General features: G+C 62.8%; 41 protein-coding genes, 1 tRNA gene and 1 pseudogene (1 of these 43 cut by a window edge). 27 read left to right on the top strand and 16 right to left on the bottom strand.

What is annotated here, in order from left to right:
- Positions 1 to 87: 87 nt before the first annotated feature.
- The 4 genes from ACCO56_RS23340 to ACCO56_RS23355 all read left to right on the top strand — a co-directional run bounded on the left by ACCO56_RS23340 (position 88) and on the right by ACCO56_RS23355 (position 5,140).
- Complete coding sequence (locus tag ACCO56_RS23340; RefSeq protein ID WP_433643261.1) at positions 88 to 672, top strand: TRAP transporter small permease subunit; 585 nt, start codon at positions 88 to 90, stop codon at positions 670 to 672.
- Positions 669 to 2,327 (top strand): TRAP transporter large permease, encoded by a 1,659-nt coding sequence (locus ACCO56_RS23345; RefSeq protein WP_433643262.1) that lies wholly within the window; start codon positions 669 to 671, stop codon positions 2,325 to 2,327. Before ACCO56_RS23340 ends, ACCO56_RS23345 begins: the two co-directional genes overlap by 4 nt.
- 964 nt (positions 2,328 to 3,291) lie before the next feature.
- Positions 3,292 to 4,572, top strand: coding sequence for a hypothetical protein (locus tag ACCO56_RS23350; protein ID WP_433643263.1), 1,281 nt, complete (start codon positions 3,292 to 3,294; stop codon positions 4,570 to 4,572).
- Between the two features lie 322 nt (positions 4,573 to 4,894).
- The gene (locus ACCO56_RS23355) at positions 4,895 to 5,140 is read left to right on the top strand and encodes a hypothetical protein (protein ID WP_433643264.1); all 246 of its coding nucleotides are present in this window, start codon (positions 4,895 to 4,897) and stop codon (positions 5,138 to 5,140) included.
- Positions 5,141 to 5,168: 28 nt separating this feature from the next.
- On the opposite strand, the gene ACCO56_RS23360 is transcribed toward ACCO56_RS23355, so the two are convergent.
- Entirely contained in the window at positions 5,169 to 5,522 is a 354-nt protein-coding gene (locus ACCO56_RS23360) for an SAVED domain-containing protein (protein WP_433643265.1), read from the bottom strand.
- 719 nt (positions 5,523 to 6,241) lie between these two features.
- On the opposite strand from ACCO56_RS23360, the gene ACCO56_RS23365 reads away from it, so the two are divergent.
- Positions 6,242 to 6,463 (top strand): hypothetical protein, encoded by a 222-nt coding sequence (locus tag ACCO56_RS23365; RefSeq protein WP_433643267.1) that lies wholly within the window; start codon positions 6,242 to 6,244, stop codon positions 6,461 to 6,463.
- Positions 6,464 to 6,868: 405 nt separating this feature from the next.
- Here ACCO56_RS23365 and ACCO56_RS23370 read toward each other — a convergent pair whose 3' ends face one another.
- Positions 6,869 to 7,381, bottom strand: coding sequence for a hypothetical protein (locus ACCO56_RS23370; RefSeq protein ID WP_433643268.1), 513 nt, complete (start codon positions 7,379 to 7,381; stop codon positions 6,869 to 6,871).
- Between the two features lie 446 nt (positions 7,382 to 7,827).
- On the opposite strand from ACCO56_RS23370, the gene ACCO56_RS23375 reads away from it, so the two are divergent.
- From ACCO56_RS23375 to ACCO56_RS23395, 5 genes are read left to right on the top strand one after another with little or no spacing between them, the layout of a single operon-like run.
- Positions 7,828 to 16,983: a hypothetical protein gene (locus ACCO56_RS23375; protein ID WP_433643269.1), complete on the top strand. Its 9,156-nt coding sequence runs from the start codon at positions 7,828 to 7,830 to the stop codon at positions 16,981 to 16,983.
- Between the two features lie 15 nt (positions 16,984 to 16,998).
- Entirely contained in the window at positions 16,999 to 22,338 is a 5,340-nt protein-coding gene (locus tag ACCO56_RS23380; RefSeq protein WP_433643270.1) for a hypothetical protein, read from the top strand.
- 47 nt (positions 22,339 to 22,385) lie between these two features.
- Positions 22,386 to 22,553, top strand: a complete 168-nt coding sequence (gene tatA / locus ACCO56_RS23385; protein WP_433643271.1) for a twin-arginine translocase TatA/TatE family subunit — start codon at positions 22,386 to 22,388, stop codon at positions 22,551 to 22,553.
- Between the two features lie 36 nt (positions 22,554 to 22,589).
- On the top strand, positions 22,590 to 23,261 hold the full coding sequence (locus ACCO56_RS23390; RefSeq protein WP_433643272.1) for a M23 family metallopeptidase: 672 nt from the start codon (positions 22,590 to 22,592) through the stop codon (positions 23,259 to 23,261).
- Positions 23,262 to 23,320: 59 nt separating this feature from the next.
- Positions 23,321 to 23,701, top strand: coding sequence for a hypothetical protein (locus ACCO56_RS23395; protein ID WP_433643273.1), 381 nt, complete (start codon positions 23,321 to 23,323; stop codon positions 23,699 to 23,701).
- 253 nt (positions 23,702 to 23,954) lie between these two features.
- On the opposite strand, the gene ACCO56_RS23400 is transcribed toward ACCO56_RS23395, so the two are convergent.
- Positions 23,955 to 24,031 (bottom strand) — tRNA-Arg (locus ACCO56_RS23400).
- Between the two features lie 240 nt (positions 24,032 to 24,271).
- Here ACCO56_RS23400 and ACCO56_RS23405 point away from each other — a divergent pair.
- The 3 genes from ACCO56_RS23405 (at position 24,272) to ACCO56_RS23415 (ending at position 25,758) form a co-directional block, all read left to right on the top strand.
- Positions 24,272 to 24,730 carry a YbaK/EbsC family protein gene (locus ACCO56_RS23405; RefSeq protein ID WP_433643274.1) on the top strand — a complete coding sequence of 153 codons (459 nt, stop codon included), beginning with the start codon at positions 24,272 to 24,274 and terminating at the stop codon, positions 24,728 to 24,730.
- Between the two features lie 112 nt (positions 24,731 to 24,842).
- Entirely contained in the window at positions 24,843 to 25,316 is a 474-nt protein-coding gene (locus ACCO56_RS23410; protein WP_433643275.1) for a Rid family hydrolase, read from the top strand.
- Between the two features lie 40 nt (positions 25,317 to 25,356).
- The gene (locus tag ACCO56_RS23415; protein WP_433643276.1) at positions 25,357 to 25,758 is read left to right on the top strand and encodes a (R)-mandelonitrile lyase; all 402 of its coding nucleotides are present in this window, start codon (positions 25,357 to 25,359) and stop codon (positions 25,756 to 25,758) included.
- A gap of 7 nt (positions 25,759 to 25,765) precedes the next feature.
- On the opposite strand, the gene ACCO56_RS23420 is transcribed toward ACCO56_RS23415, so the two are convergent.
- On the bottom strand, positions 25,766 to 26,620 hold the full coding sequence (locus tag ACCO56_RS23420) for a D-alanyl-D-alanine carboxypeptidase family protein (protein ID WP_433643277.1): 855 nt from the start codon (positions 26,618 to 26,620) through the stop codon (positions 25,766 to 25,768).
- Positions 26,621 to 26,746: 126 nt separating this feature from the next.
- Entirely contained in the window at positions 26,747 to 27,880 is a 1,134-nt protein-coding gene (locus ACCO56_RS23425; protein WP_433643278.1) for a 5-methyltetrahydropteroyltriglutamate--homocysteine S-methyltransferase, read from the bottom strand.
- Positions 27,881 to 28,059: 179 nt separating this feature from the next.
- Here ACCO56_RS23425 and ACCO56_RS23430 point away from each other — a divergent pair, with 179 nt between their 5' ends.
- Both ACCO56_RS23430 and ACCO56_RS23435 read left to right on the top strand, forming a co-directional pair.
- Positions 28,060 to 28,668, top strand: coding sequence for a nucleoside triphosphate hydrolase (locus ACCO56_RS23430; protein ID WP_433643279.1), 609 nt, complete (start codon positions 28,060 to 28,062; stop codon positions 28,666 to 28,668).
- 104 nt (positions 28,669 to 28,772) lie between these two features.
- The gene (locus tag ACCO56_RS23435) at positions 28,773 to 29,477 is read left to right on the top strand and encodes a DUF2270 domain-containing protein (RefSeq protein WP_433643280.1); all 705 of its coding nucleotides are present in this window, start codon (positions 28,773 to 28,775) and stop codon (positions 29,475 to 29,477) included.
- Positions 29,478 to 29,499: 22 nt separating this feature from the next.
- On the opposite strand, the gene ACCO56_RS23440 is transcribed toward ACCO56_RS23435, so the two are convergent.
- Both ACCO56_RS23440 and ACCO56_RS23445 read right to left on the bottom strand, forming a co-directional pair.
- A complete protein-coding gene (locus tag ACCO56_RS23440; RefSeq protein WP_433643281.1) occupies positions 29,500 to 31,185 on the bottom strand; it encodes a hydantoinase B/oxoprolinase family protein in 1,686 nt (561 codons plus the stop codon).
- On the bottom strand, positions 31,182 to 33,257 hold the full coding sequence (locus ACCO56_RS23445; RefSeq protein WP_433643282.1) for a hydantoinase/oxoprolinase family protein: 2,076 nt from the start codon (positions 33,255 to 33,257) through the stop codon (positions 31,182 to 31,184). The genes ACCO56_RS23440 and ACCO56_RS23445 overlap by 4 nt, the downstream gene beginning before the upstream one ends.
- Positions 33,258 to 33,469: 212 nt before the next feature.
- Between ACCO56_RS23445 and ACCO56_RS23450 the strand changes: the two genes are divergently transcribed.
- Positions 33,470 to 34,300: a ferredoxin--NADP reductase gene (locus tag ACCO56_RS23450; protein ID WP_433643283.1), complete on the top strand. Its 831-nt coding sequence runs from the start codon at positions 33,470 to 33,472 to the stop codon at positions 34,298 to 34,300.
- A gap of 267 nt (positions 34,301 to 34,567) precedes the next feature.
- Here ACCO56_RS23450 and ACCO56_RS23455 read toward each other — a convergent pair whose 3' ends face one another.
- From ACCO56_RS23455 to ACCO56_RS23470, 4 genes are all read right to left on the bottom strand, one after another.
- Positions 34,568 to 35,566 carry an ABC transporter ATP-binding protein gene (locus ACCO56_RS23455; protein WP_433643284.1) on the bottom strand — a complete coding sequence of 333 codons (999 nt, stop codon included), beginning with the start codon at positions 35,564 to 35,566 and terminating at the stop codon, positions 34,568 to 34,570.
- 181 nt (positions 35,567 to 35,747) lie between these two features.
- Positions 35,748 to 36,587 carry a carbohydrate ABC transporter permease gene (locus ACCO56_RS23460; RefSeq protein WP_433643285.1) on the bottom strand — a complete coding sequence of 280 codons (840 nt, stop codon included), beginning with the start codon at positions 36,585 to 36,587 and terminating at the stop codon, positions 35,748 to 35,750.
- Positions 36,588 to 36,948: 361 nt separating this feature from the next.
- Positions 36,949 to 37,878 (bottom strand): carbohydrate ABC transporter permease, encoded by a 930-nt coding sequence (locus ACCO56_RS23465; protein WP_433643286.1) that lies wholly within the window; start codon positions 37,876 to 37,878, stop codon positions 36,949 to 36,951.
- 88 nt (positions 37,879 to 37,966) lie between these two features.
- Positions 37,967 to 39,226, bottom strand: a complete 1,260-nt coding sequence (locus ACCO56_RS23470; protein ID WP_433643287.1) for an ABC transporter substrate-binding protein — start codon at positions 39,224 to 39,226, stop codon at positions 37,967 to 37,969.
- Between the two features lie 434 nt (positions 39,227 to 39,660).
- Here ACCO56_RS23470 and ACCO56_RS23475 point away from each other — a divergent pair, with 434 nt between their 5' ends.
- The 10 genes and pseudogenes from ACCO56_RS23475 to ACCO56_RS23520 all read left to right on the top strand — a co-directional run bounded on the left by ACCO56_RS23475 (position 39,661) and on the right by ACCO56_RS23520 (position 51,017).
- Complete coding sequence (locus ACCO56_RS23475; protein ID WP_433643288.1) at positions 39,661 to 40,545, top strand: BadF/BadG/BcrA/BcrD ATPase family protein; 885 nt, start codon at positions 39,661 to 39,663, stop codon at positions 40,543 to 40,545.
- On the top strand, positions 40,538 to 41,317 hold the full coding sequence (locus ACCO56_RS23480; protein ID WP_433643289.1) for a GntR family transcriptional regulator: 780 nt from the start codon (positions 40,538 to 40,540) through the stop codon (positions 41,315 to 41,317). Before ACCO56_RS23475 ends, ACCO56_RS23480 begins: the two co-directional genes overlap by 8 nt.
- Complete coding sequence (locus ACCO56_RS23485) at positions 41,314 to 42,339, top strand: SIS domain-containing protein (RefSeq protein ID WP_433643290.1); 1,026 nt, start codon at positions 41,314 to 41,316, stop codon at positions 42,337 to 42,339. The genes ACCO56_RS23480 and ACCO56_RS23485 overlap by 4 nt, the downstream gene beginning before the upstream one ends.
- Positions 42,336 to 43,493 carry an N-acetylglucosamine-6-phosphate deacetylase gene (nagA, locus tag ACCO56_RS23490; protein WP_433643291.1) on the top strand — a complete coding sequence of 386 codons (1,158 nt, stop codon included), beginning with the start codon at positions 42,336 to 42,338 and terminating at the stop codon, positions 43,491 to 43,493. The genes ACCO56_RS23485 and nagA overlap by 4 nt, the downstream gene beginning before the upstream one ends.
- A gap of 836 nt (positions 43,494 to 44,329) precedes the next feature.
- Entirely contained in the window at positions 44,330 to 45,484 is a 1,155-nt protein-coding gene (locus tag ACCO56_RS23495; protein WP_433643292.1) for a porin, read from the top strand.
- Positions 45,485 to 45,737: 253 nt separating this feature from the next.
- A complete protein-coding gene (locus ACCO56_RS23500) occupies positions 45,738 to 46,937 on the top strand; it encodes a porin (protein ID WP_433643293.1) in 1,200 nt (399 codons plus the stop codon).
- Between the two features lie 167 nt (positions 46,938 to 47,104).
- Positions 47,105 to 48,253, top strand: a complete 1,149-nt coding sequence (locus ACCO56_RS23505; protein ID WP_433643294.1) for a porin — start codon at positions 47,105 to 47,107, stop codon at positions 48,251 to 48,253.
- A 70-nt stretch (positions 48,254 to 48,323) separates the two neighbouring features.
- The gene (locus ACCO56_RS23510) at positions 48,324 to 48,551 is read left to right on the top strand and encodes a hypothetical protein (protein WP_433643295.1); all 228 of its coding nucleotides are present in this window, start codon (positions 48,324 to 48,326) and stop codon (positions 48,549 to 48,551) included.
- Positions 48,552 to 48,763: 212 nt separating this feature from the next.
- A complete protein-coding gene (locus ACCO56_RS23515; protein ID WP_433643296.1) occupies positions 48,764 to 49,468 on the top strand; it encodes a nucleic acid/nucleotide deaminase domain-containing protein in 705 nt (234 codons plus the stop codon).
- A gap of 217 nt (positions 49,469 to 49,685) precedes the next feature.
- Positions 49,686 to 51,017, top strand: a pseudogene (locus ACCO56_RS23520) (ISNCY family transposase).
- A 134-nt stretch (positions 51,018 to 51,151) separates the two neighbouring features.
- Here ACCO56_RS23520 and ACCO56_RS23525 read toward each other — a convergent pair.
- From ACCO56_RS23525 to ACCO56_RS23545, 5 genes are all read right to left on the bottom strand, one after another.
- A complete protein-coding gene (locus ACCO56_RS23525; RefSeq protein ID WP_433643297.1) occupies positions 51,152 to 52,186 on the bottom strand; it encodes an extracellular solute-binding protein in 1,035 nt (344 codons plus the stop codon).
- A gap of 39 nt (positions 52,187 to 52,225) precedes the next feature.
- A complete protein-coding gene (locus ACCO56_RS23530; RefSeq protein WP_433643298.1) occupies positions 52,226 to 53,026 on the bottom strand; it encodes an ABC transporter permease in 801 nt (266 codons plus the stop codon).
- Positions 53,019 to 53,978, bottom strand: a complete 960-nt coding sequence (locus ACCO56_RS23535) for an ABC transporter permease (RefSeq protein WP_433643299.1) — start codon at positions 53,976 to 53,978, stop codon at positions 53,019 to 53,021. The genes ACCO56_RS23530 and ACCO56_RS23535 overlap by 8 nt, the downstream gene beginning before the upstream one ends.
- 6 nt (positions 53,979 to 53,984) lie before the next feature.
- Positions 53,985 to 55,079, bottom strand: coding sequence for an ABC transporter ATP-binding protein (locus tag ACCO56_RS23540; RefSeq protein WP_433643300.1), 1,095 nt, complete (start codon positions 55,077 to 55,079; stop codon positions 53,985 to 53,987).
- A 117-nt stretch (positions 55,080 to 55,196) separates the two neighbouring features.
- The gene (locus tag ACCO56_RS23545; RefSeq protein ID WP_433643325.1) at positions 55,197 to 56,864 is read right to left on the bottom strand and encodes an amidohydrolase; all 1,668 of its coding nucleotides are present in this window, start codon (positions 56,862 to 56,864) and stop codon (positions 55,197 to 55,199) included.
- Between the two features lie 169 nt (positions 56,865 to 57,033).
- Here ACCO56_RS23545 and ACCO56_RS23550 point away from each other — a divergent pair, with 169 nt between their 5' ends.
- Positions 57,034 to 57,671 carry the 5' portion of a histone deacetylase family protein gene (locus ACCO56_RS23550; RefSeq protein WP_433643301.1) on the top strand. The gene runs 394 nt beyond the window's last position, so the window shows 638 of its 1,032 coding nt (coding positions 1-638); its start codon is at positions 57,034 to 57,036; the stop codon falls past the right edge of the window.

Genomic DNA, 57,671 nt, shown 5'->3' on the forward strand with positions numbered 1-57,671 from the left:
CCAGCCGCATTGGCTTTGCACGCATGCGCCGGTTCACTCCGGCATCGGCGAACATTCCTCAGTATCTCCAGCCGTAAAGATGACCTTATGTCGGCCCTTCTAGCATTCTCGCGCATCGTCGATCGATTCAACATTGCCGTGGGCAGCCTGGCCTCGTGGACTGTTCTTGCCGCGGTGCTGGTTTCCGCAGGCAACGCGGTGACGCGCAAGACGCTAAACGTGTCCTCGAACGCATGGCTGGAACTGCAATGGTATTTGTTCGGTGCTGCCTTCATGCTTACCGCCGCCTGGACACTGCGTCGCGGCGAGCATGTCCGCGTCGAAGTGATCTTCGCGAAGCTGTCGCAGAGATCGCGCGACTGGATAGACCTTCTGGGCTACGTTCTTTTCCTCCTGCCTTTCGTCGCCATCATGATCTGGTATCTGATCGGATACGTCGCGAAGTCCTACTACGCAGGGGAACATTCCTCGAGCGTCGGCGGTCTCATCATTTGGCCGGCCAAAGCCCTGCTGCTCGCTGGATTCGTATTGCTGGCTCTCCAGGCACTTTCCGAGATTGCCAAGAAGATCACCGCCCTGACGACAGGGCATCACAATGATGATCCACCTGTGTCCTGGCAGGAGCGCGCAGAGGCCGAGGCGAAAACCATAGCCGAGCAAGTCCAGAGATGATTGAGCTAATCGCCCAGAATATCGCTCCGATCATGTTCGTCTTCATGATCGCCTTCCTACTGCTGGGATTTCCTGTGGCCTTCTCGCTCGCGGCTCACGGGCTGCTGTTCTTCGTCATCGGAGTGGAGCTGGCACCGTTTTCTGGCAACGCGATCAGCCTGTCCTGGCCGCTGCTGGCGGCGCTGCCGGACAGGTTCTGGGGCATCATGTCCAACGAGACCCTGCTGGCCGTGCCATTCTTCACGCTCATGGGGCTGCTCTTGCAACGTTCCGGAATGGCGGAGGACCTCCTGGACACGATCGGCCAAATGTTCGGCCCGGTCCGCGGCGGCCTAGCGTTTGCTGTGATCTTTGTCGGCGCGCTCCTGGCCGCAACCACCGGCGTCGTCGCGGCATCGGTCGTCGCAATGGGGCTGATATCGCTGCCAATCATGCTGCGCTACGGCTACGACCGGAAGATCTCGTCGGGCGTAATCGCGGCGTCCGGTACGCTCGCGCAGATCATTCCTCCGTCCCTTGTGCTCATTGTCCTCGCCGACCAGCTCGGCCGATCGGTGGGCGATATGTACAGGGGAGCGCTGATACCTGGGCTGGTGCTGACTACGCTGTACGCGGCGTATATCGCGACGGCCGCTATCATCAGTCCCACGCTGATGCCGGCCCTGCCGCAGGAAGCGCGCACGCTGGGGAATGGCGTGACCTCCCTCGTCATCGCCGTTCTCATTGCAGGCACCGGCGGCGTTATCTTCCATCTAGCCTTCTCCGCAGAGATCGGTGCCCATTCGGATGTGTGGTGCGCCGCGGTGGCCGCCCTGCTCCTGTGTATGATAGCCCAAGTCGACCGCCTCCTCGGACTCGGCATGCTTTCCGGTCTGGCACGGCAAGTCATCTTTGTCCTCGTTCCGCCGCTGGCTCTCGTCTTCCTCGTGCTAGGAACCATCTTCGTGGGCCTGGCCACGCCAACCGAGGGCGGCGCGATGGGCGCTACCGGCGCGTTGGCCATGTCCGTCGCCCGGGGGAGGCTCAGCTTCGCGATTCTGAAGGATGCCGTCGAATCCACCGCCCGTCTGTCGGCCTTCGTCATGTTCATCCTCATTGGCGCGCGCGTGTTCTCCCTGACCTTCTATGGCGTGAATGGCCATGTGTGGGTGGAACACCTGCTGACCGCTCTTCCCGGTGGAGAGACAGGCTTTCTCATCGCCGTGAACATACTCGTCTTCCTCCTCGCATTCTTCCTCGACTATTTCGAACTGGCCTTCATCGTGGTGCCTCTGCTGGCACCGGTCGCGGAGCAGCTCGGCATTGATCTCATATGGTTCGGGGTGCTTTTGGCGATCAACATGCAAACTTCATTCCTGCACCCCCCATTCGGATTTGCCTTGTTCTTTCTGCGCTCCGTCGCCGCGCGTCTTCCCTACCTCGACCGCGTAACGAGGAGGGAAATCCAGCCGGTGACTAACGGGCAAATTTATCTTGGCGCTATCCCGTTCCTCGTCCTCCAAATCGTCATGATAGGGCTGACGATCGCCTTTCCTGCGATGGTTTTGCACAAGGCGCCCGGCACGGGAGTGCAACCGGCGGACGTCATTTTCGACTTGCCGGAATTTGGGACGGACGGCAATTCGACGCCTTTTTCCCCGCCCGCGCTCGATTGAGCGATCCTGTCGAACAGAAGGATTGAACATGAACAAGTTGTCGCAGGGGAACGACGAACTGTGCCTCCTTATTCATGCGTTTCCACGATTTTCTGAAATACTCGAGTTCCTGGCGAGGCGCCGGCCAAACGCTTCCATAAACTTGTCGCGTAGCGCTCTCCGCCCTTGGCTTGGGCGGCTGCCGGGGCGGCCTTCGGAAGAGGCGCAGTTGAGGTCAACCAGGACCAGACGAAGACGGCGGCGGCTTCGGTGGAGATCCCGAGATCGCGCTCCACACGTTGGATTTGGCGGTCGAGCCTGTCGAGGCGCTTGACTATGGCAGCGTCTTGCGGCTCGCGATTGTCCTGGGGATGACGCATGAATCACAGCTCCATTTTGTCGCCGGCGTCCGTGGAGACCTGACGCGCCGCGCGGCGCATATTGCTTACCAGAGCACGGTTAGAGGCGGCTTCACCGTCCAGTTGTTCCTGGTCGGGGTCGAACTTGCGGGGTTTCGGCAGTTCCGATGAAATGTCCTTGTGCGGCTCAACACCTGGCTCGGGGCGGAGACCGGCATTGGCGGAGGGCGTTGTCCAGATTTGCAGCGCCGTTCTGGCCGTGCTGTGATGGCGCTGTTCGCGAAAACCGCTCTGGCTCGGACGGAGGCAGACGCGGCAATCGGCTTCAGCGCAGACCGGTCGTCAGACCGCGGCACAAGGACGGCGGCCGCCGGCGAGCATGGGCTGGCTGGCAAGCGGGGCGGATCGGAATGATTGGACGGGTGACGGCCATGCACCGCCTTGAGCGCGCGCGGCCCTGCCATCGCGCAGATAGCTGTCGCGGGGGAGAGATGACCGAGATCCTCTCCGGTGTCGAAGCGACGAAAGTCGATGTGCATTGTGATAGGCAAAAGCTCACTCAATAGAGGGAGGAATTCAGTGTATCTGCAATGCGATATCAGTGTGGTTGAGTTGGGATCTTCGCTATGCAGGTGACACGCCGTGAACTCTATAAACGGGTCTGCGAGAGGCCACTCAGCAAAGTCGCACCGGAGCTCGGAATTTCCGGCACGGCGCTCGCCGCCATCTGCAAGCGACACCAAGTTCCTTATCCCGGGTCGGGGTACTGGACCCGCAGGTCGCTCGGACTTCCGGCAGAGTTACCGGCCTTGTCAGAAGCGCCCGATGAGACCATCGAGATCCTGCCGTCCGTCGCTAAGCCGCGAAAAAAGCGAACAGTGGAAGGCGCTGGGCGCGAGCCGAAGCTCGCCGCGAAACCCCGTGGTCCGGCACGTCACCCGCTGCTTTTTGGTGTCGAAGAACACTTACGGAAAACGCGTGAGGTAAAAAGCGGCGAATTCCTCAGACCGTACAAGAGAATCCTGCCAGATCTGATCTCATCAGAAGCCTCACTGCTGCGTGCTCTCTCCATCGCCAACGCTTTATATCTTGCGCTCGACGAGCAAGGGCATCGAGTGCACATCGCTCAGGCTGCCGACAATCTTCTACGCATTCAGGTCAGGGAACAAGAGGTCGAGCGAAAGGATCGCAGATACGGCCGCCACCACTCAGGAAGCATCTGGGCTCCTGACCGACCAACTGTTTTCTATATCGACACGGTGCCAATAGCACTCGCCGTCACAGAAATGACTGAGCGAGTGACGATGCGCTATTTCAATGGCGATTACCATCGTGAGGACAGCAAGCTCATACGATCAGCCAAATCTTGGCAGCTAACGCATTCTTGGACAACAGAGCAGGATATGCCCTGCGGGCGTTTTCGGATCGTTGCGTACTCACCAAAGAAAGGCGTCGATTGGTATCGCAATTGGCAGGAAACGGAGCAGCAGTCAATTGAGAGGCTAATCCCAAAAATTGTCGAGACGTTAAGGACGTCCAAGAACAATCTGCAACGCCTTATGGAAGCTGAAGACGCGGCGGAGGAGCAGAGGGAAAAAGAGCAAAAAGAGCGGTGGGAACGCTACGAAAGGCAGGAGGATGCCCGCAAGACGGCCCAGGCTCTCGCCGACAGCCGCCAACAGCTTGCGGAGATTATCGAAAGGTGGGGAAGAGCGATGACCGTTGAGCGCTTCTTCGCGGATGCGACAGAGCGCCTGAAGAGCGCGGACGACGACCGTTGGCAGCGCCTGGAAGAACGCCTGACGCTCGCCAGAGCAGTGATGGAAAGCGTCGATCCGCTGGATTTCATCGAAAGCTGGGTAGCCCCGGAGGAGAGACATCGTTCAAGATTCTCTGGCGGGTCATAAGCTCATTTGAACAATCGCATCGCACATGTTGGGATCAGATCATTCTAAGGCAGCACTGGGGCTGTGAGCCGCCTGTCAGCTTTCCGCCGCCGGCAGGGCGGAAGCGGACATCCATATCCGTGTCGGCCGGTGGGGATAGGAGCCGAATCAGCCCCCTTTGATAACTACAGATGTGGCTTCTCAGTCGGGAGCAGGCGCAGCAACGGGCGTGCGTGCTGCCCGCCATCAAAGGTGCTCCTAATCATGGTCACCAATAGCTGCTGATCGCACGATCATGGAATCTCGCCGGCCGGCGGGATCGGCATTCCTGGATCGCGTTGGCGTGCGTGAAATTCTGAAACTAAGGCCAGCCGACCATCTCGATCTCGTCCGATCTGTCCTCGACGGAAGCAACAACGATCCACACGATCGGTTACTGACCGTGCTGATGATCGTTTGGCGTTTTCGCAACAACTTCTTCCACGGCGAGAAGTGGGCGTACCGGCTCCAGGGCCAGCTCCAGAATTTCACGCACGCCAACGCGATCCTGATGCGGCTCCTCGAGCGACACGGGCAGTTGGCCGCGTAGCCGCAGCTCACCCGGTCTCAACGGCGGGCTAGCTTGTGATTCTCAAGGTCGGAATGAAGCCGTCGACCGACCGATTTTGATCATAGATGTGCAAAGGCAGATCGGCCTTCGGCATCCGAACACGCCCGACTTCGACAGCCGCTGAATTCGGCAGCGCTGGAAAGACGTTTATGATGGCATTCTCGCCGTGAGCAGCCTTGATCCGGTCGAAGAGACACCGAAGGTGACGCTTGAATTCCACCAGATCCTCCGGACGGCGCATGATGTCATAGTGCGGGCTCTCCGCGGTCAAGGACCGGATGGCGACATTATCGCCGAGAACGGCGCGAAGCCGGTCGTCCGTGAGTGTCGCGCTGAGCGCCAACTTGAGCGCGACACTCACGTCCAACGCCGGCTTCGCAAAACCAAACCCGTCTCATATGTCCTGAACCAGGACACCGGATTGACTTACGTACATTTCGTTGGCATAGTAAAAACGGGTTCTTTCGGATGAGTACATCAGTAATCGCGTAAGCGAATAGCACTGACCTAGGGGTCTTATCCGCATTTGTGAGGAACATATAGCCTATCTGTAGTGGATGCAGCTCGATGACCCTCCGGTATTTGATTTGTTTATTTGTATGTTTGCTGGCCTTTGATCAATTAGCCTTGACCGAATCCTTTGAATGCGTGATAGAATCTGATGCTGACTCCGGAGAGAGGGGGATATCGGTGTACGGCGTAAACGACAAAGACCGAGACCTTAGGTGTGACGTCTACTGCACGTACAAAACATCTTCAGACCAAGAATCTTATCACTGCAAAATCGTGATGAACGCCCAAGCGAAGAGGACGAAGTACTGCTTCGAAAAACGAGATGACTTAATAAGCATTACGGGCGAGAAGCACGACTGCCAGTAAGCTTTATTTCAATGTATTGCTCTAGGAAATTGCCGACGGGCAGTGCTGGCTGTCGCTGTGATCGTAGTAAAGGCTTGAGAATTGACAGAAAGGGGCTGTTATGAAGTGTATTGCGGGAGTTTTCACTGCTGTTTTTGTCGTTTGAATCTAGCATATGCTGGTACCATAACAGTAAAAAATGGAGCAAATAAGGACGCCTATGTGACAGTGATCGACCACAATGACCAAGATAGTTTAGCTCTCAATGGCAAACGAATAAATTCGGGATCGACGCTGGACATTTCCGTTGAAATCGCAGGAAATGGCTTCGCCAACGTTGGGTGGATAACAGTAGATGCGTCGGACGTAAATACAACAGGAGGTAAAGGTGAAGAAGAGATTCAGGAGAACGGGCAATTGATTGTTGACTTAATTCAACATTGAATTGGACGTGGGTCACTCAATCGGAAGCGGATAGGGAAGGTTGTTGTCCTATCGATGCAAGCCGACAAGTGGCGCGATGACACTCGGACGCTTGGTTTCCGCTCTGCACTGCTGATCTGGAAGCTCCAGGCTATCCTGGGGTGAAGGTGAGGATGCGGGCGCTATCAAACAGCCTTAGCGCTATGACCTGATCGTGTGCGGCCGGCTCAATGCCCCGCATCATTGCATCGAGCGCGACCCTCGTTATACGGTTTACCATCCTGACTACATGCGGCAGGTGTTCCGGATCTTCGGCGCCCGATCGAGCCTAATCTCCTCAGTGTATACGACGCACCTACTGGCCAGATCGCTGACGTTCACTGCGATCGAGACCAGGCCTGCGAAGTCGTCACCATTGCTTTATCACTACCGCTTGAACCGTTCGGGATCGAGCGAGGTGATCTGAGAATCGGATGGATAGATAAACCCCTCGTCGACATGCGGACGGATGGCATCGGCCGCGCGGCTGAGTGGCCTTAGCACCATGCGTTCGCCACTGCCGCCGTGACTTGAGCCCGTCGTGACGAAGAGGATCGTGCGCTGGCGGTTCGACAGTGCGCCGCCCGGCTCCGCGCAATTGCTGCCGCCCGTACCCGGATATGTCCCCACTGCCTGGCGTTGATATCGAATCCATTCCTGGAACTTAGGGTCGGCTATGTCCAAGTCCTCGAACAGCTCTGCTTCAAGCTTCGCCGGACCGGCTCGCATAGGCGGCTCGAACGATACGCCGAGCAGCGCTCCATCCAGCGAAACCGACACCCTGTCACTGCGCAGGATGCTGTCGTAGACTCCCAGGTGCCGGCGGATGTCGCGAAGCGCTTGGCGAAGGCTCGCCGCCGCCTGTTCGCCACCGCGATCGCTCCACAGCTTCTCTCGCAACCATGTCCTGCTCCGACGCAGCCCGGGCGAAAGCGCCAGTAAGGCAAGAACACAGCAAGCTTTCCGGGAGCTAGGACTGCGATCTGCTCCAGCGGCATCCAGAAGCTCAAATCGGCCGACTGCGCGCAGTGTAAGCATGTCCTCTCCTTCGCCCGTTGCACTTAAGTCGAAGCAATTGAAAGAAGCTACTGATGCACGAAAATTGAATCATAACAATTTGAGAACTACTGTTCTCATCTAGAGCGCAGATGATTCGCTATAATTGTAAGCTGGACTTCGTATGTCATAAAGTTCTTGAGTGTCAATTATCTGTGGACAGGAGCGGGCGTGCCGGGAAACGATCATCATATGTCTTTGACGAAAGCCAGTTTTTCACGATTTATTCACGCGCGCCCATCCGTTGAAGTAGCTACGCTGCAAGCCCATTACGGTGCGGGAAACACAAAATGGGCGTGCGCTGGGGATCGACACGACGCGCAGGGCGGAAGAAGACGCCCGGCATCACCCGCCGCGATTTTCTCGGCGGCGCGGCGGTGGCGCCGATCATCACCGCGACCGCCAATCTTGCATTGGGGGCCGTACCGCCGGACCAGGATTCTTGGGCGGATCTGATCTTCATCCTGTCCGACGACGAAAGGATCGTCGCCGTCCGCAGGGTTTCCCCGGACACGTCCGTGATCCACCGCGACTGGACGCTAGAAGTGGCGTCATTCGGGCCCGATGCCTGGTTCGACATGCATCCGGAAGAGTATGCGAACTGGGATTCGAACGCTCAGGCGTTGAAGACAGAGGACGGCGCGCTGCGCCGCCAATTGACCGTTCGCGGCGCTTCCTGGGGACGGCATGTCAAAGATGCCCGTGATCAGCCGCTGGAGATGACGTTCGTCTTCGAACGGCGAGATGACGAGCCATGGACCGTCGGCATCGAGACGAACGTCTGGCCCAGCGAGGGGGGAAATCCGGCACGCCTACACCTCCACACTTTCATAGCCAGCAAGGCGACGCTGGATGAAATCTTGTCGCAGGGCCGCATCCAATCCGCCCTGTCCCCGATGTTCGACGGACAGCTCACGGTAACGGATCAGATGACGGTCGGTCTCAACGCCGACCTCGAATGGGTTCTTTCGCCGCTCGACGCCGACAGCCGTCCTATCCTAGCGTTCGACGGATGCGCCGAAGCGCCCGCTGTCAAGAAGGGCGACAAAGGAACCGGCCTGTTCGCTCTGAAGTGGGAGAAACGACCGGGCGAGCCCGCGGGGAGCGGGCGGCGCCTCACCGCGCGCAGTCTGGCGCGGTGGGCCGCTGCCTTCGAGGTGATTGGCAACCTGGAGGCGCCATCTGTCACAGTCGCTCCACCTCCCCCGCCTGAGGACGACCCCACGCTGGTTGACACCCTCGGCGACCTGTTCATTGGCCAGCTCGATCCGCAGTCCAGGGTCGTGATCGAAGGCGGAGTGGATTCGGCCTCGGTCGTCGCGCTGTTCGCGGCGCCGAGCGCAGTGCTGGACTGCCGGCTGCCCGTCGACGCGGAGACGCCGGTGCCCACCTGCGCCAGCCTTCCGCTCGACGACGTGACGGTCACGCGCATGGCGCAGGGGGCGAGTGGCGAATGGCGAGACGTGATCGTCGCCGATGCGGGCGGAAAGCGCGTGGCTCTGCCGGGCGGGCCGCCGCAGGCGGAATCGGAAAAGCCCGTGCCTCCTCCCGAGCAGCCCGCGTCGGCGCGGGTCGCAACGCTGATCGGTCGCATTGACGTCGCGCCCCTGCCGATTGATGCCGCCGCGAGCCAGGTCGCTGAGGACGAAGACCCCGCGATGGCGGCCCGGCGCAAGTTCGATGCCATCACCGCGGCCGCGCTCGGCGATCGCGCAGGCGTGGCGGAGCGGACGTTTTTCCTGCTGGCGGACCGGGGCGTCGGCGAGCAGCCGGCGGGGACCAATGGCGCCAAGGCAAAAGGCGGCGGCGCGGCCGAACCCCGGGACGCGCTGCGCAGGCTCTATGCGGATGTGGCCCTTCGCGGCATCGATGCCGCGCTGCCGGACACGCGCGACAGCAGCCTTACCGTCGCAGGTAGCCATTTCAGGCTCAACTTCCTCGACGGGAGCCCGTTGCCGAATCTGCTCGTGCCGGAAGTCCACTGGAACACCCCCGATGGCTTCCTGTGGCTGGGCGCGCCGACGATGTCGGGCGAATTCGCCTGGCTCGACCTGGGCGGCACCACCGTCCATGCGCGGCGCGACTATGACCTGGTCGACGTGCGTTTCCGCTTCTCCGACTTCGTCCTCGGCTTTTCCGTCTATACGGACGAGAGCGGGTCGCCGATCGGGATCGGGCGGTCGCTGCGTCCTTCGACGCCCGATGCCCGTCAGATCGTCGTCCGGAAGCAACTGCAGGAGCCCGGTGAGGTCGACGACGGCACGCTCGACGCCGGCGACGTGATCGTAGACCGCCGGCCCGTACTGGCGGTGGAGTTCCCACCGCAGCATGTGATGGAGGAAGCGTTCTATCGCCAGGAACTGGGGCCTCTTCCCGATATCGACTGGCCGAAGGACGAGGGGGACCTGGAATCCTTCCTCGAGAAGCTGAGACTGGAACCTGACCCGGCCAAGCGGGCCAAGGCTCGCATGACCATCGGTAAGGCGAAGGAGGCATCGGAGCAGGCGGATCAACCCAAACCGTTCGCCAGCCTGCGGGCCGAACTGGCAAAGAACTTGGATTTGCCGGTAGACCAGCAGCAGTATTTCGGCCCCTATGCCATGTCGCCGGAAGCCATCACGGCTGCGCGCGCTTGGCAGACGCGGGAGAGCGAGGCTCTGCTCAAGCCGATCGTCGCCAGGATGCTTGCCGAGGCTGCCAAGAATCCGCCACCCAACGCGGCTGCCGGTGAGCTCGGCGACGTGCTCCTGGCCGAGGCCGACGCCGAGAAGATCTACCCGCTCTATAAGCTGTGGCGAGACGCGTTTCGCGCATATGTCATTGAGACCCGCGGGAGCCCCTCAGACGGCATAACCGACGCGCCAGGCGCGACGTTCGCGGAATACGTCAACCGGCTGCGCCACAATGTTTTGCCGGCTTACCTGCCGTCAGAGGATCTCGAGAGGCAGTTCACCTCCGCGTTTCTCAAGCAGATATCGGGTCGCGAACCTTACGATAGGTTGGCAATGGCAAGGCTTTCGGGCCGAAGCCTGTTGTCCTTCCGGGTGAATTTCGAAGCCGCTCCCGGGGATTCCCTCGAAGTCAACGGCCTGCCCGGCCACGCGACGGACAGTCCCATCGCGCCGGGCCCCGGCGTGCAGCGCTTCGGCACGATGCCGTTCACCTTCGCCGCGCTGACCGACTGGTCCCGACACGAACCCCACGTCACCCAGAGGGCGCGCAAACTGTACGAGCCGCTTGCCTCGGGAGCCATACCTCCCGCGGCCGGGCGGGTGGCAAGCGTCGACGATCACGCTGTCCTTGTGCAGCAAGGCTTCGAACGCGGCCAGAAATCGTCCGAGGCGCATCTCGGGCAGGTTCGTGCGAACTTGTCGAAACGCCCGAAAGGACTGGAGACGCGGATCGAAATCCCCGCGCGCCTGATCCTTTCGACCGCGCAGAATGCGATCTGGCAGGCGCCGCGAAAGGTGAGCCGCGATGCGGCGGAAGTTAGCGAGCCCGAGGTCTTCGACACCGACCCGCCCACTCCCGGCAACGGTTATGAGGCCTACGAGCCGCTGTGGACGACGCGTCTCATAACGGAAGACGCCGAGCCCGGCCTCAGGGCTGTCTGGTCGCCGGACATGCGGCCCGAGGCCATCGGTCCCTTCCCGGAGGGCGTTGTCCTCAGGATCGCCGGTCCGCCGCCGCGCGGCCCGTGGTCGCCGTGGATCCTGCGGCGCGAACACGTGGACGGTGTCCGGGCCAGTCCGTTGACGATTTGGAAGATCGAGCAGGCGCAGAAGCCGACCGACGCCAACGCCCCGCCACCTCCCACCTACACCGACGAGGATGTGTGCCTGCTTGAGCGAAATCCGACGTCGAGTATGTTCCAGCGCATCTGCGAGATTTTCAGGCTCCGCGCCAACTACAACAAGCAGGCGGACCTGCACACCTTCCGCACCTCCCTCGATGCCTACGACCGGCACGAGCTGGTGCTCCTGTCTTCCGCCTACGGCCTTCCGGCCACCGGCCGGCGCCGCCAGATCGGGCCCCTCGACACCGATTTCGGCGATCTGGTCGAGAAGTCGGGTCAGTTCGAGCCGGGTGAGGACTTTGTTCTCACGGATGTGACGTCGGATCTGGCTTACTACCGGCCCAAGCCGCTGGATGTCAGCGAGCTGTCGCTGAGCGCGCTGGGCGGCTTCCTCAACCATGACACCAACTTCCTGCCGCAGGCGCCGGCAGTCACCTATGACGGGAGGTCGCTCTTCGACGGTCTGTCGATCGAGCGCTGGCAGCATCTGATCGTGCTCGGGCGCGACGTGCTCGCCACCGTCGTCTACTCCGGCTACCTGTACCCGCTTGGCCACAAGGCTTCGCTGGTCAAGATCACCGAGCGCATTTTCGTGCGCATGAAGGGCGACGGCGTCCAGGACAAGGATTTCGGCGTCAAGGCAGTGCTGCGCCAGCGCATGTTCATCCGCGTTTCCTCTCCGACCAAGAAGTACCCGGCGGTGGGCCAGCCCAACAAGGGGCGGCAGTGGTGCGCCGAGGACGTGACCATGCTCACGCGCGAGTCGCCTGACATCGTCGACCCCACCCTGGAGCTCGACACCTCGCAGTCCCGCCAGAGCCTGAGCGGCAGGATCTTCCTCGACAACCGGCCGGGCCTGGCGTTCTGGCCGCAGACGGCGACCACAGAGGAGGCGCGCTTCCGTTTCGAGTTCACGCTCGACGGCCGCCGCACGAAGATGCCGCTGATCTTCGTCGACAGGATCGCTGCAAAGGACAAGGCCGCCCTCGACGCGCTGCTGAAATACTACAGGGCGCTGGACGAGGACACATGGCGGACTGCACAGCTAAACGGCCAGACGCTTCGCTTCGCTGAACCCGTCAAGGAGGGCGACACGTCCTTCGCAGTGGACAGCATCGTCTTCGATGTCGACGGACGTGCCAGCAACGACGGCGAGAGCTGGGAGGGACGCAACGACCTAAGGAACAACACGGGCGTCTTGGAGGGTGCCGATCAGCCGCCGTTCTACCCGGCCATGTCGTCGGCCAGGATCCACATCGAGCAGGCCGAATGCATGTCCGGCGTTGCAATGGGCGCGGCACGCGTGCGCTTCGACGGCAGCTACGTGCTCCGCGGTTTGCCGCGGCGCCGGGAGGAAGCCCAGGCACCGTCCGGTCAGGAGGCGGACATCCTGGCCGGCAATGCGGCGGAGGTCTTTCTTTACGTAGACATGGCCGCACCGCCCAAGATGAGCATGGGGCCGAACGGTAACCAGTCCGGCGGCGTCGGCCGGCCGAACATGGATATCGTCGCGCTCAGCCGCTCGAAGGGCATCCTGGGAGCGCAGCCCGGCCAGGCCATCTACCGCGGCAAGCCCTCCGAGACCGCCAAGCCGTATTCGGCCTCGCCGATGCTGTTGTCCGTGGCCAACCACTTCTCCCTGCCGGCGCCGCAACCGCAGCCGCCCGGCGACGGTCCGCCCCCCGTCCCGCCGGCCGACGAAGGGACGGTCTCGAAGGTCTTCGAAAGCTTCTTCAGCGTCGACGCCAAGCTGCTCGGCGTCATCTCCTTCCAGTCGCTCATGAAGCTGCTCAAGCTTGTCGGCGGCGTCGATGCCATGCCGGCGCTGAAAGAGGTGGTCGACTACGGCTCGCAGGCCCTGGCCAACCTCCAGCAGGGTGCCGCGGGCGCGATCGAGCTGCTGCACAGCGAGATACTGGCGCCCTTGCTGCAACTCGTTCGCACCGCCCGCAAGGAATGGTCGAAACTCGACCGTTCCCAGACCGGAGCGCAGGAAAGCGTCATCGGCGAGTTCCAGGGGGTCCTGCCCAGCCTCAAAGCGACCTCGCTGCGCAAGCTCTATCCCGAGATCGACCACGGACTGAGCAAGCTCGAGACGGCGCTGCTCGAGGCGATGGGCGAAAAGGACCCCATCCTCATCCTCGAGCGGCTGGCGGCCGTGCACGAAGCAGGCCGGCAATTCATGCGCGAGCTGGGCCGCCTGGCGGCGAACCCGGTCGAGCGCATCGAGCAGGCGGCCCGCGGCCAGTTCGACACGGTGGCCGGCGACATCGAAGCTCAGATCAGGGTCTACGAGACGGCGGCGACGGATTTCGTCTCGGCCCTCCAGGCGACCAAGGAAGACATCGCACGCGAACTGCTGATCTATCTGGCCGACGAGCTGCCCTGGTACGAGATCGAGGCCCTGATTGCCATCTCGAAGAGCGGCGAAGAAATATACGAGCTCTCGACGAAAGCGCTCAAGGAGCTGCGCGCCGTCGACGTCGATCTGAAGGATATCGTGTCTCGCCTTGCGAGCGGAGGGATCGACCCGCGCGCCGCACTTGCGGAAATCGCCGCGAAGTTCCTCGATGGCGCGATCAAGAGGGCGGAGGAGGTCGAAGCAGGCCTGCGCAATCCGTCGCTGGCCCAGCAGTTCCTGGACTTGTTCAGCACGCACTCCGCGCAGAACCGGGAGATCGTCGCCTCCGCCGTCGCCGCCTATCGCCTGCGTCTGGTTGTCGCCAAGGCGCAGATCGCCAAATGGATCGACCAGGTGCCATCCACCCCGGAATGGGCGATCTGGGTGGCGCGGATCCGCGCCATCGTCCAGCTCATTGAGCTGCTGCGCGAGTTAGTGAAGGCGGCGGAAGCGGAACGGCCGGAGCGTGTCTTCGCCCTGCTCGTCCAGCTCGGCCGCGACTATCTCAACATCGACCTCCTCGCCTTCAGGGCGGAGATCGAGAACGAGATCGCCTTGCGGGAGGCGCAGCTGCGCGTTTGGGTGGAGGCGATCCTGGCCCGCCTCGTCCAGGTCGCGGCCGGGACCGCTGCCGCAAACACCCAGATCAACCCGGAGCTGCCCGCGACCGTGACAGCTGCCTGCGTCGCGCAGCTTCCGGTCAACGACAAGCAGCAGGCGGAGGCCGTTGCGGCTATCATCGACGGCCTGTCGCCACAGCACTTCCTTGAAGGTTTCGCCATCACCACGCGCGATACCTTTGACCTCGCGACCGACCTCACCGAGGCGCAGAGCAAGCTGCCGGCCGATATCAGCGCCAAGCCGGTTCGCGACGCCATCACCGATTTCCAAAAGGCCCTGCCTGCGTATCGACGGCTTTTCTGCGAGGTCGTCGCCGTGGTGGGGCATGCGCAGGCGGCGCACCGTGAGTTGACCGCGCTCTCGAAGGGTACGGGAACGCCGCCGGTCATGACGCCGGGCGACATGTTGAAAGTGGCCGATCGGCTGCGCGTGCTTGCCGGGGAGGTCGAGAAAGGGCTGGGCCGGATCCGAAATGAAGCGAAAAGCCTGCTCGACCTGCTGGACAACCACCTCGGCGTCATCATTCTGGCGGCTGCCGGCGGCGCCTTCGCCGCGGCCTTCGGTAACGATCTGAAGGCAAAGCTGAACCAATGGGACAAGGGCGCCGCCGCGGCGCTGCGGATTGCGCTCAACACGCTGTTCCGGTGGACGAAGGTGGTGGCGAGCGTCGGCGTTCCCGAGGTGGGCCAACTTCTCGATCTCGCCGCGAGGATCGTCCGCGAACGGATCCCGGATGTTCTGAGGACGGAGCGCGACGCGCTGGAGGCCGCACTGGAAAAGGTCGACGACGAATGCCGTGAACTGGCGGCGAAGATCTCGACGCTTACCCTGCCGCCCGCGCCCGCCGACGAAACCGTCAAGCAGCTGCTCGCCACGACGGTCCAGGACACCACCACGACGGTGCAGCAACTGTTCGAGGACGGCAAGGAGATTGCCCGGACCGACCGGATCGAAAAAGCGCTGCAGGATGTCTCGGCAACATACGCTGCCCTCGTAGGCCGCGCCAAGGGATTGCCCGAGAGCCTTGCAGGTCAAGCGCTCGACGCACCGGTGGAACAGCTCTTCAAGGGCATCCAGAGCGCCTACAAGGAGATCCTTCGTGTCCGCGACGACCTCGTGCGGACCGCCCATGACTATCGGGTCGCGGGTCCGGTCGTACAGCGGGCGCTGACCGTCGAGCCCTTCGTCAGCCCGTGCAACGACTTCAACACGAACTGCGACAAGCTCGCGCGCGAGAAAGCCGCGGTCGACAGCCTGCTAATGCCGGCCGCCGCGCCGAACATCGTCTCGACCAAGCGCGCCGAGCTGCAGGCCTTCCTCGATTCCATCTCGGACGGCCGTTCCGCCGTCGAGCAGATCTTCGACAACATACAGGAGATCTGGGCCGACATCTCGCGCGGCGAGCTCTCCTCGCTCGTCGACATCGCGGCCCTGCGCGACCAGGTCGAGGAGCTGATTTCCGAGCTGGTGCCGATGAAGCGGACTCTGAGCTATTCGCTCGGGTTCGACTTCGATGCCGACAAGATCGCCAGGACGACCGGCGGCGTCTTCACGCCGAAGCCGCCGAGCAGGTTCGAGCTTGCCATGACGGCCACGATCGGCCTGGTGAACGTCAAGGCCGACATGAACGCCAAAGGTCGCATCGGGCCGTTCGACGTCAAGTTGATCGGCAGCGTCTTCAACGCGGTCACGCTGATCTTCGACGGCGTCGACTTCGGCTTCGAACTGGGCGGGTCGCCGCGCTTCGACGTCCACTACCGCGATTTCAAGATCGGCGAGAAACTCGAATTCGTGAAAAAGCTGCAGTCCTACATGACGCCGTCTAAGGATGGCAGCGGCTTCTTCATCGAGCCCATGCGCGGCCGGCCCGGGATCCTGGCCGGATACGGAATCAATCTCGGCACCATTCAGCTAGGCGGCGTCGCCTTCTCCAACGTCCTGCTCAATGCAGCGGCGGAACTGCCCTTCGACGGCGAAGCGGCGATGTTCCGCTTCGCGCTGGGCCGCGCCATGGCGCCGTTCCTGATCTCGGTGCCGCCCTGCTATGGCGGCGGCGGCTTCGTGGCGATCTATGCCGACTGCCAGGGCTTCCGCGGGATCGAGGCGTCGTTCGAATTCGGCGGCGTCGCCAATTACTCGACCGGCCCGCTGGTCGCCCAAGGCCGCCTCACGAGCGGCTTCTACATCCGCTCGTTGAAAGTGGAATCGGAGGGCAAGCGCCGCACCTTGACCGACATCTACGGCACCTTCTTTGTCGGCGGCGAGGCCAGCATCTGGATCTTCAGCTTCTACGCTTCGCTCTATGTCCGGCTGGGCATGAAGTCGGGCGGCGAGATGGAGGGGGAGGCGACCTTCACGTTCTCCTTCTCGATGGGCATCGTAGACTACGACTTTCAGGTCTCGGTCAGTCACAAGCGCGAGGCGTTCGGCGGCGGCGGTACCAATTCGATCGGCGCGTCTTCCGGCCGCTCGAACGGCGTCGACCGTTCGGTCATCACGCGAAGCATCAAGGCGGGATCGGCGCTGCCTGCCAAGGCGACGGCACCGAACGTCGAGGCGGACACGACGCCGTTCGGCGAGACGACGGTTGCCGACTATCTCGCATATTTCGACCCCGAACTGCTCTAGACGGAAGACACGCACATGACCACCGCCATTCCTCGAGTCAAGCCCGTGCTGAGACTGGTGCCCAACGGAATCGTTGACGGGCGATTGCGCATGACGCTGATCGCGACGCCCGTCGCTGACGACAACGGCTTCTCGTTCCGCGCATGGCCGAGCATGGTCAGGGGCCATATCTTCAAAATCCTCAAATCCGACTCCGATTCAGAAAGCGAGCCCTTCGAAGGGGTAATGATCCGCGTGGCGGCGCAACCCTCTGTAGCGGTAAGCGTTGAGGTGAAGGCCAGACTATTGCAGGGCAGCCTCCCGGCCGGACTGGACGATGCTTGGGCAAAGATCGTTCCGCCGAACGAGGACGAACTTTGGGGGAAGCTGCTGGAAACCATACACCGGTCGCTGGCGTCACAGATGTTCGTGAACGGTCTGGGCAAGGAGCCGAGCCCATCGGATGCGGGGAAGCCCCAAGCCGACGGTTCGTATAGGCCCCAGGAAGCACTCGAGCCTGGCCAGCAGTTGACCCTCAGGGCGGTCATGCCGGTCAAGCATGGGGACCTGGCGCTTCTTCTAGAGTTTGAGCGGGCAAAGCGCGTATACGATCTCGTCGACGGCCGGACCCCTCCCCGGCAGCCGCGAATGGCCGCCGCATTCAGCGCAAGCGACGATGACGACGGTGTTATCCTGAGAACGGTCAAAGAAAAGGTCGCGAAGGACACTCAAACCGGCGATCAGCTCAACGAGTTAGTGGCGGCCAAGAAGCTTGCGGAGCTGCAGCAGGCCTTCGATGCGCTTCGCGCGGAGCGGGCGGATTCCGCCGCCGGCGCCTGCAAGGAACTCCGCAAGCCCGATCTGAGGGACCTCGCTGCGCAGGACGAGACTCGCCAGACGGCGCTTGCGAGCCACACTGCGGCGACTTGGGAGCAGGCGGCATCGGATCAGACAAACACCCTGCTTGATGGCGCCGTGCAAGTCTACCACGCGCTTGTGTCGTCGCCCGCCTGGTCGCGCTTTTTCGGCTTCGCATTCGACATCCAACTCGACGAGGAAGGGCTGAAGGCGCCCTGGATCTCGGCCGGCGAATTTCCGGTGAAATTCAAGTTCAATGGGCAGGACCAGTCCATGGGCAGGGCCTGGAGCGCCGTAGACGATGACGGTTGGCCGCGACCCGACAAAAAGCGGGGCAATCTCGAGAAAGGCCTGTTCCTGATGGGCGCCGATTGCGTGCCCGGCGACGCTCTGCCGCGCTATGACCTGATTACCCTGGACGTGCGACATGCGACCGAAGCGGTGGTGCGCCCGCTTGCTGGTCCGAGCGCCGATGAACGCGGCTTCCAGACCGCGGGTATGACGCTGATCGACCGCCGCCGCGCCGAAGACGTGCGCGCCCAGGTCCGTCGGACGTCTGACGAGAAGGACAAGCAGGAGATCGAGCTTTACGCGCAGGACGTGGTTGTCGGCCGCCGCCTCGATGCCGGCACGAAGACCGACGATGGAATGGTCTGGCGCGCCCTAGGCAGCAAGATCGTGACCTACGGACTTCGGCGAGACGACGCGAAAGGGCCTGACGATTTTGAGGTGATCCCGAGTTCCATGGCAGACTCCGTTCTTCAACCGAAGGGCGCTTCCGGAACCCGCACGCTTGAAGAGGCGGTCGTCAGCCCGTCAGCGCGGCTGGCCCCAACACCCGGCGGCAGCGTCACCGACAAGGACGTCTTCGTCGATGAGGCGTTCGCCACTTGGACCGGTGCACCCATGGGCGTCAACACCGCGCCGAGAGTGGGATCGGACGATCCCGTGCTCCTCCCGTTCCTGCAGCGACACTCCCTGCCGGCGGCGGGAGCTAGGCCCGAAGCTTTGGCGCCGCCGCTGCGCTACGGACGCAGCTACCGGTTCGGCATGCGCGCGGTGTTCCTGGGCGGTCGGTCGCGAAGCATCGAGGATGCCGCCAGACTCTACGAGAACAAGACGCAAGCCTACACCTATCCGCGCGATCCGAGCGACAACGCGCAGATGCCCATGCGGAGGTTCCTGCGGCAGGAGGCGATCGGCGCGCCGACCGTCCTCCTGCCCGGGTCGGTCCTCCGGGCGAAGATCGATGAGATGGACTTCGGCACAGTGCAGTCTGTGGTGCTGCGCAGCCTGCCGGCAGGATATGTCGCACCGGGGGAGCTGCCGGCGAAGGTGAAGGGTAGGCCTTATGTCCCGGCGAAGGAACGCGTCACCTCCGACGAAATTATTCGGATATTGGCGCCGCCGCAGGCAGCTTTGGACATGCTTCTGCGCGCCAGCGTCTTCGATGACGCCGAGAGCCGCGGCGACGTCGCGCTCGGCGGGTTGCGCAACATTGCGTTCGGCATCGCCGAGCCTCTGGTGAAGTCGAAGGATGCCATCACCGGTCAGGGCGGCTTCCCGATCGCGCTGATCGACGAGCAGCGCGCCTTCGGCCAGAACCCGACAAGGCGCAAGCTGGCTCCGGGCTGGAGCGTTCCGCCGGTCGAGGACCGTCCGGCCGTCAGGGGCGCGGCGATCTTCATCGGCCGCAAGGCGTTCGAGAATTTCGGCGGGCCGCCTCTGATGTCCCGGCCCTACTATCCAGATCCGCATGCGCGCGTCCTGGTGCTGAGGCTGCGCCGCCGCACCGACGGTGCCTATGTCGGTCCGGCGTCGAAAGTGTCGGTCTATGACGCGGTGTCGCAATATCCCCATGCGATGCCGACAGTCGTGGTAATCAAGAAAGCCCCCAGCGATTCGGCCCAGGCCGCGATCGGCCCGGCCACGGCGATCCGGACCGATGGCGTGACGTTCACAGGCAAAACTGGGCAGCGGGCGCAGCGTGTCGAGGTGACCTTGGCGCGCGGCGACGACTTCGATCTGGAAGCCTTCTACCTGCCGGGCGAAGACGACAGCACCCTCGCCACGCACTTCGCCCTAACTGAGATGGTCGGGGCCTACAAGCTGGCCCTCGAGCGCGCCGGCAGCGCAGCCACGCATCCGATCGCCGCTCACATCACGACGGGATTCTTCGACGTGCCCTCGGACGACCGTCTGCTCGAGCTGGCCCGTGACATCAGGGAGTTTAGCTGCGGCGAAGGCAGGCACCTGGGCGCCGGCGGCAGCGTCGAGGAACTCGCAGGCGTCTGTTCGATGCGTGTCGCCCACGCCGTGAACAGGCCGCTGGTGGCGCCGGCCTTCCAGGAGCCGGGCCTGCGCGTCTACCGCAAGGCATTCGACACCTCGAAATATGTCCACAAGTTCGCCATTGATCCCGACTTCGACGGGACGCCTCCAAATTTCAAACCGAGCCCCGACTCTGAGCCGCGGCATAGACCGTCCGGACTCGGACCGACCGAAATCACTCTGGCCGAACTCGAGCGGCTGAGGGCCGCCGATCTCCAGGATGTGCCAGGCACGCACAGCTTCGTGCTGGCGGGTCGAATCGCTTTCGACCGCCGCACGACCTCGGCGGTCGAGATACTGGCGACGTGCGTCTCCCCGCGCGAGGTACTCCTCGACGATCCGGCGCGGCGGCGGCCGCCCAAGGCCCGGGTCGCGGGCGCTTGGCCGAACAGGACCGTCGTCTCCGACGACAACGGGAATCCGATCCCGCCGGCGCGTCGTCCGGCCAAGGATCTGGACGTCTATGGCTTCGAAACCATCAACATGAAGACCGGATCGGTCGAGCTGCACCGTTCCGAAGTCACGCTGCTGCGCATCGACAACATCGCGGCGCTGGGCTCCGGACCGCTGGCATCGACCGAGCCCGGAGCAGCGGAGGATGTCATCGACCTTTCGCTGGCCCACATCGCGGCGCAGCTCGGCCGGCGGGTGACGAATGCCGCTGGCGACACGCTTTTCAGCGCATCGCAGCTGCACGTGTTCCCCGATAGCAAGGCGCGACGGCTACGCCTGCGCCTGCGAGCCGTGTCGCGCTTCGGACCCGACTTCGAGACGGCCCCGCGTTGGACGGGAGCGGACGGAAACGCACAGCCGGTGGTGCGGCTGCGTCAGGCGCTTCTCCCGGTAGAACAATCGCTGGAAAGCGCAACGATTGAGGATCCGGCGACCTACCTGACGCCCGAGGAAGCCAAGGACGAACCCGTCAACAGCGTTCAGATAGCGACTGACGGAAGCACCGCTTCCCTGTGGCTGCCGTCGAGCAGCCGCCCGGCCAAATGCGCGGCTCTCTCGCCGGTTCCCGTGTTTCGCTTCACGTCCGGAACGAAAGGGACAATCGAAGACTCCATCGAACGCATCAGCGGCGTACGCATCTATCTCGAGCGCGGGTGGTTCTCCGCGGGCGAAGAGGAACAGCTGGGCATCGTCATGCTGCCGTCCGGCAAGTCCGCCGAGGGAGGCGACGCGTTCATGCCTGACGATCGCTACGGGCCGATCGGTCCCTATATCTCGCGCTGGGGCGGCGACCCGACCCGCCAGGATTACGCGCCGCTGGTCACCGGCCTGTCGGCGGAGTCGTTCCTGTCGCCGCCCAAACCGGTGCGCGACGTCATCGTCCCGGTGCAGATCCCCAAGCCGCCGGGAGCGCCCGACAACATCACAGTGCTGGAGACAGCCGACCTCCTGATCTACCAGCCGCGCTTTGACGTCGACCGGGAACAATGGTTCGTCGACCTGGACATCCAGGCGGCAGAGGCCCCGAATCTGTTCGTGCGCTTCGGGCTCGTCCGCTATCAGAAGAACGCCATCCATCCTAACCTACAGGCATCTGAGCCGGTCGTCGTCTGGACCCAATTGCTGCCTGCGCGGACGCTGTCGGGAACGATCGAGGTGAAGACGGTCCCGGCTCCTGCGCCAGGGTCGCAGCCTACCGCCACGGTGAAGGTGACGGCTTCGGTGACGGGTCCAAGCTACGAGGGCCGGCGCATACCCGATAAGCCGCCGGGGCTGGTTCAGGATAAGAAGCAGGACGCAAAGGCGAAGACCGGACAAGATGAGGCAGTAAAGGAGGATCCTTTCGGCAGGCTCCATCGGCCGACGATGCGTTTCCGCCTCATGCATGAGAGCGGCGACAGAGGCGATCTGCGGCGCGTGACGATGGGTGTCAAGGACGTTCCGTTCGGCCCGGTGAAGCAGACGGAAAAAACCAAGCGCTCAACCGTGATGAACAGCCATGCCAACAGCAGTTGGTCCTTCGACCTGAACAAGACGGACATCGACGCGCTGGGGCCGGGCATCGTGTATGTCTATGCCGAAGAGATCGAGACCTTCATGCCGGCGACCTATACAAAGGAGCCGGCCCTGGTCGAGGACATCTTCACGCCGGCGACGTTCGTGGATTCGGGACCGAGATTTGCCGCGCGCCTGAACCTGCGCAGCATCGCAGACGCCGATGGCGACTTCAAATAGCCGGTCGCCGCGGTGTTGTTGGATCGTGTATCAAGGAGGAGTGACACGTGGGAGCGTTGAGCGTCTGGCACTGGCTGATCGTGTTGGCGATCGTACTCCTGCTCTTCGGTCGCGGCCGGGTGTCCGGGCTGATGGGCGACCTCGGCAAGGGCCTCGGCGTCTTCCGACGGGAGCTGGGCGGCAGCAGGGAGAAGCAGAAGATGGATCGACCATGAGCCACTGAAGCCTGACGATTTCGCTCGAGACTCAGAATGATGATTAAGTCCCTTATCCCAGCTGCCGCGCTGGTCTTTAGCGCTTCGCTCCTCTCGGCGTCGCAAGCTGCCTGTCCGCCGGGCCTTACGCAGGAAGATATCGTCCCGCCGACCGACAAGAGCCGGACCTTTATCCGCTTAGGGGCCGGGGAGTTCGGTTCGGCCCGCGGTTCCAAGACTCACACCGGTGTCGATATACTGACGCGAGCGTCTTATCCCGACCGCGAAGCGTATGCCGTTTACGCCCTAGGCGCAGGCACGGTCGCCTATGCAAAGTTCAATGGCGTCACGCTTGACGACGGATTCGGCAACACGATCGTCGTCGATCATGGCAACGACTGCTACTCGATGTACGCCCACCTCGCCAGCGATCCTTTCACGCCGATGAACGACGAGTCGTCCGCGCTTCTCATGTCGAAAGGCCAGACTGTCGCCAAGGGCGAGTTGATCGGCTATTTCGTCGATCAAACCGTTGGTGTCCATTCGACAGGCAATGCGATGCGAACCGCGGCGGGAGCGAGGTGGCAGACCCATTTCGAGCTGTGGCATGCGCCGAGCGGGCGCTCGGGCGCGACCCTCAAGGCAATCTATGGGGAGGAGGCCAATCGGACCGACCCCACTTCGACATTGCTCTCCCTCGGCTACAAGATCGAGGACATCGCGCAGTAGTGCTGAGGGCCGCCTACTTTCGACAAAATCTCCCAAAAAATAGAGCCACGGAGTCTGTCATGAAGAAACTCGCCGTGCCGGCTATTGTGATGCTTCTTGCCAGCTCTGCTGTGAGCGCAGGTCAAGACGCCGACGACGCAAGGCGCAAGGCCATTTCGGCAAAAGGTGTGGCATTGTTCAAGAACACCGGAAATCACTGCCACGCCTTCCCAATGACATCTACGCTCGCTTCCATCGCGTCTGCTAGACCATGTCTGCTTTTGGCGCGCGTCTGGGGCCGACTGGATGACCGATATCGGCGCATACTTGCCGTTCAACCGCCCTTAACGCGACTTCTGCGCAGGGGAAAACCGACAAACAACCGGAAGAACTTTTTCACCGCCGAACGCCGCCGTCTCTACCGCTTTTCGCGCCCCGGCTGTCCTTCGTTCTATGCCTAGGCAGCGTAACGTGGAGGGCAATCGGCGGTATTGGCGCGCCCGAAGAGACTAGAACTCCTGACCCCCAGGGTAGTTTATCGCCCTAATGCCGCCGTGGGACGCTTCACTATCTGTCGCTCAAATGACGCCGTCGACGCTACGAAAACGTACGAGCAGCGACGAAATTCGGTGGTAGCAATATGGTTGCAATCCCGAGCCTCGACACATCTGGCCGAAAGTTTAGCTCGCAACCCGTTGTTTTTATTGTGATTTTTGGCGCACCCGACAGGATTCGAACCTGTGACCTCTGCCTTCGGAGGGCAGCACTCTATCCAGCTGAGCTACGGGTGCCTGCCGGGGGTGACCCCCGGAAGAAGCCGGGCCGAAGCGGCCCGTCCAAGCGCTACATAACCGAAGCGCCGTCCGGCATCAACCTGCGAAATGGAGCTGCGATGCCCAATGCGAAATGCCGACGGCGACATTCCATGCCGACATGGACCTGATGGAAATATGCACTGGCTGTTTGCCTGCCCATTGGAATTCTGATCTGGTGCGCCCGGCCAATCCATCTACCAGGGGAATTCTGTACGCATGTCGCTCGAATCCGTTCGTGCCTTCTTTGCCACCCACGCGCCCGACATATCGGTGATCGTCACCAAGGGGAGCTCCGCGACTGTGGCGCTTGCCGCCGAGGCGCATGGTGTCCGCCCGGAGCAGATCGCCAAGACGATCTGCTTGCGCGTCGGCGACCGCACGATGCTGATCGTGGCGAGCGGGACCGCCCGGCTCGACAACAGAAAGTTCAAGGATAGGTTCGGCGGCAAGGCACGCATGCTGGACGCCGAACAGGTGCTGGAGGCTACGAGCCATCCCGTGGGCGGCGTCTGCCCCTTCGGCCTGCCTTCGCCGTTGCCCGTCTATTGCGACGTGTCGCTGCAAGCCTTCGCGGAGGTCGTGCCCGCGGCGGGCGCCACCAATGCCGCCGTACGGCTGACCCCTCAGCGCATGGCCGAATTGACCGGCGCCGAATGGGTCGACGTGTGCCAATAGAGCGCCATGCATCCTTTCGGATGGAGTACGGCGCTCTATCTCCTTGTTTCAGCCGCATTTATGCGGCGCCAAGTGATTCCACTTGGCTGCAAAATGCTCCGGGAGAGCGATCATGAGCGAACGCAGGACCATCGTTCCTCCCGTGTTGAAGGGTGTCTACGAGCAATGGCATTTCGCGCCGGCGGTCGTCTCGAAGGGCATGATCTATTGCTCCGGCATCATCGGTACGAGTGTCGACGGCGAGGCGCCTGGCAGCGCGGCCTTGCAAGGCGCACAGGCGACAAGCGGCACCGCGGACGCGCCGCTCTCGGCACTCCAGGCGGTGCGCGATCCCGAGGCGCAATTCGCCACCGCCTTCGAGGCGCTTGCCGCCATCCTGGCGGAGGCGGGCGCCAGCCTTGCCGATCTCGTCGAGATCACCACCTATCACGTCGACATCGCTCGCCACATGGAGACCTTTGCCAGGGTGCGGGACCGTTACCTGAAGGAGCCTTGGCCGGCCTGGACGGCGATCGGCGTGGCCGAGCTCGTGGTGCCCGGCGGATTGCTGGAGATCAGGGCGATCGCCGCCCTGCCAGAAAAATGACCGGCACTGGCCGGTCTGGATCGAGAAGAGGAGACATCGGATGGAAATCAAGCGTTGCGGATCGCGACCGTCGGTGACACCTCCAGCCGACTATTTCACCGGCAAGGTACGGCAGGATCCCATCCACGAAGCGCCGGCGCCGGCCAGCGTCCGGGCCGTCAGCGTCACCTTTGAACCCGGCGCGCGCACGGCCTGGCATACGCATCCGCTCGGCCAGACACTCGTCGTGACCTCCGGCTGCGGCCTCGCGCAGTCCTGGGGCGGTGAGGTCCAGGAGATACGGGCCGGCGACGTGATCTGGTTCCCGCCGGGCGAGAAGCACTGGCACGGCGCGGGGCCGACCACGGCGATGACGCACATCGCCATCCAGGAAGCGCTCGAAGGCAAGGCGGTGGAATGGATGGAACAGGTGTCGGACCAGCAATACGCCTCGAAGACCTGAACCAGAGTCAGCTCCCGGCTTGCGGCAGATAGCGCTGGATCAGCTCCTCGACATGGTCGTTGCGGCTGCGCGCCGAGTCGCCGCCCATCACCACGACGATGAGGCGGCGGCTGCCGTTGTTTACCGAGGTCACGATGTTGTAGCCCGAGGCGCGGACATATCCGGTCTTGATGCCGTCGACACCGGCCACCCGCCCGATCAGGTCGTTGTGGCCACGAATGGTTTTGCCGCGGAACACGAAGTCCTTTTCGGAGAAATAGTGGTAATAATGCGGGAAGCGCTGGCGCAGAGCCATGCCGAGTAGGGCCATGTCGCGGGCCGTCGTGTGCTGGCCGTCGTCGGGCAGGCCGGAAGCGTTGCGGAACACGGTATTGCGCATGCCGAGCACGCGTGCCTTGGCCGTCATGGTCGCGGCAAACACCTCTTCCGAACCGGCGATATACTCGCCGACCGCTACGGCCACGTCGTTGGCCGACTTGGTGGCGAGCGCCCGGATCGCCGTATCCACGTCGATCGTCTGCCCGCTCTTGAAGCCGAGCTTGCTCGGCGGCTGCTTGCGGGCGTGCTCGGAAACCGGGATCTCGGCAGTCTTGCTGATCTTACCGGCGTCGATGGCCTCGAACAGCAGATACAGAGTCATCATCTTGGTGAGTGATGCAGGGTAACGTTCCGCTTCCGCATTAGCCTGGTAGAGCATCCGGCCGTTCCTCGCATCGACCACGATGGCGGCGTAGCGGCCGGATGTGTCGAGCGTCGTCGTCGGCGCGACGGCTTCAATCTCCGTGGTCGTGCAGCCGGCGACCGCTATCGCCAGAAGCAGGAAGACGGCCGCGCGGCGGAAGAAGGAAAAAGAGAACGGCAAGTTTTTTGACCTGAACAATTTGAGTTGGATCGTTCGCGAACTTATACGCGGCAACTTTCCCGAAGCTAACGTCATCATCAATTTGGCAGCCGGCCGTTAAGAAGAGGTTTGGCCGCCTGTTATTTCTTACTTGTCGACCCCACCCCAGATCGCCTCGGCCGTGCGCACGACGAGATCGAGCTTCCGCTTCTGGTCGTCCTCGGTGATCTTGTTGCCTTCTTCCGTAGAGGCGAAACCGCATTGCGGCGCGATGCCGAGCTGGCCGATGTCGGCGAATTTCGAGGCCGCTTCGAACTTGCGCTTCAGATCGTCGAGCTTTTCGAGCTCTCCTGCCTTTGTGGTGATGAAGCCCGGCAGCACCCGTTTCGCGCCGCGCGGTAGCAGTCGGAGCGGCTCGAGCCCGCCGGCGCGCTCGCTGTCATATTCCATGAAATAGATGTCGATGCCGGTCTGGTTGAAGACGGCGTCGGCGGCCGGATCGTAGGCGCCTTCGGCCACCCAGGTGGACTGGAAATTGCCGCGGCACATATGCATCGCGATCAGCATGTCGTCGGGACGATCCGCGATCGCGTCATGCATCATCTCGGCGTAACGCGAGATCAGCCAGTCCGGGTCGGTGCCTTCGGCCGCCTTCTGGGCGCGGATCTTCGGGTCGCACAAATACGCGAAGAAGATGTCGTCCATCTGCAGGTAGCGGCAGCCGGCCTCGTAGAAGGCTTTTACCGCCTTGGCGTAGGTTCTGGAAAGGTCGGCGAACAGCGCCTCGGGATCGTCCCGGTATTCCCTGGGATGGATGTCCTCGCGCGCGGTCCGGAAGTGACAGCAGCTCGGTCCGGGAATGGAGATCTTCGGCGTCAGCCCAGTCACCGAGGCCAGGTATTTGTAATGCTCCAGCATCGGGTGGTCGTCGGGGAAGTCGAGCTTGTCGGTGATCGTCGGAAAGATCGGTCGCAGCGTCGCGCCGTGAAAATGGACGCCCTCGTCGCGTTCCACGAGATCGAACCCGGTCAGGCCGCCCATGAAGTCGTAGTGCCAGAAGGACCTGCGGACCTCGCCGTCGGTAACGGCGAGCAGGCCGGCATTTTCCTGCATCTTGACGATGTCGCGAACCGCCTCGTCCTCGATAGCCCGGAGCTCTTCGCTGTCGATCGCCTTTTCCTCGAAATGGCGCTTGCGAGCTTCCTTGACCTTGGCGGGCCGGAGCAGGCTGCCGACATGGTCGGCACGATAAGGCGGCTTGGCGATCGTTGCAGTGGGCATGGGCTTCCTCCGGGTCTGATCAAAATGGCTCTAGCATCCGAGCGGCGCACTGGACAATGCGGCGAAGCAGGAGGGGAACGACAAGACCACGAAAAAGCGGAACGCACCGCTGCCCGGCTTGCCGCTCGGTTTTGCTTGTGCCAGAACTTCCCTTGACCGATGGCGTTTGAGGAGGCTGCATGTCCGAGATCGCCCATATTGCCGCGACCATCTTCAAAAAGGCGGCGAAATCCGACCGCTTCGTAGTCGCGATCGCCGGTCCGCCCGGCGCGGGCAAGTCGACCATCGCCGAGCAACTGGCGGCACTCTTGCCCGAGAACTCGGCGATTGTCGTCCCAATGGACGGGTTCCACTACGACGATGTCGTTCTGGAGAGGCTGGGTCTTCGCCCACGCAAGGGGGCGCCGGAGACCTTCGATCTGCGCGGTTTCATGGCGCTGCTCAGGCGTGTCAGGGCGGGCGAGCCCGACATCGCCATTCCCGTCTTCGACAGGAATGTCGAGCTTTCGCGAGCTGGCGCCGCGTTGATCGACGCCGACGCGAAGTTCATTCTTGCCGAAGGCAACTACCTGCTGCTCGACGAAGATCCTTGGAACGAGCTTGCCGGACTCTTCGATTTCACCATTTTCCTCGACGTGCCGCGCGAGGAATTGGAGAAGCGGCTCCTGCAGCGCTGGCGCGACCATGGCCGGTCCGACGAGGACGGCCGCAATTGGGTCGCTACCAACGATATGCCGAATGTCGATCGCGTGCTTGCCCGCCGGCGCCCGGCCGATCTCGTCGTCTGATCCGCTGCCTCTGCCCCGGCGATGGATTGCCCAGCTGTGTTCGCGCTCCAGATATCCGACGGACCGGACCGTCCGGTCGGTCCGGGTCGCTTCGGGATGCGGTAATGGCGCAGCAAAACCGACCGAAAGTCGAAGGGCTTCCCGCGCGGGCGCTGTCGTCCTCGGAGTTTGCCACGACCATGTCGCATTTCCACCGGGCCGAAATCGCCCGGATGGCGGGATGGCGCGACAGGCTCGACCGCACGACCAACTGGGCGATCACGGTGGTCGCGGCGATGCTTTCCGTTTCGCTGTCGACGCCCAATGCCCATCACGGCGTATTGTTGTTCGCGATGCTTCTCGTCCTGTTGCTGCTGTGGATCGAGGCGCGGCGTTACCGGTTCTTCGATGTCTATCGGACCCGCGTTCGCCAGTTCGAACGTTATTATTTCGCGCAGATCTTCTCGCCTCAACCGGACTTCGCCTCCGATTGGCAATATGTCCTCGGCGAGGGGCTGAGGACGCCGAAGTTCCTGATCTCGCATCGCGTCGCTTTCGCACGCCGCTTGCGACGGAACTATATCTACATGTTCCTGATCCTGCTGCTCGCCTGGGTGCTGAAGCTTTCGACGCCCGGGCTGCAGTTTGACGGGGCTGGTTTCGACTTCGTGCGCTCAGTCAGGGAAGCCGTGTCGAACGCCGCGCTGGGTCCGTCGCCGGGCTGGGTGGTGATCGCGATGGTGGCGGTATTCAATGCGGCTCTGCTCGCCACGGCGCTTCTTACCGATGCCGATGACGGCGAACTGGCCCACGGCAACGTCCATGTGTGACGGCGCTGTCCCGCCCGGTCGGTCAGAACGGCCCGAACTTCTCGGTGGCTTCCTCGACTGAATAGTAACCCAGTGCCACGTCGCGGCGCACGAGGTTGCGGTCGCGCAGGAACGGGTCGCCGTAGCCCCCTCCGCCCGGCGTGCCGACCCTGACGCGGTCCCCGGCCTTCAGCGGGATGTCCTGTTCCTTGGAAAGATGCGGCGGCGTATGAGGCTTGCCGTCCCGGAACACCGCCACCGTATTGACCGCGCCATCGGAGCCGCCGCGGACGCCTTGCGGCCCGAAACGGCCATGATCCATGACGAAGGATGCCCACGCCTCGCCGCGCAGCAGCTCCACCTCGTAGGAAAGGCCGAAGCCGCCGCGATGTGTTCCCGCTCCGCCCGAGCCTTCGCGCAAGGCGTAGTGGCGGTAGAGCACGGGATAGGCCTGCTCCATCACTTCGACGGGGGGCGATTTCGAGATGCCGATCGTCGAGCAGCCGTTGGAGAGGCCGTCGTGATGGGCGTTGCCGCCATAACCACCGCCGGAGATCTGGTACATGACGAAGTCGCGCCGGCGCGCCGGATCGTGGCCGCCCAGCGCGAAATTGCCGCTGGACCCGGCCGGCGCGGCGGTCACCTTGTCGGGCAGCGCTTGCACCATGGCGGCGAACACCGCTTCGGCGATGCGCTGGGAGACTTCCGCGGCACAGCCCGAAACCGGGCGCGGATAGGCCGCGTCGAGGAACGTGCCGTGCGGACGCTTCACGACGAGAGGCTCGAATGCTCCGGCATTGATCGCCACGTCGGGGAAGATATGCCGCATGGCGAGATAGACCGATGACAGCGTCGTCGCGATGACGCTGTTCATCGGGCCGGCGCAGGGTGGGCTCGACCCGGTGAAGTCGAAGGTGAGCCGGTCGCCCTCCTTCTCGATGGCGAGGGCGATGGTCAGGGGTTCGTCGACCACCCCGTCGGAATCGACGAAGGCCTTTGCGCGATAGACGCCGTCGGCGATGGCGCCGATATGCGCCCGCATCTGGGCGGCGGCGCGCCGGCGCAGCTCCTCGATCGCCGCGGAGACCGTTTCGTCGCCGTATCGATCCAGGATCGCGAACAGCCGCTCCTGCCCGACCGTCAGGGCCGCGGCCTGCGCCTTGATATCGCCGATGCGCTGATCCGCCACGCGGATATTCGAAGTAATGATGGCGTAGATCTCGGGGTCGAGCTCGCCCTTCTTGAAGAGCTTTACTGGCGGCAGGCGCAGGCCTTCCTGCTCGACGGCCGTCGCCGAGGCCGAGAAGCCACCGGGCACGGCGCCGCCTATGTCCGGCCAGTGACCGGTGTTGGAGAGCCAGCAGAAGATCGAGCCGTTCCGGTAGACCGGCATCACGAAACGCACGTCCATTAGATGCGTCCCGCCGAGATAGGGGTCGTTGACGATGTAGATGTCGCCCTCTTCGGGCGGCAGGCAGCGGCCGTCCCGGATCATCTCGATCAGTGTCTTCGTCGAATACTGCATGACCCCGACGAAGACGGGCAGGCCTTGCGAGCCCTGGGCAATGAGAGAGCCGTCGGCCGCCGAATAGATGCCGTCGGAGCGGTCGTTGGCCTCCGCGATCACCGGCGAGAAGGCGGCGCGGGAGAAGGTCAGGTCCATCTCGTCGCAGGTCTGCTGCAGCGCGGCCTGGATGACGGAGAGCGTGATGGCGTCGAGTTCGATCATCCCTCGGCCCTGCCAATCTCGATGAGGATGTTGCCGTCGCCGTCCGATCGCGCGCGATCGCCCGGCTCGATCAGCGTCGTGGCGTCGAGCTGCTCGAGGATCGCCGGCCCGACGATCTCGGCTTCCCCAGGCAGCTTCTCCCGGTCGTAGACGGGCGTGTCGAGCCAGCGCCCGTCATACCAGACGGGGCGCCTCTCGCGCAGCGCACCCTCCAGCGTGGCAGCACGGTGCTCCGGGTGGAGCAGCGCCGACAGTTCCACCTCAGGCCGCTCGCCGATCACCGACGTGTTGAGATTGACGAGATTGGCGCGGATTTCGGGCAGCTTCACCTTGAAGCGGGCGAAATAGGCCGCCTCGAACAATTCCTGCAGCACGTCGCGGCTTATCTCGGTCGAAGGAAGCGGCACGTTGACGATATGCGTCTGGCCGATGAACTGCATGTCGGCCGAATGGACGTAGCGCACCATGCGCGGCTTGACCGCCTCCTTGGCGATCAGGGCGGCGCCTTGGCCGCGGTGCCGTTCGAGCAGCTCCGTGATCTCTGTCGGATCGAGGGAAGCCACCGGCCGGTTGAGCGTATTGACGAAGTCGTGGCGCAGATCCGCCACCACGCAGCCCAACGCATTGGTGATGCCCGGCCGTGCCGGCACCAGCACCTTGGGCAGGCCGAGCTCGCGCGCCAGGGCCGCCGCATGCAGCGGTCCCGCCCCGCCGAAGGCGAACAGCACGAAATCGCGCGGATCGTGCCCCCTTGCCACCGATACCATGCGGATCGCGCCCGCCATCTTCATGTTGGCGAGCTTCAGCACGGCGCCTGCCGCTTCGATGGCGTCGAGGCCTGTCGGTGTTCCGATTTTTCCCCCGAAGATATCGCGCACGCTGTCCACCGCGACGGGCTCGTCGATGGCGAGCAGCCTCTTCGGATCGAGCCGCCCAAGCAGGAGATTGGCGTCGGTGATGGTGGGCTCGGTCCCGCCACGCCCATAACAGATCGGCCCGGGGTGAGCGCCCGCGCTTTCCGGCCCGACCTGGATGAGGCCGGAAGCATCGACGCGGGCGATGGAGCCGCCGCCGGCGCCGATCGTATGGACGTCGACCATCGGCACGTGGATCGGCATGGCGTATTCGATCTCGATCTCGTTCGAGACGGCGGGCTCGGCGTTGCGGATCAGGGCGACGTCGGTGGAGGTGCCGCCCATGTCGTAGGTGACGAGGTTGGGATAGCCGGCGCGGCGTCCCGTATAGGCGGCGGCGATGACGCCCGACGCCGGGCCGGACATCACGGTCTTGGCCGCCTCGCGCGCCACGAAACGGGCCGAGATCATGCCGCCATTGCCGTTCATGATCAGGAAGTCGCGTCGATAGCCGCGATCCTCCAGTTCGCGGCGCAGCTTCTCCACATAGGTTTCGAGGATGGGCCGGACCGAGGCGTTGACCGCGGCAGTGACGCCGCGCTCGAATTCGCGCGCCTCCGACAGCAGGGAATGCCCGGTGGTGATGTAGCGGTTCGGCCAAGTCTCCGCGGCGATCTCGGCTGCGCGCCTTTCATGGGCGGGATTGGCATAGGAATGCAGGAAATGGATGACGAGGGCCTCGCAGCCCTTGGCGAGCAGCGTGCCGACGGCCTCGCGCACCTCGTCCTCGTCGATCGGCGTGCGCACCGCGCCGGAAGCCTCGACCCTTTCGTCGACCTCGAGGCGCAGGTCGCGGGGGATCACTGGCACGAAGGTGCCTGTCATGCCGTAGGCCTGTGGCCTCGTGCGGCGGCCGAGCTCGATGATGTCGCGGAAGCCGCGGGTGGTGATCATGCCGGTGCGGGCGAGACGGCGTTCCAGCACGGCATTGGTGGTGGTCGTCGTTCCGTGCACGATGAGGTCTATATCGGAGATCGCATGGCCGGCCTCGGCGAGCGCTGCGATCACGCCGAAAGCCTGGTTGTCGGGCGTCGTCGGCGTCTTGGCGATCCTCACCCGGCCACTCGGCCCGTCGATCAGGATGAGGTCTGTGAAGGTGCCGCCGACGTCGATGCCGGCCACGACGTTTTCGTCTGCTGCGCGATCGTTCTCCGCCATGCGAGGAATCCGAAATGCCGAGCCTAACGATACGCCGCTGATTGGAAAGGCGTTTCCTGCCCCGATCTTGACGCGATATTCATTTGTATACTAATAACTTTGGCTGACAAGTATTCCTCGCTTCCAAGCTGACAGCCAGGCGCGCCGGATAGGTGCTTCCGCGTGCATGGATCGAGTTTGGGCCGAAAACGCCGCCGAAAGGTCCGGATTCGATGCAGTCTGCCGCAAACGTCCTGGCGACGAACGACACCGAAACCCGCCAGTTCCCGATCCCCGCCAACGTCCATGCGGAGACGGTCGTGTCGGTGAAGCATTATACCGATAGGCTCTTCTCATTCCGCGTCACGCGGCCTCAATCGTTCCGCTTTCGCTCGGGCGAGTTCGTCATGATCGGCCTGCCCAATGCCGAGAAGCCGGTGTTCCGCGCCTATTCCATCGCGAGCCCAGCCTGGGACGACGAACTCGAGTTCTTCTCGATCAAGGTGCCGGACGGTCCGTTGACGCAGCACCTGCAGAGGATCCAGCCCGGCGATACGGTGCTTATGCGCCAGAAGGCGACGGGAACGCTGGTGATCGACGCTCTGACCCCGTGCAAGCGCCTGTTCATGATCTCGACGGGGACGGGCATCGCACCCTTCGCCAGCCTGGTGCGCGATCCCGACACGTATGAGAAGTTCGACGAGGTGATCCTCACCCATACCTGCCGCGACCACGCCGAGCTTCGCTACGGCGAGGAGCTCTTCGGCCAGGCCGCCAATGATCCGCTGATCGGCGAGGTCGCCGCCGGCAAGCTTACCCACTATGCGACGACCACCCGCGAGATCTCGCCGCGCATGGGCCGCATCACCCGGCTCATCGAGAACGGCAAGTTTTGTGCGGATCTCGGCATACCCGCGCTCGATCCGGCAACCGACCGTGTCATGATCTGCGGCTCCATGTCCATGCTGAAGGACGTGAAGGAGCTGGTCGAGGGCCTGGGCTTCACCGAAGGCTCGCTCAGCCACCCCGCCGAGTTCGTGGTCGAACGCGCTTTCGTCGGCTGACGACAGCGCCAACGCCGTGCTGCCGGTAGGACTGCTACTGATGGCATAATAGATAGCCTTCGACCTGGAGTTCCTTCACGCCCCCCTCTGTCCTGCCGGACATCTCCCCCATAAGGGGGGAGATTGGCTGTCACTTGCGATGGCGCTCGTTCTGCAACGTTGGCGATTGGCGAAATCAGATATGAAGTCCAATCTCCTCCCTTGTGGGGGAGATGTCCGGCAGGACAGAGGGGGGCAACGTAGGGCGCCTGCGCGCCACGGCTGGCCTTACCGTATCGCCTGCCCCTCCGCATCGAAGCGATATGTCCGCTGGGGATCCGGCGTGGCGTACAATGTCGCGCCCGGCTCGGCGTTGTACACGCCGAAGATGCGTGCCGTGAGCAGGCCGGCCTTCTCACAGTCGAGATAGAGATTGGTGTCGGCGCCGAGATGTTCGGCGTGGATCACCGTGCCTTTCCAGGTGCCGGACTTGGCGTCCACCGTCAGGTGCTCCGGCCGCACGCCCACCGTCGTGGCGGTGTCGCCGATCTTCGAACCCTCGATGAAGTTCATCCTGGGCGAGCCGATGAAGCCGGCGACGAACATGTTCGCCGGCGAATTGTAGAGCTCCATCGGCGCGCCGATCTGCTCGATACGGCCGGCGTTGAGAACGACGATCTTGTTGGCCAGGGTCATCGCCTCGACCTGATCATGTGTGACGTAGACCATGGTCGCGGACAGGCGACGATGAAGCTGGGCGATCTCCAGCCGGGTGTTGACGCGCAACGCCGCATCGAGGTTGGACAGAGGTTCGTCGAACAGGAAGAGCTTGGGTTCGCGAACGACCGCCCGGCCGATCGCCACGCGCTGGCGCTGGCCGCCGGAAAGCTCGGCCGGGCGCCGCTCCAGGTAAGGCTCCAGCGAAAGCATGGTCGAGGCCACAGCGATGCGCTTGCCGATCTCTTCCGCCGCCGTGCCCGCCTGCTTCAGCCCGAGACCCATATTGTTGCGGACCGTGAGATGCGGATAAAGCGCATAGGTCTGGAACACCATGGCGATGCCGCGCTTGGCCGGCGGCACCTTGTTGACCGCCCTTCCGTCGATCTGCACGACGCCGGAAGTGGCGTCTTCGAGCCCGGCGACGATCCTGAGAAGTGTCGACTTGCCGCATCCCGAGGGGCCGACGAAGACGACGAACTCGCCCTCTTTCACTTCCAGGTCGATCCCTTTCAGCACCTCGACATTGCCGAAGGATTTCTTGACGTTTTCGAGCTTGAGCGAACCCACTGGCAATCCTTCGATGTGAGTTAGGCTTGAGCAATTCCAGCAAAAGTGCGTAGCGGTTTTGCGTTCGGAATTGCGTAGAAACAAACAGATAGGGCGTTTTCGCGATTCGAAGAAAAGCGGAAACGCCCTAGCTCGCGCGAGTGGTCCACCGCGAACTTTCCGTCCGAGAGCTTTTCGGAATTCATTTGACGGCTCCGGAGGTGATGCCGCGGATCAATTGCCGGGAGAAGATGAGATAAAGGACGAGCACCGGCAGGATCGCCAGCGAGAGCGCCGCCAGCACTGCGTTCCAGTTGGTCACGAACTGGCCGATGAAGATCTGCGCGCCGAGCGTCACGGTCTTGGTGGCTTCGCCCGGCGCCAGGATCAGCGGGAACCAGAGGTCGTTCCAGATCGGGATCATGGTGAAGACGGCTACCGTCGCCATCGCCGGGCGGACCAGCGGCAGCACCAGGCGGAAGAAGATCGTATATTCGGAAAGGCCGTCGATGCGCCCGGCATTCTTGAGGTCGGCGGACACGTTCTTCATGAATTCGGACAGGATGAAGATGCAGAGCGGCAGGCCTTGCGCGGTATAGACCAGGATCAGCGCCGTCAACGTGTTCACCAGTCCGCTTGCCACCATCAACTGCAGTATGGCGACCGTGCCCAGCCGGATGGGGATCATGATGCCGAGCGCGAGATATAGCCCCATGAGCGTGTTGCCGCGGAAGGAATATTCCGAGAGGGCGAAAGCCGCCATGGCGCCGAAAAGCAGCACCAGGAACAGCGAGACCACCGTCACGATTAAGCTGTTCTGGAAATAGAGCAGGAAGTCGCCCTGCGCCATGACGGTGGAATAGCCGATGAGATCGAAGGTCTCGGTCGTTGGCAGCGACAGCGGCGAGCGGAAGATGGCGTTGCGCGACTTGAACGAGTTGACGACGATAACGACTACCGGGAACAGCGCGATCACCGTATAGGCGATCAGCACCGCATGGGCGGCGATGCTGCGGGCGAGGGAGGAACGAGCCTGGCTCACTGTGGGTCTCCCGTTGGTGTCAACTGCAGTTGACCTCCCCCGTTGAGGCCTGTCAGATTCACACGTTTGTGCGCGGTTGCCTGGAAACATGGCGCGTACGGCAGGTCCCCCTCTCCGTCTCGGCTTCGCCGAGCCACCTCTCCCCCACGTCGTGGGGAAGAGGAAAGGCGCCGAACGTGCGGCCGGCGGTTCCTCTCCCTCACCAAGGTGGGGGAGAGGTGGCTCGGCGAAGCCGAGACGGAGAGGGGGACCTGCCAAGCAATGAGGAATGACATTTCCAGATGTGTGAACATCGTAGCCTTGAGGGGGAGATGGCCGGCAGGTTGGAGGGGGGTGCTCGGTGCGTTCATCGCTGCCAAACCTAGAACTGGTACCGCCGCAATCGCGTCTGCACGGTGAACAGATAGAGGCAGACGCCGGTCAGGATGATGAAGAACATGATCGAGGCGATGGTCGATCCCATGTTCGGGTCGCCTAGCTGCAGCTGGAACCCGAAGAAAGTGCGATAGAGGAAGGTGCCGAGGATATCGGTCGAGAAGTTCGGCCCGGCCAGCGCGCCCTGCGCGGAGTAGATCAGGTCGAAGGCGTTGAAGTTGCCGACGAAGGTCAGGATCGAAATGATGCCGATCGCGGGCAGGACCAGCGGCAGCTTGATCTTCCAGAACTGCGCCATCCCGGTGATGCCGTCGCATTCGGCAGCCTCGATCACCTCGTCGGGGATCGACAGCAGGGCGGCGTAGATCAGCATCATCGGGATGCCGACGAACTGCCAGACCGAGATCAGCGCCAGCGTGGTGAGCGCATATTCCTCCTTGCCGAGCCAGGGGGTGAACAGACTTTTCAGTCCGACCAGATCGAGAAGGTTGGGCGCGACGCCCCACAGCGGCGAAAGGATAAGCTTCCAGGCGAAGCCGACGACGACGAAAGAGAGGATCGTCGGGATGAAGATAGCCGTGCGGTAGAAGGCGGCGAAGCGCAGCTTCGGGCTGGACAGCAGCGCGGCGAGCATCACGCCGATCGGATTCTGCACCAGCATGTGGATGATGAAGAACCAGAAATTATTGGCCAGTGCGTTCCAGAAGCTCTTGGAGAGTGTCGGGTCGGTGAACAGCCTGCGGAAATTGTCGAAGCCGACGAACACCACCTGCTGTGCTTCTGTCCGGAAAAGCGAGAGCTGCAGCGTGCCGAAGAGCGGCAGGATCATGATGGCGGTGTAGACGAGCACCGCCGGCGCCAGGAAAACACCGATATGCCACCGGGCGGACCTGCTCGTCGTGGTTGCCTCAGCCATTTGTTTTCGCTCGCTATCAGCCTGCGGGGAAATGCGCCAAAGGCGCCGCTCCTGCTTTGACCGGAGGAACGGCGCCTTTGGCCCGGCGCTACTTGGCCGGCTTGTACCAGCTGTCGAGCCCGTCCTGGAGCTTCTTGGCCGCGACTTCCGGCGTGTCGGTGCCGTTGATCACGTTGGCCGATTCGACCCAGGTTTCGTTCTCGAGATTCGGCGTGCCGCGCGACAGGATCTGATAGGTCGAGCGGATGGTCGGCTTGCACTTCTCGCGCCAGGAGACGAATTCCTGGGCGAGCGGGTCCTCCATCTTCACCGGCTTGGACGACAGGCTGAAGAAGCCGGGCAGCGCATTGGCGTAGATGGTCGCGAACTCGTCCGAAGCGACCCACGACAGGAACTGCTTGGCTGCATCGGCATTCTTGCTCTTCGGATTGAGGCCGATGGCGATGTCGTTGTGGTCGGAAATGTAGCAGGTATCGCCGGCATTCTTCACCGGCGGCGGGAAGGCACCCATCTTGAACTGAGCCTGGGTGTTGAAGGTGCCGATCTCCCAGGAGCCGGCCGGATAAATGGCGGCACGGCCGAGCGTGAAGAGGTTCTGGCTGTCCGGATAGCTCTGCGCTTCGAAGCCGTCGCCGAGATAGGGCTTCCACTTGGCGAGTGTCGCGAAGGGCTCGACCCACTGTGGGTCGGTCAGCTTCTGTTCGCCCTTGATCAGCGCGAGGCGGCCTTCTTCGCCCTTCCAGTAGTTGGGGCCGATATTCTGGTAGCCCATCGTGGCGGCTTCCCAGAGATCCTTGGTGCCCATCGCCATCGGGATGTAGGTGCCGTCGGCCTTGATCTTGTCGAGTGCGGCGAAGAATTCGGCCTCCGTCGTGGGCACGGCGATGCCGAGCTGGTCGAAGGCATCCTTGTTGTAGATGAAGCCGTGGATGACCGAGGCCATCGGCACGCAGAAGGTGGCCTTGCCGTCATCGGTCTGCCAGGCGGATTTGGCGACGTCGGTGAAGTTTTCCATGCCGGGCAGGCTGGTGAGATCAGCCAGATGTCCCTTGTTGTAGAGCTCGAGCGAGGCGTCGAAGGGCCGGCAGGTGATGAGGTCGCCGGCCGAGCCGGCGTCGAGCTTGGCATTGAGGGCGGCATTGTATTCGGTCGGCGCGGATGGCGCGAACACGACCTTGATGCCGGGATGTTTCGCCTGGAAGGCCGGGATCAGCTTCTCCTGCCAGATGGTGAGGTCGTCGTTGCGCCAGCTCTCGATGGTGAGCGTGGCGTCCTGCGCGGCCGCGGCGCCTGCGAAGCAGAGCGTGGTCGTGCCGAGCAATAGTGCCGTCAGTGCCTGTCTTGTCATGGTCAGTCTCCCTGTTGACCTTGTCGATACCGTATCGAGAGCGCCTGCTCCCCGGTCCGAAACGCGCCTCGACAATGGGGCGCCTGTCGAACTTGTTGCCCCGAAATGCTGGATGAAGCGCCAGCAAAAGCCCGCACTCGCCGAGTGACGAGGCTCGGGGAAATCACCTGGTTCTGTCTTGAAGCGTGCACGGCGTCGCATCGCGAATTCGCTCGCGGCGCTCCTCCAAACTCCTCCTTCGATTGTCGACAATACCAAAAAAATACCACTTGTCCAGCGGAGATGGATCGCGTTGCTGCAGCAATGCTGCCGGCCGTAAGTAAAGTACCCAAGCTAAAGGAGGAATTCTGTGGATCTGAAGGTCGAAGCGCGTAAAAATTTAGCCTTGGCTAATGGTATTTTATTGGTATTATCCAGACAGGAGGTGGCCCATCGTGGAACTGGTGCTCGGGATAGACGGAGGCGGCACGAGTTGCCGTGCGGCGCTCGCGAGCGCGGCAGGCGAAGTGCTCGGCCGTGGCAGGAGCGGCGCCGCCAACATCATGACCGACCTTCATGGTGCGCGCGCCAATATTGTCGAGGCGGCGCGCCTGGCCTTTGTCGACGCCGGGCGTGACCCGGCCCTCATCCCGGCGGTGGGCGCGGTGCTCGGCCTGGCCGGCACCAATGTCGGCGGCTTCAAGCAGCAGCTCCTCGAAATTCTTCCATTTCGCGAAAGCCTGGTGGAAAGCGATGCGCTCATCGCGCTCAACGGCGCGCTTGGCGACCACGACGGCGCGATCGCCATCATCGGCACCGGGTCGATTTTCATGTCTCGACGAGGGGACCGTTTCCAGACCATAGGCGGCTGGGGCTTCATGCTGGGCGATCTCGGCAGCGGGGCGCGCCTCGGCCGCGACCTCCTGCAGGAAACGCTTCTCGCCCATGACGACATCCACCCCTCTTCCGGCCTGACCGATGCCGTGCTGGAGCGCTTCGATGGCGATCCGCGCAACATCGTCAAGTTCGGAGCCGCGTCGAAGCCGGGCGACTTCGCCGCGCTTGCGCCCATGGTCCTGGAGTTCGCCGGCAAGGGAGACGAGGCTGCCTTGCGTGTCCTTCGGCGCGCCATCCGTAACATCGAGGAAGCGCTCGCCGCGCTGAAGCTCGGGCCGGACGACCGGCTCTGCCTGCATGGCGGGCTTGCCGGGCTCTATGTTCCTTATTTTTCCCAGGACTATCGTGCACTGCTGAAACCGCCATTGCAGGATGCGCTGGGCGGCGCGGTTCAGATGGCCGTGCGCCATTTCGGCGCGGGCCGGAAGGCGGCGCATGGTTGACGCGATCTTCTCCGGTTTCAGGACGGCCGGCCCGGCCGGGGCTCCGCTCTACTTGAAACTGAAGCGATCCATAGAAGATGCCGTCCGCAACGGTCTCATCGGCCCCGGTGACGCGCTGCCTTCGGAGCGCGATATAGCGCTGAAGGCAGACGTATCGCGGGTCACCGTGCGCAAGGCAGTGCGGGACCTGGTGAAGGGCGGGATCCTCGTCCAGCGTCACGGCTCCGGCACTTTCGTGGCGCCGCGGCTGGAGCGGGTTGAACAATCGCTGTCGCGGCTTACTTCCTTCACCGAGGACATGGCACGACGGGGCTTGTCGGCGCGATCGCAATGGCTGGAACGCGGCATCTATCCGCCTTCCCCCGAGGAGATGATGGTGCTCGGCCTGTCGTCACGGGAAATGGTGGCTCGGATCGCGCGGCTGCGCGTCGCCAACGACACGCCTCTCGCCATCGAGCGGGCTTCGCTTTCCGCCAACGTGCTGCCCGATCCCTCGGTGATAGGCACTTCGCTTTACGCCGTCTTGGAGCGCGACGGCCTGCGACCGGTACGTGCCGTGCAGCGCATCTCAGCCGCCAATCTCGGCGAGACGGATGCAAGCCTGCTCGAGGTGGCGCCTGGTTCCGCGAGCCTCAACATCGAGCGGGTTTCCTATCTCGCCACGGGCAGGGTGATCGAATTCACCCGTTCCGTCTATCGCGGCGACGCCTATGATTTCGTCGCCGAATTGCGTCTCGGCGACTCCGAGGAAAGTGCAGGAGGCCGACCATGAAACCCACACATATGCGCCAAGAGATCGAGGAGATCCCGCAGGCCGTCGCTCGTCTGCTCGATGGCGCGGAGAAGGTGCTTGCCGAGGCCGGGCGCGATATCCGTCAGCGCGATCCCCGCTTCGTCGTCACGGTGGCGCGCGGCTCGTCCGATCACGCGGCTTCCTTCATGAAATATGCCGTCGAGCTCACGGCCGGCCTGCCGGTCGCTTCGGTCGGTCCTTCCATCGCCTCGATCTACGGCGCGCGGCTCCGCCTTGCAGGATCGGCCTGCCTGGCGATCTCGCAGTCGGGCAAGAGCCCGGACATCGTTGCCATGGCCGAAGAGGCCAAACGGGGCGGCGCGCTGACCATCGCCGTCACGAACACGGCGGACTCGCCGCTGGCGCGGGGCTCCGACCACGCGATCGACATATTGGCAGGGAAGGAGCGCAGTGTCGCCGCGACCAAGACCTTCGTCAATTCGGCCGTCGCCGGGCTCGCCCTGATGGCGCACAGCACCAATGACGAGGAGCTCGTTGCCGCGCTTCGCCAACTGCCTGAACATTTCAGCACGGCTATCGGCTGCGACTGGATGGATCTGGCCGGCGCGTTCGACAGCGCGAATTCGCTGTTCATTCTCGGGCGCGGGCCTTCTCTGGCCATCGCCAACGAAGCGGCGCTCAAATTCAAGGAGACCTGTGGCGTACATGCCGAGGCCTATAGCGCGGCCGAGGTCATGCATGGACCCATGGCGCTCGTACAGCCCGGCTTTCCCGTGCTGGCGCTCGCGGCACGCGACCGGTCCGAGCCATCGGTGGCGGAGGCCGCCGATCGGCTGGTCGGCAAGGGAGGGACAGTTTTCACCACCTCGGCGTTGGCGAAGACCTCGCGCCGTCTGCCCTTCGCCGCCACCGGCCACCCGCTGACCGATCCACTCGCCCTCATCGTCAGCTTCTACGCTTTCGTCGAGGCTTTCGCGCGGCATCGCGGCCTCAATCCTGACCAGCCCCGACATCTGAACAAGGTCACCGAAACGGTATGAACGACGCCATCGCCATCAAGGCGGCAACAATCTTCGACGGCGACAGCTGGCATGAAGAATCGGCGCTCGTGCTGCGCGACGGCGTGGTCGAGGGTATCGTCGCCGCTTCCGGCCTGCCGGCGGGAGACGAGGTCATCTCGGTGGACGGCATGCTCGTTCCCGGCTTCGTCGACCTGCAGGTCAATGGCGGTGGCGGCATCATGCTGAACGATCGGCAGGATGTCGAGGCGATCCGAACCATCTGCGCCGCTCACGCGCCCTTCGGCACGACCGCGCTGCTGCCCACGCTCATCACGGATACGCCCGAGATCACCCGGAGCGCGGTAGAGGCCGGTGCCGAAGCCGGCCGGCGCAAGGTGCCGGGGTTCCTGGGCCTGCATCTCGAGGGACCGCATCTGTCGATTGCCCGGAAGGGGGCGCACGACCCGGCGCTGATCCGTCCCATGGACGATGGGGCCGAGGCGTCGCTGATCGCCGCCCATGAAAAAGTGCCGGTGCTGCTGACCACCGTCGCGCCGGAGTCGGTGGAGCCGGCTCGCATCGAAAGGCTGGTGAAGGCGGGCATCGTCGTCAGCCTGGGCCATTCCGACACGAGCTATCCCCAAGCGATCGCCTGTGCCGAGGCCGGCGCCTCGATGGCAACCCACCTGTTCAATGCGATGAGCCAGATCACCAATCGAGAGCCGGGTCTTGCCGGAGCGGCGATCGATTCGGGGAGATTCTTCGCGGGGATCATAGCCGACGGCTTTCATGTCGATCCGGCAACGATCCGGATTGCGGTGAAGGCGAAAAGCTCGCCGGGCCGGCTGTTCCTCGTCACCGACGCGATGGCGACCATCGGCACCGACATGACGTCCTTCACCTTGAACGGGCGCACGATCACCCGCGCCGATGGCCGGCTCACCCTTGAGGACGGCACACTCGCCGGCGCCGATCTCGACATGATCTCGGCCGTGCGTTTCATGCATCGGACGATCGGGGTCGAGCTGTCGGAAGCCTTGCGCATGGCCTCGCTTTACCCGGCCAGGGCCATGGGCCTGGACGGCTCGCACGGCCGCCTCGCCAAGGGCGCGCGCGCCGATCTCGTCCACCTGTCGAAGGGGCTGGACGTGCTCGGCGTCTGGATCCGCGGCGAGCAGGTTTTCTTCGTCTGATCGTCCTCCGCCGGGGCAATGCCGGCGATGGCCCTCAAGGCGATGGAATGCCTAATTCCACGCTTGGCGCATACAACCTCAGGTTAAGTCCCAAGATTAGGGGGCTGGCGGCTCACTGTACTTCAACGACATCTACGTGAGCCATAGTGACATGAAGAGCGGCCATCGATGACTCCAATGCCGTCCCGCCGATAGTCTGTGATCTCATGCTGGAATTCGCGACCTGTGTCCAACCGGCGACGCACCAGGGGTGTTGTATCGCGGAGCTTCTGTACAGTCTTCAAATATTGCTAGAAAAGCCTCCGCGACCGGTGCCTTCATCATCGGTTTCTCTTTGCAAGACTTGCGAATAAATCCTTTGCCGACCAAAAGATTGTTACATATCAGAAGATTATACCGAGGCGTGATAACCGTGGAAGGGGCTCGCGCCGTTGGCCGGACAGGGAAGGGCAAGCTCCTCGGAGAGGGTTGACGCAGCCGTCTGCGAGCACTCCGCATCGGGGTTGAAAAGGCATCCGCCGGTTTGGCTGGGCAGTGCCCATGCCGGGGACCGACATGTCGGCCGGGTCGACGAACCGGCACCTTTGTGGCTACCGTTTGTCAAGCGCGAGGTCGATCTGTGACCTTCGTGCCACAGTGTGTCCAATTCGTCTTTTATGCACGTCTAAGTCGTTGCCGATGTCGCGAGGCTGAAATAAACGGCCCTTACACGAGCAAGGGGCGGGTGGGAATCATCCTTGCAAAACGTGGCGGACGGCGTTGCTTCGACGAAGGCCTCCCAACTTTGTCGCGAGGGCTCGCCGTGCCGAATCTGACTGTAACTGGAGCTATTGAAAATGAACATTAAAAGCCTCCTTCTCGGCTCTGCGGCCGGGCTTGTGGCTGTCACCGGCGCCCGCGCCGCTGATGCAGTTGTCGTGGCCGAGCCTGAGCCGGTGGAATATGTGCGCGTCTGCGACGTCTACGGCGAGGGCTTCTTCTACATCCCCGGCACCGAGACCTGCCTGCGCATCTCCGGTTATGTCCGGTACAAGGTGGGCGCCACCAGCGACGACGGCCTCGCTGCCGGCGACACGCCGAACTTCGAAGGCTACGAAGGCGACGGCTGGAACAAGCGCACCCGCGCCCGCGTGAACCTCGACGCTCGTTCGGAAACGGAGTGGGGCATGCTGCAGGCCTATGTCCGTCTGCAGGCGGACTGGGGTCTGTCGAACTTCGACAACGACCGTCCCAGCCCCTTCTCGGACGGCCCGGTCGGCGTCGATCAGGCCTGGCTCTCGCTCGGTGGCCTGCGCATGGGCTACACGCAGTCGGCCTGGGCCGAGACGGTGTTCGGCGTCACCAATGGCGGTTCGTTCTCTGACGGCTCGCTCTACTACGGCGACCAGCAGCGCCACCTCATCCAGTACAACTTCGGCGGCGACACGGGCCTGTTCGGCGTGGTCTCGCTCGAAGACGACGCGCTGGAAGGTGACGGCTATGTTCCGGACGTCGTCGGCGTGCTCGGCTATCAGGCCGGCTGGGCTGCCGTCTGGGCTCGCGTCGGTTACGACAACTCCTACAACAGCACCCCGCTCGACAACGGCGACAGCGGCTTCGGCGTGCAGCTCGGCTCGCAGTTCAACATCCCGAACAGCGGCACCTCGATCCGTCTGATGGGCTGGTATGCCGACTCGGACAATGCCTACGGCTCCCAGAGCCCCTTCGGCGGCGTGACGGGTGGTTACGGCAATGCCGAGTGGTCTGCGCTTGCCTCCGTCAACCATCAGTTCACGGACAAGATCAGCGCCTCGACCGGCTTCCAGTACTTCAACAACTTCTACGAAGGTCTGAGCGACGTGAAGACCGGTCTTAACGGTTATGCCGTCGACCTGTCGGTCGTTTACGAGCCGGTGCAGAACTTCGAGATCCGCGCCGAAGCCAACTACAACAAGGTCGACGACCTCGACGGCTCGGTTTCCGGCTTCCTCTGGTTCCTGCGTCGCTTCTGATTGTAGCGAATATGCAACACACGAACCCGGCGGCGCTTGCCGCCGGGTTTGTTTTGTTTGGTCGTTGTTGCCTGTCCATTGGGCATGCCGCATAGTAGCCATTCTCCCGAATGAATCGCGGCATAGCGAATCTGTCCGACCGCGAGGGGGCGGGGGCAACAGGCAGATGACGTCGGGGGACGCCATCCGACCCGAAAACAAGAATTGAGGGATCTGGCACTCGGACCGCGTTCAACGAATCGGGAGATTCCGAATGAGTCCGAAAAGCCTTCTTCTGACTTCCGCCGCCCTGCTGATGGCGGCAACCGGCGCTCGTGCCGCCGACGCAGTCGTCGTCGCCGAGCCGGAGCCGGTCGAATATGTCCGGGTATGCGACGTCTTCGGCGAGGGTTTCTTCTATATCCCCGGCACCGAGACCTGCCTGCGCATTTCCGGGTACATCCGTTACCGCATCGGGGCGACCAATGACGACGGCCTCATTCTTGACGCCGACGGCAATGTCATCGGAGGCGACACGCCAAACTTCAACGGCTTCGCCGGGGATGGCTGGAACAAGCAGACGCGCGCCCGCGTCAACATCGACACCCGCTCCGAAACGGAATGGGGCACGCTGCAGGCCTTCATTCGGTTGCAGGCGAATTGGGGCCAGGCCGACGAAGATGTGAATCCATTCGCCGATGGCCCGGTTGCGATCGACCAGGGCTGGCTCCAGATCGGCGGCCTGCGCATGGGTTACACCAACTCTGCCTATGCCGAGACGATCTTCGGCGTCACCAATGGCGGTTCCTTTTCGGATGGCGCGCTCTGGTACAGCGACCAGCAGCGCCACCTGATCCAGTATAATTTCGGTGGCGAAACAGGTCTGTTCGGCGTTCTCTCGCTCGAAGACGATGCCCTCGCCGGCGACGGCTACGTTCCCGACGTGGTGGGCCTCCTCGGATACCAGGGCGGCTGGGGTGCCATCTGGGCGCGGGCGGGCTATGACAATGCCCGGGGGGATCTTCCAGATACCGACGATGAATTTCTAGGCCTCGACAGCGAACTCGAGGAGAGCGGCTTCGGTGCCCAACTCGCAGCCCAGATCAACGTCCCCAACACGAACACTTCGTTCCGCGTCATGGGCTGGTACGCGGACTCCGACAACGCCTACAGCACGTTTAGCTCCTATGGCGGCATCAGCGGCGGCTTCGGCGCCGCGGAATGGTCGGCGCTTGCGGCCGTCAACCAGCAGTTCACGGAGAAGTTCAGCGCCTCGACCGGCTTCCAGTATTTCAGCAACTTCTACGAAGCCTTCAGCGACGAGAAGACCGGACTGGACGGTTACAGTATCGATTTGTCCCTGGTCTACGAGCCGGTGACCAACTTCGAAATCAGGGCCGAGGGGAACTACGACAAGGTGGACGATTTCGACGGAACGGTCAGTGGCTTCCTGTGGTTCTTGCGTCGGTTCTGAGCGGGGAAAGCCTAATTTAAGCAAACGCTGACGATTGGCTCGTGGGATCCGGCTGTGCCCGCTCCCACGAACCGGCTGAGCTGAATTTACAACCAAGTGAATCGTTTGGAACGCTGAGATCGTTCCGGACAGCGCCTGGTCGGCAGTTCGACGAAGCGGGATTTTGCATGAAGCCGAAGACGCTCCTGTTCGGTTCCGCCATAGCCTTTGCCGCTACATCCGCCTACGCCGCGGACGCATCCGCAGTGCCGGAGCCCGAGCCGGTCGGGTATGTCCGTGTCTGCGATGCCTACGGTATGGGTTTCTTTTATATACCGGACACTGAAACCTGCGTGAGAGTTTCCGGCTATATCTGGTATCAGATCGGCGCGACGAACGACGACGGCTTGGTCGTGGATGCGGATGGCAATGTCATCGGCGGCGATACGCCGAACTACCAGGGCTTTCTGCCCGGCGGCTGGAACAAGTCCACCCGACCGCGTGTCAATATCGATGCGCGTTCGGAGACGGAATGGGGCCGGTTGCGCGCCTTCGTGCGCTTTCAGGCGGATTGGGGAAACGAACTGCCTGGGGCGTTCGCCGACGGGCCGGTGTCCACCGATCAGGCCTGGCTGTCGCTTGGCGGGCTACGCATGGGATATACCGAGTCCGCCTGGGCGGAAACGATCTTCGACGTGACCAATGGCGGCTCCTTCTCGGATGGCCAGCTCTGGTACGGGGATCAGGAACGCCACCTCATCCAGTACAATTTCGGGGCAGACAGGGGCGTTTTCGGCGTCGTCTCGCTCGAGGATGACGCGCTGGAAGGTCGCGGCTTCATTCCGGACGCCGCCGGCCTGATCGGCTATCAGGCAGAATGGGGCGCGGTCTGGGGACGCCTGGCTTATGACGAATCCTACAATGAATTCGACGATAGCGGTTTCGGGGCCGAACTGGGCGCGCAGATCAACCTGACCAGGATAGGTGGCGAGATCCGGCTCATGGGCTGGTACGCCGACGCCGATCATATGTATGGCACCCAAAGCAGCTATGCCGGCATCAGCGGTGGTTCCGGCAATGCGGAATGGTCGGTCCTTGCCGCCTACAACCAGGTGTTCACGCCCAAGTTTTCGGCGTCGACTGGCTTCCAGTATTTCAACGATTTCTATGAGGCGCTGAGCGACGAGAAGACCGGCCTCAATGGCTACAGCGCGGACCTGTCGTTCGTATGGTTGCCGGTCGACGATTTCGAAGTTCGCGCTGAAGCCAACTACGACAAGGTGGACACGTTCGACGGTTCCGTTGCCGCCTTCCTGCGGTTCACTCGATTCTTCTGAACTTGCCGACCATCCTGACCTCGTCCTTCGGCTGGTCGTGGTGGCAGCTACCGCGCTCAGGATCAACTGGATGGCCACTGAGATCCGAGCCGATCACATAACCTCGCGCTTCCTCCTTCTGGATCAGAGCGTCGTGATCGGCCTTGCAGACACTTTCCGTGTTCTCCAAATCGAAGAACAGAGCCACGTCGCTCTTGTGCGCGATCTTGTGATTTACCACTGCCGCTCGTGGATGGTGGCGATTGACCGTAATCAACAGGCAGCCGCAACGCTGGCAGGTAAACAGGTCTCTGACTAGCGCCTGCTGTCTGATCCCATTCGGGCCGCACCAGCGCGGGTCCTTGTAGAATTGCGGTACTGTTCGGCTTCAGGACGGCGGAGGTGAGGACGCTTCTGCTCGCCAGTGAGCGCCATCGTGGTTGGTCCAGGGATTGGAAATGAAAAGGCCCGCATCGACTCCCACCCGCGGGGATTGCATACTACCCAAAAGTTGGCGAATGAGGAATTGGAATGGCTACTTTCTCTAACAACACCAGACTGGATTATCTTGATCGTGTTGCGATTGCCATTTTGAACGAAGGCCACCGAATGATGGCCGATAAGGCGCCCATCGGGAAAAAGACCGGATCGCCTTCCCTAAAGACAAGTGATGCGACGCTTCGGTGCGTCGCGGTCATGGAAATCGGGGCGACCTTATTAATCGCCGCCAACAATTTTTTTGTAACCAAACAGCACCTCGCGAACATAGGATCTAGAAGCAAAAATACTCTTTGGAAAGATCACAATACTGTAAAGAATAATTTGAACAAAGGAGATCCGATAGCAGATAGCAATTTGGAATTGTTTGATATTTTTTCTGCAACCTCTGAAGATTCCCGAAACAGACTTGGTTATGATAGAGCGATTTTTGTTACTGGCGTTCACACCTACATGAATAATTACCATGCAGAAATGCAACTACTCCAGTTCATGCTGGATCACAAGCTCAAGGCGCACCGTCGATACATCGGAGTATCAAAGCCCTGCTGCCCTGAATGCGCCGCTGTTCTCAAGCGTGCACGCATCTCCTTTTCGGAGGGGCACACCAAGAACGCCCATGGCGTACGAAATGTCGCCAATGAAAACTTCTCGCATCCACATTTCGCTTCGGACCTGGCCGAGCGGCTAGGACTCGAGGTCTTGTCTGGTGGTGGAGCCAGAGAGGCACCATGGTAAGGACAGAGGATCCAGACAAGGGCGCATGCCAGACATCCTCGAACTCGGGCCGCTGTTGCGAACCACCGATCTAGACTAGTTCCCGTCCATAAACGGCAAGCTGCTGAAGTTATTTGAGGAATCGCGATTTCCGTGCGGGCGAGCCCGACGATTTCAGGTACACCTTGGCATTGAGCGACTGATTCCAAAGGGAAACCCGAAACCGCCGGAGCCGACAATGCGCCAAGAACGCACCGTCCAGGCCAGCATATTCGATCTTTTCGCCGGACACGAGATCGGCCGTGAGTTGAAGGCCATGTCCGACTGGCTGGACGAACACGGCGATCTCTTGAGCCTGGTGACGCGGGACCTGCGCCGTCACTAGATCAATGAAACCGGCCGCGAAGGCTTGCCGGCGGAGGCTGTCGTGCGCTGCGCGCTGCTCAAGCAATACCGCCAGCTCAGTTACCAGGAACTGGCGTTTCACCTGGAGGACTCCGCCTCATTCCGGGCGTTTGCCCGGCTGCCATGGGGGTGGAGCCCGAAGAAGTCGGTGCTGCACAAGACGATCAGCGCGATCCGGGCGTCGACCTGGGAAGAGATCAACGAGGTGTTGCTGGCGAGCGCCCGGCACGAGAAGCTGGAAAGCGGCACGGTCGTGCGTGTCGACAGCACCGTCACCGCTGCAACGATCCACGAGCCGAGCGACAGCAGCCTGTTGTGGGACGCCGTGCGGGTAATGATACGGCTGTTGCGGCAAGCGGATGTACTGGGAAGCATCATTCCATGGCACGATCACTGTCGCGCAGCCAAGAAGCGGGCGCGGGCGATCAAATATTGCCGCGGCCGTCTGAAACGGGTTCAGCTCTATCGCGAATTGCTCAGGATCACGCGCACGACGCTCGGCTATCTCCATGACGCGGCTGAGCGGCTGACACCGGTGAGGGACCTGGCCGTCGAACAGTGGTTGGCCCAGGTCCACTATTATCGGCCGCTGATCGAGCAGATCATCGCCCAGACCGAGCGGCGGGTCCTGGCCGGCGAGGCGGTGCCGGCCGCCGACAAGCTGGTGAGCCTGTTCGAGCCGCATGCCGACATCATCGTCAAGGGCAGCCGCGACGTCCATTATGGCCAGCTCAACCTGACCGCGGGCAGGAGCGGCATGGTTCTCGATCTGGTGATCGAAGCCCGCAACCCGGCTGACAGCGAGCGGTTCCTGCCGATGCTTCAGCGCCACATCGACCGGTATGGGGAGCCGCCACGTCAGGCGGCGGCCGACGGCGGCTATGCCAGCCGCGCCAATCTGAAACAGGCCAAGGCCTGGGGCGTCTCCGACATGGCCTTCCACAAGAAGTGTGGTCTCAGGATCGAGGACATGGTCAAGAGCCGCTGGGTGTATCGCAAGCTGCGCAACTTTCGCGCCGGCATCGAAGCCGGTGTCTCTTGCCTGAAACGCGCCTACGGCTTGTCCCGCTGCACCTGGCGCGGCCTCGACCACTTCAAGACCTATGTCTGGTCCTCGGTGGTGGCCTACAATCTCGTCCTCTTCGCCCGCCTCAGGCCGACCTGACACCTGCCGACTTCGCAAAGGCCGCGGCCGGTGCGAGCCGGGCGTTCACCGCTGCGCAACTGGCGGCCGGCAGGGCGTTTGTAGGGCAGACCAGAAAAAAGCCCCGGCGGATAAACGCCGGGGCAGCTTGGTCGCTACTTTTGGATCTCGGTCCAGATCCTGGTATAGAGCGCCATGACCTCCGGTGAGCAGGTCTTGCTAAACTGGCCAGCCGACACATACTGCTCCGGAATGACGATTTCCGGCGCCGTCTTCATGTCTTCGGGCATATAGGCTTCCGACCCCTTGATGCCGTTGGCGTAGCGAGCGAAGGTCGAGATCATGGCCGCATTCTGCGGGTCCATGATGAAGTTCTGGAAGAGCTTGGCGTTCTCGACGTTCTTGGCGTCCTTGAGCACGGACACATTGTCCATCCAGATCGGATAACCTTCCTTGGGATAGCCGTAGACGATCTTGTCGTTCTGCAGGCGAGCCCGGAAGGAAGCTCCGTTCCAGTTGGTCCCGGCGGCAATGTCGCCTTTCCCGTAACGGTCCACGTTGCCGTAGTCCATCGACAGCCATTTCGGCTTCGCTTCGACCAGCTTGTCCCGGACCTTCTTCAGAACCGTCTTGTCGTCGGTGCAGAACTCGCCGCCCTCATAGTGGATGGCCATGTGCATGACGTCGATCATTTCTGGCAGCACGTTGACCTTGCCGACGAGTTCGGGCGGCGGGTCCATGAAGATCGCCGAAGTGTTTGGATCGCCCGAATAGACCGACGTGTTCACGGTGATCCCCGTGGTGCCCCATTGCCAGGGGACGGTGTAGTGGCGACCGGGGTCGAAGGGCACGTCGACCCAGCGCGGATCGACGTTCTTGAAATTTTCCATCTGGTCCGGGCGGGTCTCGAGAAGCAGGCCCTCGCTGATCCAGACGGGAATGACGCTCGCCGACGGGACCACGATATCGAAGCCGTGGCCGCCCTGGCGGATCTTGGCGAGCGCCGTGTCATTGGAATCGTAGTCGGTGACGGTGACCTTGACCTTGTAAGTGTCCTCGAACTTCTTGATCAGCTCCGGGCTGGTGTAGTTGCCCCAGTTGAAGATGTTGAGCTCGCCTTCGGCGCTTGCCAGGCCTGTCGAGCCGAGCAGCGCCAGCCCGACGGCGGTTGCGGTCAGTTTCCAGTTCATCTCGCTACTCCCATTGTTGGGGCCCGGCCGCTAGCGGTCTCAGGCCCGTTTCCTGCTGACGAAGAAGAAGATCGTGACGATGCCGACCGACAGCAGCAGGAAGACCGTCGAGATGGCGTTGATCTCCGGCGTGACGATGCGCCGGAGCTGGCCAAGCATGTAGGTCGGCAGCGTATCCTGCCCGCCCGACTTGACGAATTCGGTGATGACCACGTCGTCGAGCGAGACGACGAAGGCAAGCATCAGCCCGGCCAGGATGCCCGGCCACAACAGCGGCAGCGTGACATAACGAAAGGCCTGCCACCCAGTCGCATAGAGGTCGGCGGCAGCGGTCTCCAGCGACAGGTCCATGCTTTCCAGACGAGCCCGGATCGGCAGATAGGCGAAGGGGATGCAAAAGGCGGTGTGGGCGGCGATCAGATAGCCGAGCCCGGTATAGCCGGTCCAGATCTTGATACGCGAGAAGAAGATCAGCAGCGCCACCGCGGTGACGATCTCCGGCACCATCAGCGGCTGGTTGATGAAGGCGTATTTGAAGGTAAGCCCGGGATAGGGTCTTGTCCGGGTCGTCGCGAGCGCCGCCATGGTGGCGGCGATGGTCGCCAGCACCGCGGCGCTCACGGCGATCTGGAACGAGCGGATCGAGGCCTCGATGACCTGGCTGTTGTTCCACGCCGAGTGGAACCAGCGGAAGGAAAAGCCGGTCCAGATGGCGACCGAATCATTGTCGTTGAAAGCGTAGACCACCAGCGTGGCGATCGGCAGGTAGAGCAGGAAGAAGCACAGCATCGCCATGAAGGTGAAGCCGCCCTGGCGCTTGACGTCGAAACGATCAGCCATGGCGCACATCCTGGCGGCCGGCGTTGCGCACATAGACGATGAGCGCCACCATCACCACGGCCATCAGGGTGATCGACAGCGCCGCCCCGAGCGGCCAGTTGCGGCCCTGGCCGAACTGCAGCTCGATCAGGTTGCCGATCATCAGATTGGTGCCGCCGCCCATCACCCGCGGCGTCACATAGGCGCCGAGCGAGGGGATGAACACCAGGATCGAGCCGGCGACGATGCCCGGCTTGACCAGCGGCACGATGATCTTGCGCAGCACCTGAAGCCGGCTGGCGTAAAGGTCGTAGCCGGCCTCGACCAGGCGGAAGTCGACCTTCTCCATCGAGGCGTAGAGCGGCAGCACCATCAGCGGCAGGTAGACATAGGTCATGCCGACCAGCACGGCGAAGTCGGTATACATGAACTGGATCGGTTGGTCGGTGAGGCCGACCGCCCGGAGCACCGAATTGACCAGGCCCTCGTTGCGCAGCACCTCCATCATCGCGAAGGTGCGGATCAGGAGGTTGGTCCAGAACGGGATGGTGATCAGGAACAGCGATAAGTCGCGGCGATGCTCGGGCCGGGTTGCGATGAAATAGGCGGTCGGGAAGCCCAGCACCAGGCACAGGAGCGTGGTCATCAGCGACAGCGACACAGAGCGCCAGAAGATCGACAGATGAGCGCCGGCAAACGATAGCGTGTCGTCGAAGATGTCGCGCTCGAGGAACACGCCGACCCAGGCATCGGTGGAGAACTGCCACTTGACGTCGCCATAGTTGCCGGGCGCCAGGAACGAATAGACGAGCACGATGAAGAGCGGCCCGACGGCAGCGAAAAAGACGATGGCGAGCGCCGGCGCGGCAAGCAGCCAGCGGCGGCGGATGTCGGCCCGCTCGAAGCGCCGGGCGGCGGCGTCGGCCGCCCTCGTCTCTTCCTCCACGGCTTCCGGCACCGTCGTCGTCGCCATGATCGCTCAGTCCCTCAGGATTTGGGCGGCATCCTCGGCGATCGCCACGCCGACCCGCTCGCCCTGATCGAAACCGCAGGAACGGCTGCGGCTGTTCTGCTGGCGCACCGTGAACAGGCCTCCATCGTCGAGGCGGATATGGATGTGGGTGTCTGTGCCGAAATAGACGATGGTCTCGACCGCGCCGGCCAATTGGCCGCCGTCCTTGACCGCCCGGGCGTGCTCGGGCCTCACCACGATGGTGGCCTCGCCACGCGGGACGAAGCCCTCCGCCACGGTGGCCGGAAGCATCGCGCCGGAAGCCAGCGACACCGTCGCCTTGCCATCGGCCACCGCGCCGACCGTGCCGGTCAGGAAGTTGGTCTCGCCGATGAAGTCGGCGACGAAGCGCTCGGCCGGCTTGTCGTAGATGTCCCAGGGCGAGCCGACCTGCAGGATCTTGCCCGCCGACATCACCGCGATGCGGTCCGACATGGTCAGCGCCTCCTCCTGGTCGTGGGTGACGAAGATGAAGGTGATGCCGGTCTCGCCCTGCAGCCGCTTTAATTCGATCTGCATCTCCTTGCGCAGCTTATAGTCGAGCGCCGACAACGGCTCATCGAGCAGCAGCACCTTGGGCTGCGGGGCGAGCGCCCGGGCCAGTGCCACCCGCTGCTGCTGGCCGCCCGAGATCTGGCTGGTGCGGCGGGTCCTGAGCGCCTCCATCTTGACCAGCTTGAGCATAGCCGCAACCCGCGCCTCGATCTCCGCCTTGGGCTTGCCCAGCATCTGAAGGCCGAAGCCGATGTTCTCGGCCACAGTCATGTGCGGGAACAGCGCGTAGTTCTGGAACACCGTGTTGACCGGCCGCTTGTATGGCGGCAGCGGCGCGATGTCCTGCCCGTAAAGCAGGATCCCGCCGGAACTCGGGAAGTCGAACCCCGCGATCAGCCGCAGCAAGGTCGTCTTGCCGCAGCCCGACGGTCCAAGCAGCGTGAAAAACTCGTTCTCCCGAATCGAAACGGAAACCTTGTCGAGCGCCGCGACCTGGGCGTCCCCGGCTCCGAAAATCTTGCTGACCCCGCGTACTTCGATCGCATTCCGATCCGGTCTATCCGGCACGATGGTCCTCACAGCTGGTCCCGCTCTTGGCGGCGGGCCTTGTCCCCATCACGATGTGACCATATGCCCGAGACCTTGGCAACAGACATATGAGCCACGACTGAACAAGCAGTCCTATCAGGCTTGGTAGGTGACCTTGCCGCCGCACACCGTCGTGACGGGACGGACAGTGTGGAGCTGTTGCGGGTCCGTCTTCTCGAGATCTCCTGAAAGGATAACGAGATCGGCGAGATAGCCTGCCTTGAGCGTGCCCTTGCGGCGCTCCATAAAACCGGCATAGGCGCCTTCGACGGTGTAGCTGGCCAGCGCCTCGTGCAAGCTGAAGCTCTGATCGGGATCCGTCTCTGCCCAAGGCTTGCGCACCATCGCCGCCTGCATGCCCGCGATCGGATCGATGGGCGACACCGGCCAGTCGGAAGCGAAAACGATGCGAGCGCCGGCATTCTTCAGAGTGCGCCAGGCATAGGAAAGCGGCCAGCGCTTGCGGCCGATGCGAGAGACGGTCGGCTCGAGCGGCAGCCCCATCGATCCCGGCGGATGCGGAGGCTGCATGGAGGCCAGTACGCCGAGGTCGACAAGGCGCGGTATGTCGGTCTCGGTGATCACTTCGATATGTTCGATCCGGTGGCGGCTGTCGCGTTTGCCGTTCTTCTTTCGAGCCGCCTCGTAACCATCGAGGACCGAGCGCACCGCGCCGTCGCCGATGGCGTGCACGGCGATCTGCAGTCCGCGCCTGTCGGCCTCGATGGCGAAGGCGTTGAAATGTTCCTCCGTGAAAAGCGGCTCGCCGACCCAGTCAGGGCGATCGGCATAAGGCTCGACCATCACGGCGGTCCAACTGTCGAGGACGCCGTCCATGAACACCTTCACCATGCCGGAGGACAGCCATTCCGAGCGATAGCGCTCGGCCATCATGGAAGCCTTTTCCAGCATGTCGACGGTCATGAAGTTCTTGTAGTGAAACGGGATCTGTGCCCGGCAGAGCAATCCGCCCTCTGCCTCGATCTCCGACAGAAGCTCCAACTGATAGAGATTGCCGTCCATATTCTGGATCGAGGTGATGCCGTGTCTGGCGCACCATTCCAGGCCGCGCCGCATGATGGCGCGATCGGCGGCGCGCTCCGCGGCACTCGGCGCCGGATCGGGTTCGCCACCCGTCGAGAGGCCGAGCCGCACTCGGCTTTCGCCGGCGAGTTCGACTACCGGTCCGAAGGCCTCGCCTTCGCGCAACTCGCCTGAGGCCAGCCCGTCCTCTCCCACGACGATCTCATTGCCGGGGCCGAGCTCTCTGCCGTTGAGAAGGCCGGCCATCTCCAGCGCCTTGGTGTTGGCCCACATGGTGTGGTGGTCGGGCGCGGCCATCGCGAAGGGACGGTCCGGCAGAATGGCGTCGAGATGATGGCGCGTGACGCGCTCCTCGGCCGATAGGATCGTATAATCCCCGCCCTGGGCCTGCAGCATTTTGGCTTCCGGACGCGCCGCTGCATAGTCGCGAATGGCCTTGGAAAGCGCGTCGAAGCCGTGCACGCCGCCAAGCTGCAGGTGCTCGAGTTCGGCCGCTCCGCCGAAAAGATGCATATGCGACTCGACGAAGCCGGGCACGACGGAGCCGCCGGCCGCATCGACGACGCGCGTGCCCCGTCCCTTGAATTCGGACACGCTGGCCCTCTCGCCGACCGCGACGATTTCGCTGCCCCTGATGGCAATCGCATCCGCTCGCGGCGTGTCGGGATCCATCGTCAGAATGCTGGCGTTCTCGACGATCAGATCGGCCGTTTGCGGCATCATATGCTCCCGTTTAAGTTCGAGGCTAGCCAGACTGCTGACGCATGGCAAGTCGAAGTTATACGGTATAACAGCCCGCCCGTTGCCCTCTTGGCCTCGCGCTCAGTCTCTGCCACAAACATCTGCATCAATGAGACAGGGTCGACGGGAAGAGCGGGCCAGCATCCAGATGAAGACAGTTTTTTCTCCTTTGCATGCCGGCCATTCCGGCCAGGTGGAATTGGTGGCCGGCGCCATCGTGCCGGGCTTCGAGAAGCCGTCGCGGGCTGAAATCATCAAGGCCCGTGTCGAGGCGGTTAAGCTCGGTCCCATAATCGAGCCGCAATCGCACGATCTCGCCGCCGCAAAGCGTGTGCATGATGCCGCATACATCGATTTCCTGCCAACCGTGTGGCCTGAATGGGAAGCTGCCGGACACGGCGGCTCGGCCATGGCGTTCACCTGGCCGACGCGCGGGCTGCGCGGGGATGTCGAGCCGAAGGCGATCGAGGCCAGGATCGGCTATTATTCCTTCGACGCCGGCGCGACTTTTGTGAAAGGCACCTGGGATGCCATCAAGTCGTCCTTCGACGTGGCGCTGACGGCGGCCCGTCTCGTCAAGGAAGGGCAGAATGCGGCCTTCGCGCTCTGCCGCCCTCCGGGCCATCACGCCGGCGCTGCGTTCATGGGCGGCTACTGCTTCATCAACAATGCCGCCGTCGCTGCCCAGTGGTTCCGCGACCAGGGCGCCGCGCGGGTCGCGATCCTCGACGTCGACTATCATCACGGCAATGGCACCCAGGAGATCTTCTATTCCCGGCCCGACGT

The organism is Mesorhizobium sp. 1B3 (assembly GCF_050958605.1).
GTDB lineage: Bacteria > Pseudomonadota > Alphaproteobacteria > Rhizobiales > Rhizobiaceae.

Excerpts from the sequence above, each read along its gene's own strand:
- ACCO56_RS23405 (WP_433643274.1), top strand. The coding sequence starts at position 24,272 with ATGTCGCTCGAATCCGTTCGTGCCTTCTTTGCCACCCACGCGCCCGAC.
- ACCO56_RS23515 (WP_433643296.1), top strand. The coding sequence starts at position 48,764 with ATGGCTACTTTCTCTAACAACACCAGACTGGATTATCTTGATCGTGTT.
- ACCO56_RS23415 (WP_433643276.1), top strand. The coding sequence starts at position 25,357 with ATGGAAATCAAGCGTTGCGGATCGCGACCGTCGGTGACACCTCCAGCC.
- ACCO56_RS23465 (WP_433643286.1), bottom strand. The coding sequence starts at position 37,878 with ATGGCTGAGGCAACCACGACGAGCAGGTCCGCCCGGTGGCATATCGGT.
- ACCO56_RS23530 (WP_433643298.1), bottom strand. The coding sequence starts at position 53,026 with ATGGCTGATCGTTTCGACGTCAAGCGCCAGGGCGGCTTCACCTTCATG.
- ACCO56_RS23480 (WP_433643289.1), top strand. The coding sequence starts at position 40,538 with ATGGTTGACGCGATCTTCTCCGGTTTCAGGACGGCCGGCCCGGCCGGG.
- ACCO56_RS23375 (WP_433643269.1), top strand. The coding sequence starts at position 7,828 with ATGGGCGTGCGCTGGGGATCGACACGACGCGCAGGGCGGAAGAAGACG.
- ACCO56_RS23500 (WP_433643293.1), top strand. The coding sequence starts at position 45,738 with ATGAGTCCGAAAAGCCTTCTTCTGACTTCCGCCGCCCTGCTGATGGCG.
- ACCO56_RS23380 (WP_433643270.1), top strand. The coding sequence starts at position 16,999 with ATGACCACCGCCATTCCTCGAGTCAAGCCCGTGCTGAGACTGGTGCCC.
- ACCO56_RS23395 (WP_433643273.1), top strand. The coding sequence starts at position 23,321 with ATGAAGAAACTCGCCGTGCCGGCTATTGTGATGCTTCTTGCCAGCTCT.
- ACCO56_RS23545 (WP_433643325.1), bottom strand. The coding sequence starts at position 56,864 with ATGCCGCAAACGGCCGATCTGATCGTCGAGAACGCCAGCATTCTGACG.
- ACCO56_RS23410 (WP_433643275.1), top strand. The coding sequence starts at position 24,843 with ATGAGCGAACGCAGGACCATCGTTCCTCCCGTGTTGAAGGGTGTCTAC.
- ACCO56_RS23445 (WP_433643282.1), bottom strand. The coding sequence starts at position 33,257 with ATGGCGGAGAACGATCGCGCAGCAGACGAAAACGTCGTGGCCGGCATC.
- ACCO56_RS23435 (WP_433643280.1), top strand. The coding sequence starts at position 28,773 with ATGGCGCAGCAAAACCGACCGAAAGTCGAAGGGCTTCCCGCGCGGGCG.
- ACCO56_RS23425 (WP_433643278.1), bottom strand. The coding sequence starts at position 27,880 with ATGCCCACTGCAACGATCGCCAAGCCGCCTTATCGTGCCGACCATGTC.
- ACCO56_RS23505 (WP_433643294.1), top strand. The coding sequence starts at position 47,105 with ATGAAGCCGAAGACGCTCCTGTTCGGTTCCGCCATAGCCTTTGCCGCT.
- ACCO56_RS23495 (WP_433643292.1), top strand. The coding sequence starts at position 44,330 with ATGAACATTAAAAGCCTCCTTCTCGGCTCTGCGGCCGGGCTTGTGGCT.
- ACCO56_RS23340 (WP_433643261.1), top strand. The coding sequence starts at position 88 with ATGTCGGCCCTTCTAGCATTCTCGCGCATCGTCGATCGATTCAACATT.
- ACCO56_RS23470 (WP_433643287.1), bottom strand. The coding sequence starts at position 39,226 with ATGACAAGACAGGCACTGACGGCACTATTGCTCGGCACGACCACGCTC.
- ACCO56_RS23485 (WP_433643290.1), top strand. The coding sequence starts at position 41,314 with ATGAAACCCACACATATGCGCCAAGAGATCGAGGAGATCCCGCAGGCC.
- ACCO56_RS23510 (WP_433643295.1), top strand. The coding sequence starts at position 48,324 with ATGGCCACTGAGATCCGAGCCGATCACATAACCTCGCGCTTCCTCCTT.
- ACCO56_RS23345 (WP_433643262.1), top strand. The coding sequence starts at position 669 with ATGATTGAGCTAATCGCCCAGAATATCGCTCCGATCATGTTCGTCTTC.
- ACCO56_RS23390 (WP_433643272.1), top strand. The coding sequence starts at position 22,590 with ATGATGATTAAGTCCCTTATCCCAGCTGCCGCGCTGGTCTTTAGCGCT.
- ACCO56_RS23535 (WP_433643299.1), bottom strand. The coding sequence starts at position 53,978 with ATGGCGACGACGACGGTGCCGGAAGCCGTGGAGGAAGAGACGAGGGCG.
- ACCO56_RS23350 (WP_433643263.1), top strand. The coding sequence starts at position 3,292 with ATGCAGGTGACACGCCGTGAACTCTATAAACGGGTCTGCGAGAGGCCA.
- ACCO56_RS23450 (WP_433643283.1), top strand. The coding sequence starts at position 33,470 with ATGCAGTCTGCCGCAAACGTCCTGGCGACGAACGACACCGAAACCCGC.
- ACCO56_RS23430 (WP_433643279.1), top strand. The coding sequence starts at position 28,060 with ATGTCCGAGATCGCCCATATTGCCGCGACCATCTTCAAAAAGGCGGCG.
- ACCO56_RS23440 (WP_433643281.1), bottom strand. The coding sequence starts at position 31,185 with ATGATCGAACTCGACGCCATCACGCTCTCCGTCATCCAGGCCGCGCTG.
- nagA (WP_433643291.1), top strand. The coding sequence starts at position 42,336 with ATGAACGACGCCATCGCCATCAAGGCGGCAACAATCTTCGACGGCGAC.
- ACCO56_RS23525 (WP_433643297.1), bottom strand. The coding sequence starts at position 52,186 with ATGAACTGGAAACTGACCGCAACCGCCGTCGGGCTGGCGCTGCTCGGC.